Source organism: Pseudomonas sp. DWRC2-2 (assembly GCF_049897885.1).
GTDB lineage: Bacteria > Pseudomonadota > Gammaproteobacteria > Pseudomonadales > Pseudomonadaceae > Aquipseudomonas > Aquipseudomonas azotoformans_A.
Map to the genome: position 1 here is coordinate 1 of NZ_JAFCXD010000003.1, position 57671 is coordinate 57671.

The 57671-nt window shown below is 60.2% G+C and carries 53 protein-coding genes and 1 tRNA gene (1 of these 54 running past the window's edge); 30 read left to right on the plus strand and 24 right to left on the minus strand.

Annotated features, from left to right (window positions below):
• Positions 1–223, plus strand: a 223-nt coding sequence (locus ACP7EW_RS15260) for a hypothetical protein (RefSeq protein ID WP_426218119.1), incomplete at its 5' end; no start/stop codon positions are given.
• Positions 224–259: 36 nt separating this feature from the next.
• Here the strand turns inward: ACP7EW_RS15260 and tyrS are convergent.
• Positions 260–1459 carry a tyrosine--tRNA ligase gene (gene tyrS / locus ACP7EW_RS15265; protein ID WP_033898150.1) on the minus strand — a complete coding sequence of 400 codons (1200 nt, stop codon included), beginning with the start codon at positions 1457–1459 and terminating at the stop codon, positions 260–262.
• A gap of 208 nt (positions 1460–1667) precedes the next feature.
• On the opposite strand from tyrS, the gene ACP7EW_RS15270 reads away from it, so the two are divergent.
• Both ACP7EW_RS15270 and ACP7EW_RS15275 read left to right on the plus strand, forming a co-directional pair.
• A complete protein-coding gene (locus tag ACP7EW_RS15270; RefSeq protein ID WP_177110371.1) occupies positions 1668–3086 on the plus strand; it encodes a peptidoglycan DD-metalloendopeptidase family protein in 1419 nt (472 codons plus the stop codon).
• Between the two features lie 3 nt (positions 3087–3089).
• Entirely contained in the window at positions 3090–4181 is a 1092-nt protein-coding gene (locus ACP7EW_RS15275) for an anhydro-N-acetylmuramic acid kinase (RefSeq protein WP_426218121.1), read from the plus strand.
• 67 nt (positions 4182–4248) lie between these two features.
• On the opposite strand, the gene erpA is transcribed toward ACP7EW_RS15275, so the two are convergent.
• A complete protein-coding gene (erpA, locus tag ACP7EW_RS15280; protein ID WP_003176443.1) occupies positions 4249–4599 on the minus strand; it encodes an iron-sulfur cluster insertion protein ErpA in 351 nt (116 codons plus the stop codon).
• A 164-nt stretch (positions 4600–4763) separates the two neighbouring features.
• Positions 4764–5798 (minus strand): N-acetyl-gamma-glutamyl-phosphate reductase, encoded by a 1035-nt coding sequence (gene argC, locus ACP7EW_RS15285; RefSeq protein WP_010206935.1) that lies wholly within the window; start codon positions 5796–5798, stop codon positions 4764–4766.
• 135 nt (positions 5799–5933) lie between these two features.
• Here argC and hemJ point away from each other — a divergent pair, with 135 nt between their 5' ends.
• The 6 genes from hemJ to coq7 all read left to right on the plus strand — a co-directional run bounded on the left by hemJ (position 5934) and on the right by coq7 (position 10379).
• A complete protein-coding gene (gene hemJ, locus ACP7EW_RS15290; protein WP_426218123.1) occupies positions 5934–6362 on the plus strand; it encodes a protoporphyrinogen oxidase HemJ in 429 nt (142 codons plus the stop codon).
• 24 nt (positions 6363–6386) lie between these two features.
• On the plus strand, positions 6387–7349 hold the full coding sequence (locus ACP7EW_RS15295) for an NAD(P)H-dependent flavin oxidoreductase (RefSeq protein ID WP_061434349.1): 963 nt from the start codon (positions 6387–6389) through the stop codon (positions 7347–7349).
• 70 nt (positions 7350–7419) lie between these two features.
• Positions 7420–8376, plus strand: coding sequence for a DUF805 domain-containing protein (locus ACP7EW_RS15300; protein ID WP_426218125.1), 957 nt, complete (start codon positions 7420–7422; stop codon positions 8374–8376).
• 64 nt (positions 8377–8440) lie between these two features.
• Complete coding sequence (locus tag ACP7EW_RS15305) at positions 8441–9229, plus strand: SDR family NAD(P)-dependent oxidoreductase (protein ID WP_426218128.1); 789 nt, start codon at positions 8441–8443, stop codon at positions 9227–9229.
• A 46-nt stretch (positions 9230–9275) separates the two neighbouring features.
• On the plus strand, positions 9276–9614 hold the full coding sequence (locus tag ACP7EW_RS15310; RefSeq protein WP_010206940.1) for a histidine triad nucleotide-binding protein: 339 nt from the start codon (positions 9276–9278) through the stop codon (positions 9612–9614).
• 117 nt (positions 9615–9731) lie between these two features.
• Positions 9732–10379 (plus strand): 2-polyprenyl-3-methyl-6-methoxy-1,4-benzoquinone monooxygenase, encoded by a 648-nt coding sequence (coq7, locus tag ACP7EW_RS15315; protein ID WP_015886151.1) that lies wholly within the window; start codon positions 9732–9734, stop codon positions 10377–10379.
• A 60-nt stretch (positions 10380–10439) separates the two neighbouring features.
• Here the strand turns inward: coq7 and ACP7EW_RS15320 are convergent, their stop codons facing one another.
• Complete coding sequence (locus ACP7EW_RS15320; protein WP_005792019.1) at positions 10440–10862, minus strand: OsmC family protein; 423 nt, start codon at positions 10860–10862, stop codon at positions 10440–10442.
• Between the two features lie 247 nt (positions 10863–11109).
• On the opposite strand from ACP7EW_RS15320, the gene crp reads away from it, so the two are divergent.
• A complete protein-coding gene (crp, locus tag ACP7EW_RS15325) occupies positions 11110–11754 on the plus strand; it encodes a cAMP-activated global transcriptional regulator CRP (protein ID WP_033898139.1) in 645 nt (214 codons plus the stop codon).
• Here crp and ACP7EW_RS15330 read toward each other — a convergent pair.
• The 14 genes from ACP7EW_RS15330 to ACP7EW_RS15395 all read right to left on the minus strand — a co-directional run bounded on the left by ACP7EW_RS15330 (position 11751) and on the right by ACP7EW_RS15395 (position 26660).
• Entirely contained in the window at positions 11751–12446 is a 696-nt protein-coding gene (locus ACP7EW_RS15330) for a lipoate--protein ligase family protein (protein WP_426218130.1), read from the minus strand. The genes crp and ACP7EW_RS15330 overlap by 4 nt on opposite strands.
• 2 nt (positions 12447–12448) lie before the next feature.
• Positions 12449–13285 (minus strand): indole-3-glycerol phosphate synthase TrpC, encoded by an 837-nt coding sequence (trpC, locus tag ACP7EW_RS15335; RefSeq protein WP_314530539.1) that lies wholly within the window; start codon positions 13283–13285, stop codon positions 12449–12451.
• Positions 13282–14331, minus strand: coding sequence for an anthranilate phosphoribosyltransferase (trpD, locus tag ACP7EW_RS15340; RefSeq protein WP_010206948.1), 1050 nt, complete (start codon positions 14329–14331; stop codon positions 13282–13284). The genes trpC and trpD overlap by 4 nt, the downstream gene beginning before the upstream one ends.
• A gap of 9 nt (positions 14332–14340) precedes the next feature.
• Positions 14341–14934: an aminodeoxychorismate/anthranilate synthase component II gene (locus ACP7EW_RS15345; RefSeq protein WP_033898134.1), complete on the minus strand. Its 594-nt coding sequence runs from the start codon at positions 14932–14934 to the stop codon at positions 14341–14343.
• Between the two features lie 10 nt (positions 14935–14944).
• Positions 14945–16426, minus strand: coding sequence for an anthranilate synthase component I (gene trpE / locus ACP7EW_RS15350; RefSeq protein ID WP_177002739.1), 1482 nt, complete (start codon positions 16424–16426; stop codon positions 14945–14947).
• A 70-nt stretch (positions 16427–16496) separates the two neighbouring features.
• On the minus strand, positions 16497–17315 hold the full coding sequence (locus ACP7EW_RS15355; protein WP_033898132.1) for a phosphoglycolate phosphatase: 819 nt from the start codon (positions 17313–17315) through the stop codon (positions 16497–16499).
• A complete protein-coding gene (gene rpe / locus ACP7EW_RS15360; RefSeq protein ID WP_010206952.1) occupies positions 17312–17986 on the minus strand; it encodes a ribulose-phosphate 3-epimerase in 675 nt (224 codons plus the stop codon). The genes ACP7EW_RS15355 and rpe overlap by 4 nt, the downstream gene beginning before the upstream one ends.
• Positions 17987–18070: 84 nt before the next feature.
• Positions 18071–19219 carry an iron-containing alcohol dehydrogenase gene (locus tag ACP7EW_RS15365; protein ID WP_426218133.1) on the minus strand — a complete coding sequence of 383 codons (1149 nt, stop codon included), beginning with the start codon at positions 19217–19219 and terminating at the stop codon, positions 18071–18073.
• 85 nt (positions 19220–19304) lie between these two features.
• The gene (locus ACP7EW_RS15370; protein WP_017739612.1) at positions 19305–20129 is read right to left on the minus strand and encodes an ABC transporter permease; all 825 of its coding nucleotides are present in this window, start codon (positions 20127–20129) and stop codon (positions 19305–19307) included.
• A gap of 12 nt (positions 20130–20141) precedes the next feature.
• A complete protein-coding gene (locus ACP7EW_RS15375) occupies positions 20142–21389 on the minus strand; it encodes an ABC transporter permease (protein ID WP_314530516.1) in 1248 nt (415 codons plus the stop codon).
• Between the two features lie 217 nt (positions 21390–21606).
• Positions 21607–22647, minus strand: a complete 1041-nt coding sequence (locus ACP7EW_RS15380) for an ABC transporter substrate-binding protein (protein WP_033898127.1) — start codon at positions 22645–22647, stop codon at positions 21607–21609.
• 43 nt (positions 22648–22690) lie between these two features.
• Complete coding sequence (locus tag ACP7EW_RS15385) at positions 22691–23803, minus strand: ABC transporter ATP-binding protein (protein WP_028618154.1); 1113 nt, start codon at positions 23801–23803, stop codon at positions 22691–22693.
• A gap of 214 nt (positions 23804–24017) precedes the next feature.
• Positions 24018–24647 carry a response regulator gene (locus tag ACP7EW_RS15390; RefSeq protein WP_426218135.1) on the minus strand — a complete coding sequence of 210 codons (630 nt, stop codon included), beginning with the start codon at positions 24645–24647 and terminating at the stop codon, positions 24018–24020.
• 18 nt (positions 24648–24665) lie between these two features.
• A complete protein-coding gene (locus tag ACP7EW_RS15395) occupies positions 24666–26660 on the minus strand; it encodes a histidine kinase (RefSeq protein ID WP_426218137.1) in 1995 nt (664 codons plus the stop codon).
• A 77-nt stretch (positions 26661–26737) separates the two neighbouring features.
• Between ACP7EW_RS15395 and ACP7EW_RS15400 the strand changes: the two genes are divergently transcribed.
• Positions 26738–27712 (plus strand): alpha/beta hydrolase family protein, encoded by a 975-nt coding sequence (locus tag ACP7EW_RS15400; RefSeq protein WP_426218139.1) that lies wholly within the window; start codon positions 26738–26740, stop codon positions 27710–27712.
• Positions 27713–27715: 3 nt separating this feature from the next.
• On the opposite strand, the gene ACP7EW_RS15405 is transcribed toward ACP7EW_RS15400, so the two are convergent.
• The 3 genes from ACP7EW_RS15405 to ACP7EW_RS15415 are packed head-to-tail and all read right to left on the minus strand — an operon-like array spanning position 27716 to position 30181.
• Entirely contained in the window at positions 27716–28483 is a 768-nt protein-coding gene (locus ACP7EW_RS15405) for a TerB family tellurite resistance protein (protein WP_426218141.1), read from the minus strand.
• Between the two features lies 1 nt (position 28484).
• Positions 28485–29159, minus strand: a complete 675-nt coding sequence (gene murU, locus ACP7EW_RS15410) for an N-acetylmuramate alpha-1-phosphate uridylyltransferase MurU (protein ID WP_426218144.1) — start codon at positions 29157–29159, stop codon at positions 28485–28487.
• Entirely contained in the window at positions 29156–30181 is a 1026-nt protein-coding gene (locus ACP7EW_RS15415) for an aminoglycoside phosphotransferase family protein (protein WP_426218146.1), read from the minus strand. Before ACP7EW_RS15415 ends, murU begins: the two co-directional genes overlap by 4 nt.
• A gap of 130 nt (positions 30182–30311) precedes the next feature.
• Here ACP7EW_RS15415 and ACP7EW_RS15420 point away from each other — a divergent pair, with 130 nt between their 5' ends.
• The 11 genes from ACP7EW_RS15420 (at position 30312) to ACP7EW_RS15470 (ending at position 44345) form a co-directional block, all read left to right on the plus strand.
• Entirely contained in the window at positions 30312–33122 is a 2811-nt protein-coding gene (locus ACP7EW_RS15420; RefSeq protein WP_269132165.1) for an LPS-assembly protein LptD, read from the plus strand.
• The gene (locus tag ACP7EW_RS15425) at positions 33097–34434 is read left to right on the plus strand and encodes a peptidylprolyl isomerase (RefSeq protein ID WP_426218148.1); all 1338 of its coding nucleotides are present in this window, start codon (positions 33097–33099) and stop codon (positions 34432–34434) included. Before ACP7EW_RS15420 ends, ACP7EW_RS15425 begins: the two co-directional genes overlap by 26 nt.
• Entirely contained in the window at positions 34431–35420 is a 990-nt protein-coding gene (pdxA, locus tag ACP7EW_RS15430; protein WP_426218150.1) for a 4-hydroxythreonine-4-phosphate dehydrogenase PdxA, read from the plus strand. Before ACP7EW_RS15425 ends, pdxA begins: the two co-directional genes overlap by 4 nt.
• Positions 35417–36229, plus strand: coding sequence for a 16S rRNA (adenine(1518)-N(6)/adenine(1519)-N(6))-dimethyltransferase RsmA (gene rsmA, locus ACP7EW_RS15435; protein ID WP_033898116.1), 813 nt, complete (start codon positions 35417–35419; stop codon positions 36227–36229). The genes pdxA and rsmA overlap by 4 nt, the downstream gene beginning before the upstream one ends.
• 97 nt (positions 36230–36326) lie before the next feature.
• Positions 36327–36707 (plus strand): Co2+/Mg2+ efflux protein ApaG, encoded by a 381-nt coding sequence (gene apaG, locus ACP7EW_RS15440; protein ID WP_003194726.1) that lies wholly within the window; start codon positions 36327–36329, stop codon positions 36705–36707.
• Positions 36707–37558, plus strand: a complete 852-nt coding sequence (locus ACP7EW_RS15445) for a symmetrical bis(5'-nucleosyl)-tetraphosphatase (RefSeq protein WP_426218153.1) — start codon at positions 36707–36709, stop codon at positions 37556–37558. Before apaG ends, ACP7EW_RS15445 begins: the two co-directional genes overlap by 1 nt.
• A 9-nt stretch (positions 37559–37567) precedes the next feature.
• A complete protein-coding gene (glpE, locus tag ACP7EW_RS15450) occupies positions 37568–37897 on the plus strand; it encodes a thiosulfate sulfurtransferase GlpE (protein ID WP_033898114.1) in 330 nt (109 codons plus the stop codon).
• A 285-nt stretch (positions 37898–38182) separates the two neighbouring features.
• On the plus strand, positions 38183–40105 hold the full coding sequence (locus ACP7EW_RS15455; protein WP_016977873.1) for a PrkA family serine protein kinase: 1923 nt from the start codon (positions 38183–38185) through the stop codon (positions 40103–40105).
• Between the two features lie 113 nt (positions 40106–40218).
• Positions 40219–41490 carry a YeaH/YhbH family protein gene (locus ACP7EW_RS15460; protein ID WP_017138057.1) on the plus strand — a complete coding sequence of 424 codons (1272 nt, stop codon included), beginning with the start codon at positions 40219–40221 and terminating at the stop codon, positions 41488–41490.
• Complete coding sequence (locus ACP7EW_RS15465; protein ID WP_033898111.1) at positions 41487–43052, plus strand: SpoVR family protein; 1566 nt, start codon at positions 41487–41489, stop codon at positions 43050–43052. The genes ACP7EW_RS15460 and ACP7EW_RS15465 overlap by 4 nt, the downstream gene beginning before the upstream one ends.
• A gap of 63 nt (positions 43053–43115) precedes the next feature.
• Positions 43116–44345, plus strand: coding sequence for a multifunctional CCA addition/repair protein (locus ACP7EW_RS15470; protein WP_426218155.1), 1230 nt, complete (start codon positions 43116–43118; stop codon positions 44343–44345).
• Here the strand turns inward: ACP7EW_RS15470 and folK are convergent.
• Both folK and folB read right to left on the minus strand, forming a co-directional pair.
• Positions 44340–44858 carry a 2-amino-4-hydroxy-6-hydroxymethyldihydropteridine diphosphokinase gene (gene folK / locus ACP7EW_RS15475; RefSeq protein WP_426218157.1) on the minus strand — a complete coding sequence of 173 codons (519 nt, stop codon included), beginning with the start codon at positions 44856–44858 and terminating at the stop codon, positions 44340–44342. The two genes, ACP7EW_RS15470 and folK, sit on opposite strands and share 6 nt — an antisense overlap.
• Complete coding sequence (folB, locus tag ACP7EW_RS15480) at positions 44849–45202, minus strand: dihydroneopterin aldolase (RefSeq protein ID WP_426218160.1); 354 nt, start codon at positions 45200–45202, stop codon at positions 44849–44851. The genes folK and folB overlap by 10 nt, the downstream gene beginning before the upstream one ends.
• A 74-nt stretch (positions 45203–45276) precedes the next feature.
• Between folB and plsY the strand changes: the two genes are divergently transcribed.
• Entirely contained in the window at positions 45277–45846 is a 570-nt protein-coding gene (plsY, locus tag ACP7EW_RS15485; protein ID WP_010206988.1) for a glycerol-3-phosphate 1-O-acyltransferase PlsY, read from the plus strand.
• 33 nt (positions 45847–45879) lie between these two features.
• On the opposite strand, the gene tsaD is transcribed toward plsY, so the two are convergent.
• Positions 45880–46905 carry a tRNA (adenosine(37)-N6)-threonylcarbamoyltransferase complex transferase subunit TsaD gene (tsaD, locus tag ACP7EW_RS15490; RefSeq protein WP_426218162.1) on the minus strand — a complete coding sequence of 342 codons (1026 nt, stop codon included), beginning with the start codon at positions 46903–46905 and terminating at the stop codon, positions 45880–45882.
• A 202-nt stretch (positions 46906–47107) separates the two neighbouring features.
• On the opposite strand from tsaD, the gene rpsU reads away from it, so the two are divergent.
• From rpsU to ACP7EW_RS15525, 7 genes are all read left to right on the plus strand, one after another.
• Entirely contained in the window at positions 47108–47323 is a 216-nt protein-coding gene (gene rpsU / locus ACP7EW_RS15495) for a 30S ribosomal protein S21 (protein WP_002551877.1), read from the plus strand.
• Between the two features lie 443 nt (positions 47324–47766).
• Positions 47767–49740 carry a DNA primase gene (dnaG, locus tag ACP7EW_RS15500; RefSeq protein ID WP_426218843.1) on the plus strand — a complete coding sequence of 658 codons (1974 nt, stop codon included), beginning with the start codon at positions 47767–47769 and terminating at the stop codon, positions 49738–49740.
• A gap of 67 nt (positions 49741–49807) precedes the next feature.
• Positions 49808–51658 carry an RNA polymerase sigma factor RpoD gene (gene rpoD / locus ACP7EW_RS15505; protein WP_033898106.1) on the plus strand — a complete coding sequence of 617 codons (1851 nt, stop codon included), beginning with the start codon at positions 49808–49810 and terminating at the stop codon, positions 51656–51658.
• Between the two features lie 122 nt (positions 51659–51780).
• Positions 51781–55524 (plus strand): EAL domain-containing protein, encoded by a 3744-nt coding sequence (locus tag ACP7EW_RS15510; protein WP_426218164.1) that lies wholly within the window; start codon positions 51781–51783, stop codon positions 55522–55524.
• 16 nt (positions 55525–55540) lie between these two features.
• Positions 55541–55617: transfer RNA gene (locus ACP7EW_RS15515), tRNA-Ile, on the plus strand.
• A gap of 88 nt (positions 55618–55705) precedes the next feature.
• The gene (locus tag ACP7EW_RS15520; RefSeq protein WP_426218166.1) at positions 55706–56152 is read left to right on the plus strand and encodes an Lrp/AsnC family transcriptional regulator; all 447 of its coding nucleotides are present in this window, start codon (positions 55706–55708) and stop codon (positions 56150–56152) included.
• Positions 56153–56319: 167 nt separating this feature from the next.
• A protein-coding gene (locus tag ACP7EW_RS15525) for a flavin monoamine oxidase family protein (RefSeq protein ID WP_426218845.1) crosses the window boundary here: on the plus strand, positions 56320–57671 show its 5' portion. 331 nt of this gene lie beyond the right edge of the window; the window shows 1352 of its 1683 coding nt (coding positions 1–1352); its start codon is at positions 56320–56322; the stop codon falls past the right edge of the window.

A 57671-nucleotide genomic window follows, 5' to 3' on the forward strand; every position in this document is an offset into this window, starting at 1 on the left:
AGAAGCTTTCGAAGATTTCTTCAACAACTTCAACCACTTGCGCTTCCGATCTCTCGTCAGCGGGAGGCGAATTCTACAGCGTTACACGCTGCTGTCAACACCTCTTTTTCAACTTCCTTCTGGCTTCGATGAACTGAAGCAACCTGCCGCCGAAACCCACATAACTCATTGTTTACCAAGGAGTTTTCCGTTTCGACTGCACCGGAAGTGGGGCGAATTATAGAGAGTTACAATTCGCCGTCAACACCTAATTTCAGTTTTATTCGGATTTGAGCGTAATACGCGCAAAGGCCTTCTTGCCAGCCTGGCAAACGTGGGTAGCGCCCAGCTCGTATATAAAGGTGCGATCCACAACCTCACCATCTATACGCACGCCACCGGAACCCAGAAGGTCGCGTGCAACGGCCGAGTTCTTAACCAGACCAGCCTTATTAAGCACAGCCGCGATCGGCATCGCCTCGGCAGCAGACAGCTCAATCTCCGGCAGATCATCCGGCAGCTCGCCATCCTTCATGCGATTACCCGCGGCACGGTGAGCATTGGCGGCAGCTTCTTCACCATGGAAACGCGCAACAATCTCTTCAGCCAGCTTGATCTTCACGTCACGAGGATTGGCACCCGCCTCCACTTCAGCACGCAGCGCATTGATCTCATCCATCGAACGGAAGCTCAGCAGCTCGAAGTAACGCCACATCAACGCATCCGGAATCGAAACCAGCTTGCCGTACATCACGCCCGGCGCTTCCTGGATACCGACATAGTTGCCAAGGGACTTGGACATCTTCTTGACGCCATCCAACCCTTCGAGCAACGGCATGGTCAGAATGCATTGAGCTTCCTGCCCATACGCGCGCTGCAGCTCACGCCCCATCAACAGGTTGAATTTCTGATCGGTGCCACCCAGCTCAACGTCCGCGCGCAAGGCGACCGAGTCGTAACCCTGAACCAGCGGATAGAGGAACTCATGAATGGCGATCGGCTGATTGGTGGAGTAGCGCTTGTCGAAGTCATCGCGCTCAAGCATCCGCGCAACGGTGTACTGAGAGGTCAGGCGAATGAAGTCCGCCGGCCCCATCTTGTCCATCCAAGTAGAGTTGAATGCAACTTCAGTCTTCGCCGGGTCGAGAATCTTGAACACCTGGGTCTTGTAGGTCTCGGCGTTATCGAGCACCTGCTCGCGCGTCAGCGGCGGACGCGTCGCGCTCTTGCCGCTCGGATCACCGATCATCCCGGTGAAGTCACCTATAAGGAAGATGACCTGATGCCCCAGCTCCTGGAACTGGCGCAGCTTATTAATAAGCACGGTATGGCCCAGGTGCAGATCCGGCGCAGTCGGATCAAAGCCAGCCTTAATACGCAGGGGCTGGCCGCGCTTGAGCTTTTCGATCAGCTCAGCTTCGACCAACAGTTCTTCCGCACCACGTTTTATCAGCGCTAGCTGCTCTTCAACCGACTTCATAACAGACCCGCAAGGCTCAGATTCAAAAGGGAACCAACCATACAAGATCAGGGACTAATTACAAGTTTTGCCCTGCGAACGGACACCGTTCAGCAAGCCCAGCGTTCGCGAGCTTGCGCCACAGATGATTTGGTTATATTTTATACAGTTATTTCATCTTCATCATGTCATTCATCTTTTCCATTTCATCTTCAAAGTCAAATTACCTATGACCACTGAACCGTCTAAAGCGCCGCCGCTTTACCCGAAGACCCACCTGCTCGCCGCAAGTGGTATCGCCGCCCTTCTCAGCCTGGCACTCCTGGTATTCCCTTCCAGTGACGTAGAAGCCAAACGAACATCCCTGAGCCTTGACCTGGAAAGTCCAGTTGAACAACTGACACAAGATCAAGACGCTTCCGACGCGCAACAAGCCACAAATGCACCGACCGAATCGCCGTTCGCCCAGATAGAAAGCAGCCCGGAAGACACCCAGCAAGCCGCCCAAGAGCCGTCTGCGCCGGTCGCCGATACAGCCAAGAATCCACAACACCGCGAAGTGATCGTGGCCAAGGGCGACACATTGTCGACCCTGTTTGAGAAAGTCGGCCTCCCTGCTGCCACCGTCAATGAGGTACTGGCCAGCGACAAGCAGGCCAAGCAATTTACCCAGCTCAAACACGGCCAGAAACTTGAATTCGAGCTGACACCTGACGGCCAACTGCACAACCTGCACAGCAATGTCAGCGACCTCGAAAGCATCACACTGACCAAAGGTGCCAAGGGCTTTGCCTTCAATCGCATCACCACCAAACCCGTGATGCGCTCCGCCTACGTACACGGCGTCATCAACAGCTCGCTGTCACAATCCGCAGCCCGCGCCGGCCTGTCCCACAGCATGACCATGGACATGGCCAGCGTGTTCGGCTACGACATCGACTTCGCCCAGGACATCCGTCAAGGCGACGAATTCGACGTGATCTACGAGCAGAAAGTCGCCAACGGCAAGGTCGTCGGCACTGGCAATATCCTCTCCGCCCGCTTTACCAACCGCGGCAAGACCTACACCGCCGTGCGCTACACCAACAAACAAGGCAACAGCAGCTACTACACCGCCGACGGCAATAGCATGCGCAAGGCCTTTATCCGCACCCCAGTGGACTTCGCTCGTATTAGCTCGCGTTTCTCCATGGGTCGCAAGCATCCAATTCTGAACAAAATCCGCGCCCACAAAGGTGTGGACTATGCGGCCCCGCGTGGCACGCCAATCAAGGCTGCCGGCGACGGCAAGGTACTGTTGGCAGGTCGTCGCGGCGGTTACGGCAATACCGTGATCATCCAGCACGGCAACACCTACCGTACGCTGTACGGCCACATGCAAGGTTTCGCCAAGGGCGTGCAAACCGGCGGCACTGTGAAGCAAGGCCAGGTGATCGGCTATATCGGCACTACCGGCCTGTCCACTGGACCGCACTTGCACTATGAGTTCCAGGTCAATGGCGTCCACGTCGACCCACTGGGCCAGAAGTTGCCGATGGCCGACCCGATCGCCAAGGCAGAGCGCGCCCGCTTCATGCAACAAAGCCAGCCGTTGATGGCGCGCATGGATCAAGAGCGCTCCACCCTGCTGGCTTCGGCGAAGCGTTAAGGCATGCCGCTCTATATAGGCGTGATGTCCGGGACCAGCCTCGATGGCCTGGACATTGCCTTGATCGAGCAATACCCGGCGATCAAGTTGATCGCCACGCACTACATCCCAATGCCAGATACCTTGCGCGCCGAGTTGCTTGCCCTATGCGCCAGCGGGCCGGATGAAATCGCCCGCTCCGCCATTGCCCAACAGAAATGGGTGACCTTGGCCGCACAAGGTATTCACGCTCTACTCGATCAACAAAACCTCAAGCCCCAGGATATTCGTGCGATAGGCAGCCATGGCCAGACCATCCGCCATGAGCCCGCCCGAGGCTTTACCGTACAAATCGGTAATCCGGCCTTGCTCACCGAGCTGACAAACATCACCGTGGTCAGCGATTTCCGCAGCCGCGATGTGGCCGCCGGTGGCCAGGGCGCCCCGCTGGTGCCCGCCTTCCACGAAGCGTTGTTTGGTGAGCACACTGGTAACCGTGCCGTATTGAATGTGGGAGGTTTCAGCAACCTCAGCCTGATCGAGACCGGCAAGCCTGTCGCCGGCTTCGACTGCGGCCCGGGCAACGTCCTGTTGGATGCGTGGATTCACCAACAACGCGGCGAACACTTTGATCGCGATGGTCAGTGGGCGGCCAGCGGCAAGGTCGAGCCCCAGTTGCTCAACGCTCTGCTCAGCGACCCCTTCTTCGTGACCAAAGGCCCCAAGAGCACTGGCCGCGAAGTGTTCAACTTGGAATGGCTGCGCCAACACCTTGGCCACTTGCCTGCATTTGAGTCTCAGAATGTGCAGGCAACGCTGCTTGAGCTGACCGCCCTGACGATCGTTGAGTCCCTACAGTCAGCCCAATCCCAGACAGAAACATTGCTGGTATGTGGTGGCGGCGCTCACAACGCCACACTGATGAATCGCCTGGCCGCTCTACTACCGTCAACCCACGTCAGCAGCACCGCCACCTACGGCGTGGACCCCGACTGGGTCGAAGCCATGGCCTTCGCCTGGCTGGCGCATTGCTGCCTCGAAGGCATCGCCGCCAACCGCCCTAGCGTCACAGGCGCACGCGGGCTTCGGGTACTGGGCGCGATCTACCCCGCCTAAAATACCCGGACAGCAAAACGCCGCTTGGCCTATCACAGCCAAGCGGCGTTTTTGTATGCGCTACAGATCAGATCGAGAACGAAGACCCGCAACCACAGGTCGTGGTGGCATTAGGGTTCTTGATCACGAAACGCGAACCTTCCAGACCTTCCTGGTAATCCACCTCGGCACCTGCAAGGTATTGGAAGCTCATCGGATCCACGACCAGGCTCACGCCCTCGCGCTCAACGATAGTGTCATCATCGGCCACATCTTCATCGAAGGTAAAACCGTACTGAAACCCTGAACAACCGCCGCCCGTAACGAATACGCGCAGCTTCAAGCGATCATTACCCTCTTCATCGACCAGGCTCTTCACCTTGTGCGCAGCACCGTGGGTGAATTGCAAAGCCGTGGGGGTGAAGGATTCAACGCTCATGCTGATAATCTCCCGGCGTACCGCCGCCATATGCGTAATGGCGGCATTATCCGCTTCTCCTAGAAAAGCGGTCAACTATTGTTACGGTATATCAATCTGCGCTGCCGCCATTAAAAACACAAAAGGCCCGATCAACGGGCCTTTTGCGCAACCACCTGAAAGTCTTAAGGCAGCATGCCCGCGTGGGACAAGCCCAGCTTCTCATCCAGGCCGAACAAGATGTTCATGTTCTGCACCGCCTGGCCCGACGCGCCCTTGACCAGGTTGTCGATCACCGACAATACCACGACCAAATCGCCATCCTGCGGACGATGCACAGCAATCCTGCACACATTGGCACCGCGCACGCTACGGGTTTCCGGATGACTGCCGGCCGGCATCACGTCAACGAACGGCTCATTGGCGTAACGCTTTTCAAACAGCGCTTGCAGGTCGACCGAGCGGTCAACCACGGTTGCGTACAACGTCGAGTGAATACCGCGGATCATCGGCGTCAGGTGCGGCACGAACGTCAGGCCCACGTCCTTGCCCGCCGCGCGACGCAGCCCCTGGCGGATTTCCGGCAAATGACGATGCCCTTTTACTGCATAGGCCTTCATGCTTTCCGACGTCTCGGAGTACAGCGAACCGACCGCAGCACCACGACCTGCGCCACTGACGCCCGACTTGCAATCTGCGATCAAGCGCGAAGCGTCCGCCAACCCAGCTTCCAGCAATGGCAGGAAACCCAGCTGAGTCGCGGTCGGATAGCAACCCGGCACCGCAATCAGGCGCGCTTGCTTGATCTGCTCACGATTGACTTCCGGCAGGCCATACACCGCCTCTTCCAACAGTTCCGGCGCACCGTGAGGCTGGCCGTACCACTTGGCCCATTCATCAGCGTCCTGCAGACGGAAATCCGCCGACAGATCGATCACCTTGGTGCCCGCCGCCAGCAGTTCACCGGCCAATGCGTGGGCAACACCGTGCGGGGTGGCGAAGAACACCACGTCGCAGGCGCCCAGGGTCTTGATGTCCGGAACGCTGAACGCCAGGCCGTCGTAGTGGCCTCGCAGGTTCGGGTACATATCGGCCACGGCCAGCCCGGCCTCGGATCGGGAAGTGATGACCACCACCTCTGCTTGCGGATGCTGTGCCAACAGACGCAGCAATTCGACACCGGTGTAACCCGTGCCGCCGACGATACCGACCTTGACCATAAACCTGCCCTCAACGAACCCACTGGAAAGCCGTCGATAATAGGGGCCGTATCGTCCTGCGACAACCGTCAACGTGACGTACGGGCGCATGAGCCACTACTATCTCGGCTACCGTGAACCTGGGAATAACTAAAAATGCTTTATCTATGGGTCAAAGCCTTCCATATCATCAGCATCGTCTGCTGGTTTGCCGGGCTGTTCTACCTGCCACGCCTGTTCGTCTATCACGCCCAAAGCGAGGACACCGTCAGCAAGGAACGTTTCAGCGTCATGGAGCGCAAGCTCTACCGCGGCATCATGGGGCCGGCGATGGTTGCCGCGCTGATCTTCGGCGGCTGGCTGATATACCTGAACCCGAGCCTCTTTCATTCGGGCGGCTGGATCCACGCCAAGCTGACCCTCGTCGTACTGCTCATCGGCTACCACCATATGTGCGGCGCGCAGGTAAAACGCTTCGCCCGTGGCGAAAACACCCGCAGCCATGTCTTTTATCGCTGGTTCAATGAAGTGCCCGTTCTGATATTGCTGGCTATCGTAATTTTGGTCGTGGTCAAACCGTTCTAATTTCAATTACTCGGGGTACCTCCAATGTCATTGCCCGCTCTGCTTGAACAACGTCTGCGCCTGCCCGTCGTGGCGGCGCCGATGTTCCTGATTTCCAACCCGCAACTGGTCCTGGCGTGCTGCCGCAATGGGGTGGTCGGGAGTTTCCCGGCGCTCAACCAACGCGAAAGCAGCGGGTTCAAGGCCTGGCTGGAGGAAATCGAAGCGGGCTTGGCACAGTTGGATAACCCCGCGCCCTACGCCGTCAACCTGATCGTGCACCACAGCAACCCACGGCTGGAGGCGGACCTGGCGATCTGCGTCGAGCACAAAGTGCCGATCGTCATTACCAGCCTGGGCGCCGTGAAGGAATTGGTCGACGCCGTACACAGCTATGGCGGCCTGGTGTTCCATGACGTCACCACCCGACGTCATGCCGAGAAGGCTGCCGAAGCCGGCGTCGATGGACTGATCGCCGTCGCGGCCGGTGCCGGTGGCCATGCTGGCACCTGGAGTCCGTTTTCGCTGATTGCGGAGATTCGCCAGTTCTTTGACAAAACCTTGCTGTTGGCTGGTTGCCTCAACCACGGGCACGAAATTCTCGCCGCCCAGTTACTCGGTGCAGACCTTGCCTATTTCGGAACACGCTTTATCGGCACCACCGAAAGCCACGCCCCGGATGCTTATAAAGAGATGCTGCTCACATCGCGCGCCGCCGACATCGTGCACACTCCCGCTGTCTCCGGCGTGCCCGCCAGCTTCATGCGCCAGAGCCTGGAAAACGCCGGTTTCGACCTCGCCGCCCTGCAAGGCAAAGGCGAGGTAAACTTCGGTTCCAAGCTCAAGCCGTTGAGCGACGAAGCCAAGGCATGGAAGACTGTATGGTCCGCCGGCCAAGGTGTCGGTGAAATTGATGATTTGCCCAGCGTCGATGAACTGGTTGCCCGTCTGGATGCCGAATACCGCAAGGCCCGCGAACAGGCCGCTCAATTGCGCTGGCCGCGCTGACCCAACCGCAAGGCCTGCCATTTGAGCCGGCCTGCCCTACCCCCCTGAATCAAGTGACAAGGAAGCCCGCATGAGCGACAACCGTTTCAAGATTGTGTTTGATGGAGCCTTGCTCCCGGGTGTCGAAAGCACCACGGCCAAGCTGAACCTGGCCGAGCTGTTCAAGAGCGACGTCGAAGCCATCGAGAAGCTCTTCACCGGTCGCCCGGTCGCGCTCAAACGTGACCTGTCGCGCCCGGATGCGGAAACCTACCTCACCGCACTGAAAAACGCCGGGGTCGATGCGCGCATTGAACCCGAACAGCCCGTGGCCTTCAGCCTGGACGAAACTCACGAAACTGACTCTGGCAGCTTCTCGCGCCCTGCAGCTTCACCTTACGCACCACCACGTTCCGCCGTGGGTGATGACCTGCCGGAATACGCCACCCTCAAGGTTTTCACTATCCACGGGCGCATCGGTCGACTGCGATACCTCGCCTGGACCCTGGTGTTGACCCTCACACTGCTGGTTGCCGGCGGCATCATCAGCACCGTCAGCTTTGCCGTTGCCACCGCTTCGCCAACGGCGGGGACCATTCTTGGTGTACTGCTAGGCCTCGGGCTGTTTGTTGCGCTGGTCTGGGTCAGTGTGCAAATCGGTGTGCAGCGCCTGCACGACCTGGGCTGGTCTGGCTGGTTGTACTTCCTCAACCTGGTTCCGCTGGTGAACAGTGTCTTCCCGATCCTGCTGCTGGTATTGCCGGGCAATGCAGGCGCCAACCAGTATGGCGCGCCACCACCACGCAACTCCACGGCGGTAAAAGTCCTGGCCACCCTGTGGCTGGCGTTTATCCCGGTCATGCTTGCCATCGTGGTGACCCTGGGCATGAACGGTTACCTGAACCAGCTCGAAGCCAACATGGACAGCGGCTACGAAAGCAGCTCCATCACCTCCGATGAAGATGCCGACCAAGCCACCACCGTCGAAGAAGACGAAGCGCAGAGTGCTGACGAAGCGGGCGAACCTGTAGACTCTCCAGAACAGTGAAGAAACGCCCCCCGGCCTGTGATGCCTTTGTCACAGGCGCGGTGGCGTTGCGATGGAGAAAGGCATGACCCGTTACGCTCTGATCACCGGCGCCTCCAGCGGCATCGGCCTGGCCATGGCCGAAGCCCTGGCCCGTCGCGGCCGCAGCTTGATTCTGGTGGCCCGCCAGCGTGATCAGTTGGAAAGCATTGCAATCGAGTTGACCCAACGCTTTGGCGTCGAGGTGCTGTTCCGGGCCTGCGACCTGGGCGAGCCGTTGCGTTTGTCCGGGTTCCTGCTGGAGCTTGAAGAAGGCGAGCGGCAGATCGACCTGCTGGTGAACTGCGCCGGCATCGGCACCAGCGGGCCATTCCTGGCCCAGGATTGGATGACCGAACAAGACCTCATGGAGGTCAACATCCTCGCCTTGACCCGTATGTGCCACGCCCTTGGCAACACCATGGCGCTGCAAGGCGGCGGGCAGATTCTCAATGTGGCGTCCATCGCGGCGTTCCAGCCCGGCCCGTGGATGAGCACTTATTACGCCAGCAAGGCCTATGTGCTGCATTTCTCCGAAGGCCTGCGCGAAGAACTGAAAACCTGCGGCATCAAGGTCTCGGTGCTTTGCCCCGGCCCGACACGCACCGCGTTCTTCGGCACCGCGCAGATGGACACGGCCAAGCTCGACCGCAGCCAGCAACTGATGAGCCCCGAAGAAGTGGCGCTCTACACCGTGCGCGCCCTGGATAAAAACAAAGCCATCATCATCCCTGGCCGCCGTAACCGCTGGATCGCCATCAGCCCGCGTTTCAGCCCACGCTGGCTGACCCGCAAGATCGCCGGCGCCATCAACAAGGCCTATTGCCCACGTTGATTGGCTGAGTACACTCATCCTGCACATTCATAATGGAGAAACAGCTGTGGATACTCTGTTCACCAAGATCATCAACAGAGAAATACCTGCGGATATCATCTACGAAGATGATCAAGTCCTGGCCTTCAAGGACATCCACCCGGCGGCGCCTGTGCATTTCCTGGTCATTCCCAAGAAGCACATCCCGACCCTCAATGACCTGACCGAAGAAGATAAAGCCCTGGCCGGTCATATTCTGTTCACCGCCCAGCGCCTGGCCGTGGAACAAGGCTGTGAAGAAGGTTTCCGGGTGGTGATGAACTGCAACCCGAAAGGTGGGCAGACCGTCTATCACATCCATATGCATGTGCTGGGTCAGCGCCAGATGAACTGGCCGCCGGGCTGATCTGCCCTTCAGCAAAGGTCGCGGCCCCAGGCTGCGACCCCATGCCCTTGACGCAGCGCAAACGCTTCCCCCTCTCTTGCGGTAAACTGGCCGCCGAGATTCTTCCCGGAGGTCAGCATGACTACCCAACGTCACTACTCGCCGATTGACCGTCTGTTGCTGCAAGCCGACATGGCCATGCGTACGCTGCTGCCGTTCAGCGGCCAGCCGTATCGCCCTTCGCCCGCGATTGTGCAGCCCGACGCCCAGATGAGCGAGACCGAGACCCGCCACGTCGCCGGCCTGATGCGCATTAACCATACCGGCGAAGTCTGCGCCCAGGCGCTGTACCAGGGACAGGCCCTGACCGCCAAGCTGCCGCAGGTGCGTGCCGCCATGGAACATGCCGCCGAGGAAGAAATCGACCACCTGGCCTGGTGCGAGCAACGCATTCGCCAACTGGGCAGTCACCCGAGCGTGCTGAACCCGCTGTTTTACGGCTTGTCGTTCGGAATTGGCGCCGCTGCCGGCCTGATCAGCGACAAAGTCAGCCTGGGTTTTGTCGCCGCCACCGAACATCAAGTGTGCAAACACCTGGATGAGCATCTGGAACAACTGCCGGCCGAAGACGAAAAATCCCGGGCGATTCTAGAGCAGATGCGCATCGATGAAGAACACCACGCCGAAAGCGCGTTGGATGCGGGCGGCTTCCGCTTCCCCGCGCCAGTGCGGTTCGGCATGAGTCTCTTGGCCAAAGTCATGACCAAAAGCACCTATAGAATTTGAATGCATCGAACCGAAAAAAAGGGCGCTATCACAGCGCCCTTTCTTTTTGCGATTGAGCGATCAACCCAACTCGATGATTTCGTAATCATGGGTGATGGCCACACCGGCCGCGCCGAGCATGATCGACGCCGAGCAATACTTCTCGGCTGACAGCTCGATAGCACGCTTGACCTGGGCTTCTTTCAGCGCCCGGCCCTTCACCACGAAATGCATGTGGATCTTGGTGAATACCTTGGGGTCTTCAGTTGCGCGCTCGGCTTCCAGGAAGGCCTCGCAGCTTTCCACGGCTTGGCGGGACTTTTTCAGGATGCTGACCACGTCGAAATTACTGCAACCGCCTACGCCCAGCAGGAGCATTTCCATCGGACGTACGCCCAGGTTACGGCCACCGGCTTCCGGCGGGCCGTCCATGACCACCACATGGCCACTGCCCGACTCACCGAGGAACATGGCTTCGCCCGCCCATTGGATGCGTGCCTTCATCGCCCAGACTCCACTGCTAAAAAAGGGTCGCCAGCTTAGCACAGGGCCCGCCTGCGTCAGCGTTTCCAACAAAAGCGATCAATAGCAGGGTTTGCACGGAAAATTGGCTAATCGAGTCAGAATGTGTCTGTTAAGCTGACGCCAAATCGATGGCGTAATGCCACCCTTTATACAGCGAGTATCAGTGCCGATACCCGATGAATACAACAACTCAAACTATTTAGCGCAGTCTTTTCGGGATACAACCATGGTTGCCCTTACTCCCATACCCAAGATCAAGAATCTCGACAAACTGTTGATGCATTGCCAGCGACGCCGCTACCCGGCCAAGCACAACATCATCTGCGCGGGTGAACGCTCCGAAACGCTGTTCTTCATCATCAAAGGCTCGGTCACCATCCTGATCGAAGATGAAGACGGCCGTGAAATGATCATCGCCTACCTGAACACCGGGGATTTCTTTGGGGAGTTGGGGCTGTTCGAACAAGCCGGCAAGGAACAGGAACGCAGCGCCTGGGTGCGCGCCAAGGTCGAATGCGAAGTGGCCGAGATCAGCTACGCCAAGTTCCGCGAGCTTTCCCAGCACGATCCCGACATTCTCTATGCCCTGAGCGGCCAGATTGCCCAGCGTCTGCGCGACACCACGCGCAAGGTCGGCGACCTAGCATTTTTTGATGTAACGGGACGAGTCGCCCGTTGCCTGCTGGATTTGTGCAAGCAGCCCGACGCCATGACGCATCCCGACGGCATGCAGATCAAGGTCACGCGCCAGGAAATCGGGCGCATTGTCGGCTGTTCACGGGAGATGGTCGGTCGCGTGCTCAAGGACCTGGAAGAGCGCAACCTGGTACACGTCAAAGGCAAGACGATGGTGGTGTTCGGCACCCGCTAAACCGCTAGGAAGCTGGCCAGCATTTTGCGGTACAGGGTGTCCAGCTGGCTGATCGCATCCGGCGCGGGGAAGGCTTCGTGCAGGGCAATGTGGCTGTCGGCGCGCACCCGCTGGTCGAGGCCGCAGGCTTCATTGAAGCGATTGACCGCCGCGATCAGCTCGTCGCGATCGTTCTCCAACAACAGCGCACCGTGCACCAAACCCACCGGGCGGCCGCCACTTTGTCGCCAGCGCTGGGCGGTGCCGACCATTTTGCGGCCGTTGAGGTTGACGTTGTAGCGGCCGTCGCAAAACGCGCCGTCGATTTCACCGACGGACGCATCGCCTCCCAACTCGATCAGCAAATCGCAGATCGGCTGGCACAAACGCAAGTAACCCGTTTCGATACGGTTCTGATCGCCTTCGCTGCGCGGCGGAGCATAGACCAGGGCGATGTTGACCGTGGCACTCGACTGCGGCACCGGTTCTCCACCGGTTTCACGCAGCAATACCGGCCAACCGGCATCCGCGGAAACCTGGCTGGCGGTCTCAAATGCCGGCAAGCGGCTCAATCGACGTGGCATGACCAAGGCTTGGTCGCTGGGTTGCCAGAACAGCAACCCATATTCCCGCTCACCCGCGCAAACCGCCGCCAACAGGTCTTGTTCGGCGGCAAGCCCTGCTTCGACAGTCATCGCCACCGGCTGAGTCATCATCAATCCAGGGTCGAACCGCTGACCGCCACGCCACGCTCCGGGAAGAACAGGCGCTGCAATTCGGCCCCTGGGTTCTCGGCACGCATGAAGGTCTCGCCCACCAGGAACGAATAAACACCGCTGATCTCCATCAGCTCCACATCAGCACGGTTGACGATACCACTCTCGGTAATCACCAGACGGTCGCGTGGAATGCGCGGCAGCAGGTCGAGGGTGTTTTCCAGGCTGACTTCGAAGGTGTGCAGGTTACGGTTGTTGACCCCCACCAGCGGTGTGTCGAGGGTTTTGAGGGCGCGTTCCAGTTCGTCACCGTCGTGCACTTCTACCAGCACATCCAGGCCAACACTTTTCGCCACGGCCGCCAGTTCGGCCATCTTCACGTCATCCAGGGCGGAGACGATCAACAGCACACAGTCGGCGCCCAGGGCACGAGCTTCGACAATCTGATACGGGTCGACCATGAAATCCTTGCGGATCACCGGCAACTTGCACGCGGCGCGGGCCTGCTGCAGGAACAGGTCGGAACCCTGGAAATAGTCGATATCAGTCAGTACGGACAGGCAGGTCGCACCGCCCTTCTCATAGCTCTTGGCGATCTCTTCAGGAATGAAGACCTCACGAATCACGCCCTTGCTCGGCGAAGCTTTCTTGATTTCAGCAATGACGGCCGGCTGCTTTTCCTTGGCCTGCTTGATCAACGCATTGGCAAAGCCACGCGGAGCATCGGCGATCTTCGCCTGGGCTTCCAGCTCGGCCAGGGTCACGCGGGCACGACGCTCAGCCACTTCTTCGGCCTTGCGGGCCAGGATCTTTTCCAGAACGGTCGGCACACTCATCCTTCATTCTCCATCTTGAATACCGCGGTGAATGCTCCCAGCTCTTCGAGCTTTTCGCGAGCCAGACCGGTGTGCAGCGCATCGTGGGCCAAGGCGACACCTTCTTTAAGACTATAGGCGTGGTCGGCCGCATACAGCGCAGCACCCGCATTCAACACTATCATCTCGGCAGCTTTTTGACCGTTCTCGGTCTTGCGACGCCCCAGGGCATCGCGAATCAACTCCAGGGAGGCCGCCGGGCTTTCCACCGCCAGGCCGTGCAGGCTCTGGCTCTTCATGCCCAGATCTTCCGGCTCGACCCAATACTCGGTGACCTGGTCATTCTTCAGCTCCGCCACAAAGGTCGGTGCCGCCAGGCTGAATTCGTCCAGGCCGTCCTTGGAATGCACCACCAGCACATGCTTGCTGCCCAGGCGTTGCAGTACTTCGGCCAATGGCCGGCACAGTGCCTGGCTGAACACGCCCACCACCTGGTGTTTCACACCGGCCGGATTCGTAAGCGGGCCGAGCATGTTGAACAGGGTACGCAGGCCGAGGTCCTTGCGCGGGCCTGCGGCGTGCTTCATCGCACCATGATGGGATTGGGCAAACATGAAGCCGATGCCGACGCTGTCGATGCAACGCGCCACTTGTACCGGCGTCAGGTTCAGGTAGATCCCGGCCGCCTCCAGCAAGTCGGCGCTGCCGCTCTTGCCGGACACGGCGCGGTTACCGTGCTTGGCCACGGTGCAACCCGCCGCCGCGACCACAAACGAAGAAGCCGTCGACACGTTGAAGATGTTCGCGCCGTCACCGCCGGTGCCGACCACATCGACCACGCCGTCGAGGGTCTTGAGTTCGACTTTGTCCGCCAGCTCGCGCATCACCGACACGGCGCCGACGATCTCGTCGATGCTCTCGCTCTTCATGCGCATGGCCATCATGAACGCGCCGATCTGCGCGTCGGTGCATTGACCGGTCATGATTTCGCGCATCACATCGCTCATTTCAGCGGTGCTCAGGTCCAGGTGGCCGACGATACGGCTCAGGGCAGTCTTGATATCCATGGAAAATCCTTAGCGCGTGCCGCCGCTCTGCTTGAGAAAGTTGGCGAACAGCTCGTAGCCCTGCTCGGTCAGGATCGACTCGGGGTGAAATTGCACCCCTTCGATATTCAGTGTCTTGTGGCGCAGGCCCATGATCTCGTCGACCGAGCCGTCTTCCAGCTGGGTCCAGGCGGTCAACTCCAGGCATTCCGGTAGGGTTTCGCGCTTGACCACCAGCGAGTGATAGCGGGTCACGGTCACCGGCAGGTTGAGGCCATGAAACACGCCGACATCATTATGGAACACCGGGCTGGTTTTGCCGTGCATCACCTGGCGCGCACGCACCACGTCACCACCAAAGGCCTGGCCGATGGATTGGTGGCCCAGGCACACGCCCAGGATCGGCAGCTTGCCTGCGAAATACTGGATGGCTTCGAGGGAAATGCCTGCCTCGGTCGGCGTGCACGGGCCTGGCGAAACCACGATGCGCTCCGGGTTGAGGGCGGCGATTTCGGCCACGGTCAGTTCGTCGTTGCGCACCACCTTGACCTCGGCACCCAGCTCACCCAGGTACTGCACAACGTTGTAGGTAAAGGAGTCGTAGTTATCAATCATCAGCAACATGGGGGAAACCTCAGGAATTGGGGGTCTGTTCAGCCAGCGCAACGGCGCGGAACATCGCGCGGCGCTTGTTCAGGGTTTCTTCCCATTCGAGGGCCGGCACCGAGTCGGCGACGATCCCGCCACCGGCCTGCACGTGCAGTTCCCCGTCCTTGATCACGGCGGTGCGAATCGCAATGGCCGTGTCCATGTTGCCGTTCCAGGCGAAGTAACCCACGGCACCGCCATAGACACCACGCTTGACCGGCTCCAGCTCGTCGATGATTTCCATCGCGCGAATTTTCGGCGCACCCGACAAGGTGCCCGCCGGCAGAATCGCGCGCAGTGCGTCCATCGCCGTCAGGCCGGCTTTCAGCTCGCCGGTGACGTTGGACACAATGTGCATCACATTCGAATAACGCTCGATGACCATCTTCTCGGTGAGCTTCACCGAACCGATTTCAGAGACACGCCCAGTGTCGTTGCGGCCCAGGTCGATGAGCATCAGGTGCTCGGCGATTTCCTTGTCGTCGCTCAGCAGGTCTTCTTCGAGCGCCAGGTCGGCCTCTTCGGTCGCACCGCGTGGGCGGGTGCCGGCAATCGGGCGCACGGTGATCAGGTTGTCTTCGACGCGTACCAGCACTTCCGGCGAACTGCCCACCACGTGGAAGTCACCAAAGTTGAAGAAGTACATGTACGGCGTCGGGTTGAAGCATCGCAGCGCACGGTACAAATCAATCGGTGCGGCCTTGAAGTCGATGGACATACGCTGCGACGGCACCACCTGCATGCAGTCACCGGCGAGGATATATTCCTTGATGGTGTCGACGGCGCGCTCGTAGTCATCCTGGGTAAAGCTTGAACGAAAGATCGGATCGGCCGCCGGCGGACGGCTGAGGTCCAGGCCGCGACGCGGGGTAATCGGCTGGCGCAGTTTTTCCAACAGGGCTTCGAGGCTGGCGCGGCCTTGTTCGAACGCGTCCGCCTGGGACGGGTCAGCCAGTACGATCGCGTGCATCTTGCCAGCGAGGTTGTCGAACACCACCACGGCATCGGAAACCATCAGCAGAATGTCCGGCACGCCCAATGGATCCGGGTTCGGACATTTGCCGAGACGTTTTTCCACATAACGCACGCAGTCATAACCGAAGTAACCCACCAGTCCGCCGTTGAAACGCGGCAGGCCAGCAATGGTCGGCACGTTGTAGCGCGCCTTGAACGCTTCGACGAACGCCAGCGGATCTTCTACGTCGTGGCTTTCGATCTCGACGCCATCATGGGTAATGCTCACATGATGGTCGTGTACCCGCAGCACCGTACGGCACGGCAGGCCGATGATCGAGTAACGCCCCCACTTCTCGCCGCCCTGTACGGACTCGAGCAGGTAGGAGTTTGGCTCGTCGGCCAGTTTCAGGTAGATCGACAGCGGCGTGTCGAAGTCGGCCAGGGTTTCGCAGGCCAGGGGGATGCGGTTATAGCCGGCAGCGGCCAAACGCAGGAATTCTTCGCGGGTCATGATATGCCTCGTGGCTTGAGGGTCTAACAGTCAGGTATGCAAACGCGCCGCAGAGTGCGGCCAGGATCAGTCAGGCGCGCCAACGCCAGCGGGCCAGGGCCTTGATGACTTTCATCCAGAGTTTGCGAGTGACCACCACGATGGAATTTCCAGAAGGGGACGGATCGGTATCGGGCAACGTTATCTCAGCGCCAGCTCCCAAGCAACCGGGGATTAACAGGCGCAGGTCATCAATCACCAATGAAGGCGACTCTTCGGCGATTGGCCGACCATGGTTATAGCCGTAACTGAGGGCCACGCACTGCACGCCCGCCGCCTTTGCCGCCAGCACATCACTGCGTGAATCGCCGACAAACAACGACTGCGAGGCCGGGATATTGGCCATTTTCATCACGAAAAACAGCGCCGCCGGGTCAGGTTTTTTCTGCGGCAGGGTATCGCCACCGATAATCCAGCGGAAATACCGGCCGATTTTCATCTGGTCCAATAGCGGTGCGACGAAGCGTTCCGGCTTGTTGGTGATCAGGGCCATTTCCACGCCCTGCTTGCTCAGCCACTTGAGCGTGTCGCGCACACCGGGGTAAACCACGGTCAGTTCATGGCCATCTTCATAGGCGGCGTTGAACAGTTCCAGGGCATGCTCGGCCTCCACATCATCCACGCCTTCGGCATCAATGTTATTGGCCAAGGCCCGGCGCACCAGCATCTGCACGCCGTTACCGACCCATTCGCGCACCGACTCGATCCCGGCCGGCTTACGTCCCAGCTTGAGCAGCATGTCGTCCACCGCCGCCGCCAGGTCGGGCACCGAGTCGATCAAGGTGCCGTCCAGATCGAACATCACCAGCCGTGGCAATTTGCCGGGGAACAGCTGCTCAAAGCCGCTCATGGACGCGCCAGCGCCAGCTCGGCACGCATCTTGTCGATGACTTCCTGGTAGTCCGGCGCGTTGAAGATCGCCGAGCCGGCCACGAAGGTGTCGGCGCCAGCGGCGGCGATTTCGCGGATGTTGTTGACGTTGACCCCGCCGTCGATTTCCAGGCGGATATCGCGGCCGGAGGCATCGATCAGCGCGCGGGCTTCGCGCAGCTTGTTCAGCGTGCCGGGGATGAATTTCTGGCCGCCGAAGCCTGGGTTGACGCTCATCAACAGGATCATGTCGACCTTGTCCATCACGTACTCAAGCACGCTCAACGGAGTGGCCGGGTTGAACACCAGGCCCGCCTTGCAGCCACCTTCGTGGATCAACTGCAAAGTGCGGTCGACGTGCAGCGAGGCTTCCGGGTGGAAGGTGATGTAGGTGGCGCCGGCTTCGACGAAGTCGCCGATGATGCGATCCACCGGGCTGACCATCAGGTGCGCATCGATCGGGGCAGTGATGCCGTACTTGCGCAGCGCGGCGCAGACCATCGGGCCGATGGTCAGGTTGGGCACGTAGTGGTTGTCCATGACGTCGAAGTGCACGAAGTCGGCACCGGCGGCCAATACCTTGTCCACTTCCTCACCCAGGCGGGCGAAGTCGGCGGAGAGAATCGATGGAGCGATAACGAAGGGCTGCATGACGCACCTTTTTTGAGCTAAATCACGATGGCGCGCATTGTATACCTCATGCTTTGCCGCGCGCACCGTGACCTAACTCAACGGTTAGTAAGCGGCCCGGTAGATTTTCTCGATATCGGCCGCGCTGAGCTTGCGCGGATTGTTGCGCATCAGCCGCTCAATGCCCGCAGCCTCCACGGCCATGGCGGGGATCGCATCCTCTGGCACCCCGAAACTGCGCAGCCCTGCCGGGATCTCGACGGCGGCGCACAGTCGCGTCATCGCCTCCACGGCCTGGTCGGCGGCATCGTTGACGCTCAAACCGGTGATATTCACGCCCATGGCCTGGGCAATCTCCTGCATGCGCTCCACGCAGGCCAGCTTGTTCCAGTGCATCACATAGGGCAGCAACAGCGCATTGCTCACGCCATGGGCGATATTGAAACGCCCACCCAACGGATACGCCAACGCGTGCACCGCGCCAACCCCGGCATTGCCGAATGCCATGCCAGCCATCAGGCTGGCGGTGGCCATGTCGTCGCGAGCCTGCAGGTTGGCCGGGTTGGCGTAGGCCTTGGGCAATGCCTGGGCGATCAGCTTGATGGCGCCGATAGCCAAGGCGTCGGTGATCGGCGAGGCATTCAGCGACAGGTAGGATTCGATGGCATGTACCAGCGCGTCCACGCCGCTGGCGGCAGTGACACTGCGTGGACAGGTCAGGGTCATTTGCGGGCTGATCAGCGCGACGTCCGGCAGCAGGTAGTCGCTGACGATGCCTTTTTTCAGCTGCGCAGCCTTGTCGGAGAGAATCGCCACATTGGTCACCTCCGAACCGGTACCGGCGGTGGTGGGGATAGCGATCAGCGGCGGGCCCTTGCGCGGCACCTGGTCGACGCCGAACAAGTCGGCCAGCGCGCCGTGGTAGCCGGCATAGGCGGCAACACTTTTGGCAATGTCGATGGCGCTGCCGCCGCCCACGCCGATCAGGCCGTCGTGCCCGCCCTCGCGGTAGACGCGCATGCAGTCTTCGACGATGGCGATTTCCGGGTCGGGTAACACCCGATCAAATATCTCGTAGGTGCGCTCGCCCAGATGTTCGAGCGCCAAAGCAACGGTGCCGGATTTGACCAGCGCGGCATCGGTGACAATCAGCGGGTTGTCCACATCCAGGCGCGTGAGTTCAAAGGCCAGTTGTTCGATGGCGCCAGCGCCAGTCAGCAGTTTGTGGGCGATCTTGAATGAGGAAGTACTCATGTGCGCGGCCTCTTATTAAGTGATGGGCTGGCACAAGAGTAGCTCCCTATGGCGTGTTGTCAGCCATTCATCGGGCGAATGGTCGTTACACCTGGGCGGTGCGCAGTTTCTCGCTGCGGCCGCGCAGCCATTCCAGGGTTAGCAACAGCAATACCGAGAACGCAATCAACAGGGTTGCCGCCGCCGCAATCGTCGGGCTGAGGTTTTCGCGGATGCCGCTGAACATCTGGCGTGGCAGCGTGGCTTGTTCGGGGCCGGCGAGAAACAGCGTCACCACCACTTCATCAAACGACGTCGCGAACGCAAACAACGCCCCGGAAATCACCCCCGGCGCGATCAACGGCAAGGTCACCCGGCGGAATGCGGTGAGTGGCGAAGCACCCAAGCTGGCCGCGGCCCGCACCAGGTTGTGATTGAACCCCTGCAATGTGGCCGACACGGTGATGATCACAAACGGCACACCCAGCACTGCATGCACCACAATCAGCGAGAAGAAGCTATTGCCCAGGCCCAGCGGCGCAAAAAACAAGTAACTGGCCACGCCAATGATCACCACCGGCACCACCATCGGTGAAATCACCAGCGCCATGACCAGCGCCTTGCCAGGGAAGTTGCCGCGAGTCAGGCCAATCGCTGCCAAGGTGCCGAATACCATCGCCAGCACCGTGGCCGCCGGGGCGACGATGATGCTGTTCTTCAGCGCCCGCATCCACTCGGCGGAGGCGAAGAAGTCCTGATACCAATGCAGCGAAAAACCTTGCAACGGGTACACCAGGAAACTGCCGCTGTTGAACGACAGCGGGATGATCACCAGCACCGGCAAAATCAAAAACAACAGGATCAAGCCGCAGAGAATCCGCAAGCTGTAGAACCACACCCGTTCGACGGGCGACATATAAGGGCTCAGCATCGCAAGGTCTCCTCAGCTCAGGCGCAGGCGGCTGGCGCCTACCAGGCGGTTATAGATCAGGTACAGCAACACGGTGGCCAACAGCAGCAAGCCGCCCAGTGCCGTGGCCATGCCCCAGTTGATGCTTGTATTGGTGTAGAACGCCACGAAGTAGCTGACCATCTGGTCGTTCGGGCTGCCCAGCAGCGCCGGGGTGATGTAGTAACCAATCGCCAGGATGAACACCAACAGGCAACCGGCTCCGACACCAGCGTAGGTCTGGGGGAAGTACACGCGCCAGAAACTGGTGAATGGGTGACAGCCCAGTGAAATCGCCGCGCGCATGTAGGTGGGTGAAATCCCCTTCATCACGCTGTAGATCGGCAGGATCATGAACGGCAACAAGATGTGCACCATGGAGATGTAGACGCCGGTCCGGTTGAACACCAGCTCCAGCGGCTTATCGATCAGGCCCATGCCCAGCAGGGCGCTGTTGATCAGGCCGCCGGATTGCAGCAGCACGATCCACGCGGCGACTCGCACCAGGATCGAGGTCCAGAACGGCAGCAACACCAGGATCATCAGCAGGTTGCTTTTGCGGGCTGGCAGGTTGGCCAGCAGGTACGCCAGCGGATAGGCCAGCAGCAGACAGATCGCCGTGATCACCAGGCCCATCCAGAAGGTCCGGGCGAAGATATCCAGGTAGATCGCCTGGTCTGGCGTGGCCGGCGCCACTTCACCGAGGTCATCGATGCGGTGATCGACGGCCGCCAGCAGATAGAACGGGGTAAGACTGCTGGTATTGCGCCGGATCGCCTGCCAGTACGCCGGGTCGCCCCAGCGTTCATCAAGGTTTTCCAGCGCTTCTTTATAGGAGGCAGGCGCTTCACTGAACGGCAGCGCCCGCGCGGTTTTGGTCAGCAGGCTGCGATAGCCGGCCAGCTCCATGTTCAAGCGCTTGGACAGATCGCCCAGCGTCTGGTTTTGACGGGCCTCGCCCAAGTCCTCACTGAGGGCCTGGTACACCGGCTCGCCCGGCAACCCCCGGCCATCCCAGGCCGTCACCGCCACCACGGTACGCGGCAAGCCGCCCACCACTTCCGGGTTGCCGACGCTTTTGAACAGCAGCGCAACAATCGGCACCAGGAACACCAACAGCAAAAACAGCACCAGCGGCGCAATCAAGGCCTGGGCCTTCCAGCGATTGAGCCGCTCGGCACGCGCCAGGCGCTGCTTGAGGGTGGGGCTGTTGACCTCGTTCGAGGGAACGGCGATGGCCATGGCAAACTCCGGTAAGACTAAAAATGACGACAGTTTCTGCGATGTACGACAAACCCTGTGGCGAGCGGGCTTGCCCCGCGTTGGGCTGCGCAGCGGCCCCATTAAACCCACCGCGCTATGCCTGAAAGAGCGCGGCGTCTGGTTTTAGGGCCGCTTCGCAGCCCAGCGCGGGGCAAGCCCGCTCACCACAAAAGCCCATCAAACACAGCAGGTAGTGTTACTTGGCCGCCCAGGAGTTGAAGCGCTGCTCCAACTGCTCACCGTTATCCGCCCAGAAGCTCACGTCGATCTGCACCTGGTTGGCGATGTTTTCCGGCGTAGTCGGCATGTCTTTGAGGATGTCCTTGGCCAGCAATGGCACGGCTTGGGTGTTGGCCGGGCCGTAGGCGATGTTTTCCGAGTAGGTCTTCTGTTGCTGTGGCTGCACCGAGAAGGCGATGAATTTCTTCGCTGCTTCAGCACGGTCTTTCGCCAGGCCTTTAGGAATCGCCCACGCGTCGAAGTCGTAGATGCCGCCGTTCCACACCACTTTCAGGTTGCTTTCTTTCTGCACGGCGGCGATGCGGCCGTTGTAGGCCGAGCTCATCACCACGTCGCCCGAAGCCAGGTATTGCGGCGGCTGTGCGCCCGCTTCCCACCACTGGATCGACGGCTTGAGTTCGTCGAGCTTCTTGAACGCACGGTCCTGGCCATCTTTGCCGGCCAGCACTTTGTAGACGTCCTTCGGCGCGACGCCGTCGGCCATCAGTGCGAATTCCAGGGTGTACTTGGCGCCTTTACGCAGGCCGCGCTTGCCCGGGAATTTCTTGGTGTCCCAGAAATCCGCCCAACTGGTCGGTGCGCTGGCCAACTTGTCGGCGTTGTAGGCGAGCACGGTGGACCAGACGAAGAAGCCCACGCCGCACGGCTGGATCGCGCCCTTCACGTAGTCGGCGCTGTTGCCGAACAGTTTCGGATCGAGGGGCTCGAACATGTCCTCATCGCAGCCACGGGACAGCTCCGGCGACTCCACTTCCACCAGGTCCCAGGACACGCTCTTGGTGTCGACCATGGCTTTGACCTTGGCCATTTCACCGTTGTACTCGCCAGCGATGATCTTGCCATTGCCCGCGCTTTCCCACGGTGCGTAGAAGGCCTTGACCTGGGCCGCCTTGTTCGCGCCGCCAAAGGACACGACCGTCAGGTCCGGGCCTGCCATGGCCTGTGTCGCGCCCATCAAGCCCAAAGCCAGGGCGGAATACTTCAGGGATCTCAACATTGTTGTTCTCTCCACGTGCAGGGTTGGTGAAGCCAGGGGGCGATCAATTCGCCTCTAGAAGTGGGTCGAGTGCGCGAACGTGCTCGACTTGCCAGCCAATCGGTACCACGTCGCCGACCGCCAGGGCTGGGTCCAGCTCGGCAATCGGTTGTTTCACAAAAAAATCGGCCTTGCCGCAGACTTCCAGGCGCACGCGCACGTGGTCGCCCAGGTAGATGAATTCGGCCACGCGCCCAGAGAAGCGGTTGACGCAGCTTTCGCTGGAGCCATTGAGGCTGACGCGTTCCGGGCGCACCGACAGGGTCACCGGGCCGCCGACCTGGCCGACGTTCACCGCCAGCGCCTCGACCTTCTCACCGCGCGCCAACTCCACCACGCAACGCTCGCCGGTATGGCTGTGCAAGCGGCCATTGAGGCGGTTGTTCTCGCCGATGAAGTTGGCGACGAAGGTGTTCTTCGGTTCTTCGTAGAGGGTTCGTGGCGCGGCGATCTGCTGGATCTCGCCCTGGTGGAATACCGCCACACGGTCAGACATGGTCAGCGCCTCGCCCTGGTCGTGGGTCACGTACACCACGGTCACGCCGAGGCGCTGGTGCAGGTGTTTGATCTCCATCTGCATGTGTTCGCGCAGTTGCTTGTCGAGGGCGCCGAGGGGTTCGTCCATCAGCACCAGTTGCGGCTCGAACACCAGCGCGCGGGCCAAGGCCACACGCTGCTGCTGACCTCCGGAGAGTTGCGCCGGGTAGCGCTGGGCGAACGCATCAAGCTGGACCATGCTCAACACGCGTTTGACCCGCTCGCTGATATCGGTCTTGCTCAAGCCCCGCACCGACAGCGGGAACGCCAGGTTCTCGGCCACGGTCATGTGCGGAAACAGCGCGTAGTTCTGGAACACCATGCCGATGTCGCGTTTGTGTGGCGGCACGTTGTTGATGGAGCGCCCGGCCAGCTGGATTTCGCCGGCGGTCGGCGTTTCAAAGCCGGCGAGCATCATCAGGCTGGTGGTTTTGCCGGACCCGGAAGGCCCGAGCAGGGTAAGGAACTCGCCCTTGCGAATCTCCAGGTTGAGGTCTTTGACGATCAGGTTCTCGCCGTCGTAGCTCTTCTGCACGCCACGAAAGCTGACCAGCACATCATTTGAATCCACCTCGCTCATACCCGCACCTTTTTGTTTTGGACTGCTGTGAGACAAGCGTAGTCCAGGCGCAAGGCCCCGGAAATCGGGGGCCAGGAGAGAATTGCATCAGTCGGATGGAAGGTTGGGGGTAGGGATTGCCCTACACGGATGGCGGGGACAGAACAGTGCTGCAGCGCGATGCGCCAGCCATGGGTTCAGCATGGCTCCAAGGGTGTCGCAAACAGGTATGTCGTTAGAGCAGCTTGTGCTCCATGGCGTACTTCACCAACTCCGCGAGGGACGTGATATTGAGCTTTTGCATCAGCCGCGCCTTGTGGGTGCTGATGGTCTTGCTGCTCAGTGCCAGCTGTTGCGCAATGTCGTTGACGTTGGCGCCCTGGGCCAGGCGCTCGAACACCGAGAACTCGCGCTCCGACAGTAATGAATGCAGCGGGCGCGTATCGGTGAGGCCCACTTCGAAGACCATCCGGTCGGCCAGGTCCGGGTCGATGTAACGCCCACCTGCCGCCACCTTGCGAATCGCCGTGAGCAACAGCGCCGGGTCGCTGTCCTTGGTGGCGTAACCGGCGGCACCGACCTTCAAGGCGCGGGCGGCCATTTGCGCCTCGTCGTGCATCGACAGCACCAGGATGGCCGGCGGATTGCTCAGCGCACGGATCCGCGCAATCGCTTCCAGGCCGTTGACGCCGGGCATCGAAATGTCCAGCAACACCACCTCGCAGGCCACGTGGCGCAAGGTTTCCAGCAATTGCTCGCCATTGCTGGCCTCCCCCACCACCAACAGGTCTTTGGCCAGGCCGATCAATTGCTTGATGCCTTCACGAACGATGGTGTGGTCTTCGGCTACCAGTACGCGGATCACAGGGACTTCCTCTTGGTGTTATGCATCCAATGGCACCGTGACACTCAGGGTGGTGCCCTCCCCCAACTCGCTGTCCAGGCTCAACTGCCCACCCATGATCAGCACGCGCTCGCGCATGCCCACCAGGCCAAACGACACTGGGCGGCCCTGGGCCTGGACGAAACCGGCGCCATCGTCGCTGATGGTCAGGCGCAAATCCGTGCCCTCCAGGGCCAGGGTCAGTTCCACAGTATGTGCCTGGGCATGGCGCATCACATTGGTCAGCGCCTCCTGCAGGATGCGGAACAAGCCAACGGCCTTGGCATCGCTGAGGGTCGGCAGGTTATCCGGAACCTGCACCAAACAGGGAATTTGCGTGCGCGCTTCAAAGCGCCGCGCCTGCCATTCAATGGCCGAAGCGATGCCCGCATCCAGAATCGGCGGGCGCAGTGCCGTCGCCACGTCCCGCACCAACTGGAACAGCTGGGCGATCAAGCGTTTCATGCTGTTCAAGCGTTCATGCAAACCGGGATCCAACTGCGCATAGGCCAGCTCGCACATGGAGGTTTCGAGCTTGAGCACGGTGAGCATTTGGCCGAGTTCGTCGTGCACTTCACGGGCGATACGGGCCTTTTCTTCTTCGCGTACGGTTTCCAGGTGGGCGGACAGCTCGCGAAGTTGCGCTTCGCTTTGCAGCAACGCGGCCAACGTCCGCCTAAGCTCGCTGACATCGTTGAGGTAGACCACCAAATATTCGGCTTCAGCAAAACGCAGGAAGCTCAACGACACGTTAGTCGGCAGGACGCTGCCGTCAGCGCGCAAACAGTCGGTGGCGAAGTTCTGCGGTCCTTCTTCGCTGGCCCGCGCGCGCTTCCAGAGGTTGAGCCAACGGTCCATGTCCAGGCTCGGGTCAAGGTCGGCCAGCGGTCGCTCGATCAGCGCACCGGGGCCGTAGCCGAGCATGCTTTCGGCCGCGTGGTTGGCGTAGCGCACATGGCTGTCCCAGTTGACCCAGAGGATGCCGACGGTGCTCTGGTCGATGGAAAACTGTGTCAGCCTTAGGGCCTCGGCACCGGCGGCGCGGGCGGCGCTTTCTTCCCGTGCGGCCAACAAGCCGTGTTCCAGCACCCGTTGCTGGCGGCGTTGCCAGAACACCGCGGCGAGGCTGGCGAGCAGCAACAGGCTCAGCAATAGACTGAGGTTTTGCCACAGGCCAGGGGATTCCGTCAGCCGTGGGTATTTGGGTTGCAGCCAGCGGTTGTGCAGTTGGTCGAGGTCGCGTGCAGGAATCGCACGCAAGGCACTTTCCATGATCCCTGCCAGTTCCGGCCATTCCCGCCGCGTAGCCACCCGCAGCAATTGCGGCAGGCCAATATCGCCCACCACCGCCAGCCCGGCGAACTCCGCCTCACCGGACAAACGGCTCAATTGCGCTTCGTCCACCACCGCATAACGCGCTTGCTGGCTCACCAATAATTGCAGAGCCTGGCGCTCCATCGGCACGCCTTGCAGGTTGAGGCCGGGATAGGTGCTGCGCAGGTAATCAGCCACGGCGCTGGGCATGCGCACAGCGACGCGGGATTGTTCATCGAGTTTCTCCAGCTCCACGGCACCGCCGCCCTCGCGGATGCCGACGATGTGTTGCGGCACACGCATATAAGGATCGGTGAACAACCACAGGCGCAAACCCGCCGGGGTTTGTTGCAGGCCCGGGGCGATGTCTACTTCGCCCTCACGCACGGCGGCTTCCAGTTGTTCCTGATTGGGGAAATTGCGCCAGGTCAGCTCGATATTCAGCGCCTTGGCCAGCCATTGCATCAACTCGACATTCGCCCCGGACAGCCGCTGCAAACGCCGATCGTATTGCGCGTAGGGCGCCTGCAACACAAGGCCCACCCGCAGCTCCGGGTGCTGGGCCAGCCATTCGCGTTGCTGCGCATTGAGTTGTGCCTGGGGCGCGACGGGCGCAGGGGCGGCATTTGCCATCAAGGCAAGGCACAAACAGCCGATAACCAGCAGACAGCGAAAACCCATGATCCACGTCTCACATCACTGACAAATACTGACCAACCCATTAGGCTGCTGGAATCACTTCTGGCCGGGAATTTACGATGCCCTTTCTTCACCGTTCAGCATTGCCAGCATTGTGCCTGTCGCTGCTTTTTACCAGCGCCTTTTCTGTACAGGCCGCTGACGCACCCGCACCTGCCACGGAAAAACCGGTCGAGCGCCAGCCCTTGTCCGAGCGCAGCCAGGCAGAAGCCAGCGCCCTCGAACGCAAGATCCCGCAACAAGAACAGCAGCAATTGCAGGCCGGCAGCGATTCATTTCTCGCCCTCTGGAAACCCGCCAACAGCGCCGAGCCTGAAGGCGTGGTGATTATCGTCCCCGGCGCCGGCGAAAATGCTGACTGGCCGCAAGCAATCAGCCCGCTGCGACACAAATTGCCGGACGCCAACTGGGGCAGCCTCAGCCTATCGTTACCGGATGTAAGCGTGGATACGTTGCCACCGCGTGTGATGGAGGCGCCCAAGGCGACTGTCGACACCAGCAGCAAGGAAGCGAGCACCGCTGACAAACCCATCGAGCAGGCCGCCAGCGCCGAAGCCGAAGGCACCGACCCGGCGGTGGTGCCGGGTGCCGATGAGCAGGACAAGACCGACGCCTCGCGCATCTTCGACCGCATCGACGCCGCCGTGGCCTTCGCCCAGACCCAGAGCGCACGCAGCGTGGTGCTACTCGGCCATGGCACCGGTGCCTGGTGGGCCGCACGTTATTTGAGCGAGAAACAACCGTCCCAAGTGCAGAAGTTTGTGATGGTGGGCGCGCAGACGCCCAACGGACGGCATCCAGATGTGCAGCAACTGGCCCCCGCCCTGAAGTTGCCGACCGCCGATGTCTTCTATCAGGACAACGCCCAATCACGCAAAAACGCCCTGGCCCGCGCCCAGGCAGCCAAGCGTTTAAAGAATGACGGTTACAAGCAGGTGTCGTTGAAAGCCTTGCCCGGCAACAGTGCTGCCGAGCAGGAGCAGTTATATCGCAGGGTTCGCGGCTGGTTGAGCCCACAGGCCAACGCCGACTGAAACCTACCGGAAGTCCCGGCGCTCGCGAATCAACGTATAGGCAGTGTGCAATTCGCGAGTGCGCTCGGTGGCCTCACGCACTTGCGCGGGGCTGGCGCCGGTGCCGGCGATCTTGTCCGGGTGATGGCGACTGAGCAGGCGACGATAAGCCCGCTTGATCACAGATGGCTCGGTGGTAGCCGTCACCCCCAGCAAGCGCAACGCGTCCTGATAAGTGGGGCCACGACTGACCAGCGGCTTGCGCTCCGGTGTGTAGTCGGCCGCCAGCGCCTGCAACTGTTGCGGCGTCCACCCCAGCCATTTGCCCCATTGGTCGATCAGGTCACGTTCGGCGTCATCCGCCTTGCCGTCCGCCCAGACCATGCGCCAGCACGCGCGCAATACGCCCTCCGCCGCGTGGGGTTGAGCCTTGAGCACGCGCAGGTAACTGCGAACGCGGTCGGAACCGGACTTGCCGCGATTGAACGCCGCAATCGCGCGGCGCTGGGCCGAGTCGGTCATATCGAGCGAGCGCATCTCCTGACGCGCCTGCTGGATATGCCCATCCACCACCCGGCCATTGCTCTTGGCCAAACGCCCCAGCAACACGAACAACAGCTCGTCATTGCGCAACGCCGAGCGCCCACCCAGGCGCTCGCGCAACTGCGCCCAACTGTGCAGTTGCAGGCGACGGTCCAACGCCTGCCCCAACAGTGCCCCCAACATGGCCCCCGGAATACTGGCAATGGCAAAGCCAGCCCCGGCGCCGATCAGCGTCCCTGGCCACAGCATGTTACTGCCCCGCTGTCAGCAGGGTTTCGACCTGCGCCAGGCGCTCCAGCGTGCCGACATCAATCCAGCGTCCCGCCATGTGTTCCCCCGTTACCAGGCCTTTGGCCATGGCCGCCCGCAGCAGCGGCGCCAGCTTGAAGGCACCCGCGCTGCAACCCGCGAACAGCTTGGGGTCGAGCACTGAAATGCCACTGAAGGTCAGGTTATCGGCACCGGGCGCTGCATCATGAAGCAAACCTTGATCAAGGTAGAAATCACCGCCCGAAGGATGATGGGCCGGGTTATCGACCATCACCAGATGGGCCAGGCCGTTGAGCGACTGCTTGAGCTGAGTGAAGTCGTAGTCAGTCCAGATATCGCCATTGACCACCAGGAAAGGTTCATCCCCCAGCAACGGCAACGCCTGGAAAATCCCACCGCCGGTTTCCAACGGCTCACCTTCAGGGGAGTAACAGATACGCAGGCCAAATTGCGCCCCATCCCCCAGGTAGCTTTCAATCTGCTGGCCGAGCCAGGCATGGTTGATCACGATTTCGGTGAAGCCGGCCTTGGCCAGCGCCTCCAGGTGATACTCGATCAGGCGCTTGCCGCCGGCCTGTACCAGCGGTTTGGGGGTGTGCAAGGTCAACGGACGCATCCGCTCGCCCTTGCCGGCCGCCAGGATCATCGCCTTCATACACTCGCCTCGGCGGGTTGGCGCAGGCTGGCCAGCAGTTCACCCAACTCGCTCAACTCGGGACGATCTGCCAGCACCGCTTCTATATAAGCAAAGAAGCGCGGCACGTCGGCCAGGTAGCGAGGCTTGCCGTCACGATGGCAAATGCGCGCGAAGATACCGATGACCTTGAGGTGGCGCTGCACACCCATCAGGTCACTGGCGCGCAGGAAATCATCGAAATCCGCCTGCACCTGAATGCCCAGTTGCCCCGCACGCTCCCAATACCCGCGCTGCCAGTCCCGCACGCGGGCCTTGGGCCAGCTGAGGAAGGCGTCCTTGAACAGGCAGGTGATGTCGTAGGTGACTGGCCCGTAGACCGCATCCTGGAAATCCAGCACGCCGGGGTTAGGCTCGCTGATCATCAGGTTGCGCGGCATATAGTCGCGGTGCACCAAGACTTTCGGCTGCGCCAGGGCGCTGTCGATCAGGTGATCACTGACCCGCTGCCAAAGCGCTTGTTGTTGCGTATCCAGTTCGATACCCAGGTGACGGCGCACGTACCACTCCGGAAACAATTCCAGCTCGCGGCGCAGCAAGGCGACGTCATAGCTGGGCAGCGGTGCGTCCATCGGCAATTGCTGGAAGGCCAACAAGGCGTCGATGGCATCGGCAAACAATGCATCGGCGTTTTTGTCGTCAATCACGTCCAGATAGGTTTTTCTGCCCAGGTCATTGAGCAAAAGAAAGCCACGCGGCAAATCTTCTGCATAAATTTTTGGAACATTTATTCCTGACTTTGCCAGCAAATGTGCGATATCGACGAAAGGTTTGCAGTTTTCCTGGGGGGGTGGGGCGTCCATGACCACGAAGGTCCGGCCACCGCCTTCCCAACGGAAGTAGCGCCTGAAACTCGCGTCGCTGCTGGCCGCGGTCAATGTGGCCGGGGGTACGGCACCCCAGCCTTGAGCATTGAAAAGGATCGGCAATTGCTCATCCAGCCAGACTTCCAGCTGTTGTAAACGTAGATCTTGCTCGGGCATTACAAGGGTCTCCGACGGCGCTAGCCGTCAAGCGGGGCATGCTTTATTATCACGCATCTTTTTCAGACCATCGAGAGGCGTGCGGCCCAAACCGCGGGCAGATGGCACGCAGGAAGCCCGGACTAATAAGATGGCATTGAAATCCCCCGCGTTTCGTAGAAAATTTCCGTTGCTGGTAACCGGCAGTCTGCTGGCCTTGCAACCCTTCGCCACCTCATTCGTGGTCGCCGCGGAACAGTATGACTGCTCAGTCTCTGCTTCGGGTGCCTGGGATTGCGCGCCGAAAACCGCCGCAGCCCCGCTACCACCACGCCCGGTGCATGATGGCGCTGCCATCAGCTCCGCCAACAGCACGGCGCAGGCCGATGCTGGCGGCAAAGCCGAGGCCGAGCCCAAGACCGCACTGGTCACCGAATCCAAGGGCCGTGGCCTGCGCTCGCGCAGCGCCGACTACAGCCACCTGGACTGGGTCCCACGCGAGAAGCTGACCGCAGCGCAGCTGGCCGAAACCGGCCCGTACTGCGGCGGTGCGTACATCGAGCCGATTCGTCCTGGCATGAACGACAAGACGAACAAGAGCGATGCGCCCACCTTCATCGGCGCCAAGGCTTCGCGTTACGAGCAGGAACAACAAGTCGCCACCCTGGCCGGTGACGTCGTCATGCGCCAGGGCAGCATGCAGTTGGAATCTGAAGAAGCCAGCCTGTACCAGGCCGAGAACCGTGGCGAGCTGAACGGCAAGGTCCGTCTGCGCGACAACGGTGCACTGATCGTCGGCGACCATGCCGAAGTGCAACTCGATACCGGCGCGGCCCAGATCGACAACGCCGAATACGTGCTGCACAAATCGCGTATCCGCGGTAACGCGCTGTACGCCAAGCGTGCTGAAAACGCGATCATCCGTCTCAAGGACGGTACGTACACCACCTGCGAGCCAGACAGCAACGCCTGGCAGCTCAGGGGCAACAACATCACGTTGAACCCAGCCACCGGTTTCGGTACGGCCACCAACGCGACGTTGCGGATCAAGAACATCCCGATCCTGTACACCCCTTACATCTATTTCCCGATCGACGACCGTCGTCAATCCGGCTTCCTGCCGCCAAGCTTCAGCACCGGCAGCGAAACCGGCTTCACCCTGGTGACGCCGTACTACTTCAACCTGGCGCCCAACTACGACGCCACGTTGTACCCGCAATACATGACCAAGCGCGGCATGATGATGGAAGGCGAATTCCGCTACCTCACCAAGTCCAGCGAAGGCCAGTTCGGCGGCGCGTACCTGAACGACGACAACGACGAGCGCAAGCGTCAGACCGACTACGAAAAAACCCGCTACATGCTCAATTGGCAGCACAAGGGCGGGTTGGATTCGCGTGTCCTGACCCAGGTCGACTACACCACGATCAGCGATCCTTACTACTTCCAGGACCTCAAGTCCTACCAGGAAGGTGTAGAGAGCCGCGACTACGTCAACCAGCAGGGTTCCGTGACTTATCGCGGCGACAGCTTCCAGGCTCGCTTGAACCTGCAGGCCTACCAGCTGGCAACGATTTCCCAGGTCACGCCGTATGACCGCCTGCCGCAGATCACCTTCAACGGTACGCTGCCGTACCATCCGGGTGGCCTGAACTTCAGCTACGAGACCGAAGCCGTGCGCTTCGACCGCGACTTGGAAAATGGCAACTTCACCAATGAAAACGGTGACATCGAGCGTCGCCTGGACACTTACGTCCGCGGCCTGACCCGTGCCAACGGTACTCGCCTGAACGTAGCGCCAGCCGTCGAATACCCGATGAACTGGACCTACGGCTTTGTGACGCCGAAGCTCAAGTACGTGTACACCAAGTACGACCTGGATCTGGACAACATCGGCAAGAATCAGATCCTTGCTGATCAAGCCGCTGCAACTCCGACCAACCCTTACGCGGGCGGCTCGTTCAAGAGTTCCCAGGACCGTGCGGTTCCGGTGGCAAGCGTCGACAGCGGCCTGTACTTCGACCGCAACACCAACTGGTTCGGCAAGGATTATCGCCAGACCCTTGAACCGCGTGCGTTCTACCTGTACGTGCCGAACAAGGACCAGGCTGATATCCCGGTGTTCGACACCAGCGAGTACTCGTTCAGCTACGCTTCGCTGTTCCGCGACAACCGCTTCAGCGGCTCTGACCGTATCGGCGACGAGAACAAGCTGTCCCTGGGCTTGACCAGCCGCTGGATCGAAGAAAACGGCTTCGAGCGTCAGCGCGTATCCGTCGGCCAGGCGCTGTACTTCAAGGATCGTGAAGTTCAACTGCCGGGTATCCTGGCGGCTGACCGTGCCGACGCACAGTCTGATGTTTCGCCGGTTGCCCTGGACTACGAGTTCCGCTTCAACCGCGACTGGCGCGCCACTGCCGACTACAACTGGGACACCGAGGAACACAGCCCTCGTTCCGGCAGCGCGATGCTTCACTACCAGCCGGAAGACAACCCGAACAAGATCATCAACGTCGGTTATCGCTATCGTAACGACCAGGTCGTCTACAACCAGTTGACCGGCAAATGGCAGTTCGGTGGCGACTACGGCCAGCCAGGCGATGCGAATTTCGTGAAGGATTACTACAAAATCCAACAACACGACTTCTCGATGATGTGGCCGATCATTCCCCAGTGGAACCTGATCACCCGCTGGCAGTATGACTACGCCCGCAACCGAACCCTGGAAGCCTTCGGTGGTTTCGAGTACGACAACTGCTGCTGGAAACTGCGCGTCATCAACCGTTACTGGGTTTCCAACGACGAATACAGCCAGATCGCCCCGCTTAACGAAAAGGGTGACCACGGGCTCTTCTTCCAGATCGTCCTCAAAGGACTCGGCGGCCTGACCGGCGCCAAGGTAGAGAGCTTCCTCGACAAAGGCATTGAAGGTTATCGTGAACGTGAAAACCAAGCTTTCTGATTGTCTGCGCCCGCTAGTGCTGGGCGCACTGTTCCTGGGCACCGCATCGGCACACGCTGCGGTTCAAGAACTGGATAAGGTAGTGGCCATCGTCGATAACGACGTGATCATGCAGAGCCAACTGGACCAGCGCGTCAAGGAAGTCCAGCAAACCATCGCCAAACGTGGCGGTGGCGTGCCACCGACCAGCGTCCTGGACCAGCAGGTGCTGGAGCGCCTGATCGTCGAGAACCTGCAACTGCAGATCGGCGATCGTTCCGGCATCCGTATTTCGGACGAAGAACTGAACCAGGCCGTGGGCACCATTGCCCAGCGCAACAACATGAGCATCGACCAGTTCCGTGCTGCCCTGGCCCACGACGGTTTGTCCTATGAGGACGCCCGTGACCAGATCCGCCGTGAAATGATCATCAGCCGAGTGCGTCAGCGCCGTGTGGCCGAGCGGGTTCAGGTGTCCGAGCAGGAAGTGAAGAACTTCCTGGCGTCGGACCTGGGCAAGATGCAGCTTTCCGAAGAACTGCACCTGGCCAACATCCTGATCCCGACGCCGGACAGCGCCAACTCCGAGCAGCTCAATGCAGCAGCCGCCAAAACCCAGGCTATCTATGATCGCTTGAAGGCCGGTGCCGATTTCGCCCAAATGGCGATCGCCCAGTCTGGCAGCGACAACGCACTGGAAGGCGGCGACATGGGCTGGCGTAAAGCGGCTCAATTGCCTCCTCCGTTCGACCGCGAGCTGAGTGCAATGGAAGTGGGTGGCATCACCCAACCTGCGCGTACACCGGGTGGTTTCATCATCCTGAAGCTCCTGGAAAAACGCGGCGGCGAAACATCGCTCAAGGATGAGGTGCACGTTCGCCACATCCTGGTCAAACCAAGCGAAATCCGCACCGAAGCCCAAACCAAGGAACTGGCCCAGAAGATCTATGACCGCATTCAGAGCGGTGAAGACTTCGCCACCCTGGCCAAGAGCTTCTCGGAAGACCCGGGTTCGGCCCTCAACGGCGGCGACCTGAACTGGATCGATCCGAAAGCCCTGGTGCCGGAGTTCCAGCAGGTGATGGCCGATACCCCGCAGGGCGTATTGTCCAAGCCGTTCAAGACCCAATATGGCTGGCATGTGCTGGAAGTCCTTGGCCGTCGCGCCACCGACAACACCAACCAGGCCCGCGAGCAACAAGCGCTGAACGTATTGCGTAACCGCAAATACGACGAAGAGCTGCAAACCTGGTTGCGTCAGATCCGCGACGAAGCCTATGTTGAGAACAAGCTGCCAGGCGCCCCAACAGGCACCGACCAGGCAGTTCAGTGAAACCCCAGCGTTTCGCGGTGACACCCGGCGAGCCGGCCGGCATTGGTCCTGACCTGTGCCTGCTGCTCGCCTCGCAACCCCAGCCACACCCCCTGATTGCCATTACCAGCCGCGACTTGCTCCTTGAGCGGGCCGCGCAGCTGGGTGTGGCTGTCACACTGCTGGACACGGCCCCTGGCAACTGGCCCGACCTGCCCGCCCCTGCTGGCAGCCTGTATGTGTGGGATACCCCGCTGCCGGCCAAGGTGGTCGCTGGGCAACTGAACAAAGCCAACGCAGCGTTCGTGCTGGAAACCCTGACTCGCGCCGGGAAAGGCTGCATCGATGGCGACTTCGCCGGCATGATCACTGCGCCGGTGCATAAGGGCGTGATCAACGAATCCGGTATCGCCTTTTCCGGCCACACCGAATTCCTCGCCGAGCTGACCCACACCGAACAAGTCGTGATGATGCTGGCCACACGCGGCCTACGGGTCGCCTTGGTGACCACGCACCTGCCGCTGCGCGAGATTGCCGATGCCATTACCGCGGAGCGGGTGGAACGCGTCACGCGGATCCTGCACGGCGACTTGCAACAAAAATTCGGCATCGCCCAACCGCGCATCCTGGTCTGCGGGCTCAACCCGCACGCCGGCGAAGGCGGCCACTTGGGCCATGAAGAAATCGACATCATCGAACCCACCCTGGAGCGTCTGCGCCAAGAAGGCATGGACCTGCGCGGCCCGTTGCCTGCGGACACTCTGTTTACCCCCAAATATCTGGAGCACTGCGATGCAGTGCTGGCGATGTACCATGACCAGGGGCTGCCGGTGCTTAAATACAAAGGCTTCGGCGCCGCAGTCAACGTGACACTGGGCCTGCCGATCATCCGCACCTCCGTCGACCATGGCACCGCCCTGGACCTGGCGGGCAGCGGCAAGATCGATACCGGCAGCCTGCACGTGGCCCTGGAAACCGCCTATCAGATGGCCGAGACCCGCATATGACTGAGCATTACCAACACCGGGCGCGCAAGCGCTTCGGGCAAAACTTCCTGCACGACGCTGGCGTGATCGACCGCATCCTGCGCTCCATCCATGCCAAGCCTGAAGATCGCCTGCTGGAAATCGGCCCGGGCCAGGGCGCGCTGACCCAAGGCCTGCTGGCCAGCGGCGGCCAACTGGACGTGGTGGAGCTGGACAAGGACCTGATCCCGATCCTCAACCAACAGTTCGCCGGCATGCCCAACTTCAACCTGCATCAGGGTGATGCGCTGAAGTTCGACTTCAACACCCTCAACGCTGCGCCGAACAGCCTGCGTGTGGTGGGTAACCTGCCGTACAACATCTCTACGCCGCTGATTTTCCACCTGCTGAACAACGCAGGCATCATCCGCGACATGCACTTCATGCTGCAAAAGGAAGTGGTAGAACGCCTGGCTGCTGGCCCTGGTGGTGGTGATTGGGGCCGTCTGTCGATCATGGTTCAGTACCACTGCCGCGTCGAACACCTGTTCAACGTGGGCCCTGGTGCGTTCAACCCGCCGCCAAAGGTCGACTCGGCCATCGTGCGCCTGGTGCCCCACGCCGTGTTGCCACATCCGGCCAAGGACCACAAATTGCTGGAGCGCGTGGTGCGCGAAGCGTTCAACCAACGCCGCAAGACCCTGCGCAACACGCTCAAGGCCCTGCTGAGCAACGCCGAGATCGAAGCCGCCGGCGTCGATGGCAGCTTGCGTCCTGAGCAACTCGACCTGGCCGCCTTCGTGCGCCTGGCCGACCAGTTGGCCATTCAGCCTGCGCCAACCGCAGACTGACAGCGCCGGGCAAGGCCAGACACATGTCTGGCCTAGTGCCCTCCTCTTGGCCTAGACTGACCCGCATCTGCTGTCCTCCGCTTTTAAGGCCTCTTGCATGTCCGATCCTCGCTACCAGATCGACGTCAGCGTCGTCACCCGCTTCCTGGCGGACCAATCCCAACCTGAACACAACCGCTTCGCCTTTGCCTACACCATCACGGTGAAAAACAACGGGCTGGTGCCGGCCAAGCTGCTGTCGCGCCACTGGGTGATCACCGACGGTGACGGTCAGGTCGAAGAAGTTCGCGGGGCTGGCGTGGTGGGTCAGCAACCGTTGATCGACAGTGGCGCCAGCCATACCTACAGCAGCGGCACGGTAATGACCTCCAAAGTCGGCACCATGCAAGGCTCGTATCAAATGAAAGCCACCGATGGCCAACTGTTCGACGCCATCATCAAGCCCTTCCGCCTCGCCGTGCCGGGAGCCCTGCACTGATGGCGACGTATGCGGTCGGCGACCTGCAAGGCTGCCTGGAACCCCTGAAGTGCCTGCTTGAACGCGTGGCCTTCGACCCGGCCAAAGATCGCCTGTGGCTGGTGGGTGACCTGGTCAATCGCGGCCCGCAATCCCTGGAAACGCTGCGCTATTTATATAGCCTGCGCGACTCTTTGGTCTGCGTATTGGGCAACCACGACCTGCACCTGCTGGCTGCCGGCAATAACATCGAGCGCCTGAAAAAGGGCGACACCCTGCGGGAAATTCTCGAAGCGCCGGATCGCGCCGAACTGCTCGACTGGTTGCGCCGGCAAAAAATCCTGCATTACGACCAAGCCCGCAACATGGCCTTGGTCCATGCGGGCATCCCGCCCCAGTGGACACTGAAGAAAGCCCTCAAGTGCGCCGCTGAAGTCGAAAGCGCCCTGGCCGATGACAACCTCTATACCGCCTACCTCGACGGCATGTACGGCAACGAGCCGGTTAAGTGGGACAATGACCTCAGCGGCGTCACGCGCCTGCGGGTCATCACCAACTACTTCACGCGCATGCGCTTCTGCACCGCCGAGGGCAAGCTCGACCTCAAGAGCAAGGAAGGCGCGGACACCGCGTTGCCGGGCTACAAGCCGTGGTTCGCTCACAAAGAGCGCAAGACCCGTGACACCCAGATCATTTTCGGCCATTGGGCAGCCCTTGAGGGCAAGTGCAATGAGCCCGGCGTATTCGCCCTCGACACCGGTTGCGTGTGGGGCGGCGCCATGACCCTGATGAACATCGACACCGGCGAGCGTTATAGCTGCCAGTGCGAATCCCCTCTTCCCGTTACACTGCCGGCTACTGCCAAGCCATAGGAGCCCGCCATGAGCGAATTCAAACGTATCCCCCCCGAACAAGCCCAGGCCCTGCGCGAGCAAGGCGCGGTGGTGGTCGATATCCGTGACCAACCGACCTACGCAGCCGCCCACATCACCGGCGCCCAGCACCTGGACAACGTCAACATCGCCGATTTCATCCGTGCCGCCGACCTCGATGCGCCGGTGATCGTGGCCTGTTACCACGGCAATTCCAGCCAGAGCGCAGCAGCCTATCTGATCAGCCAGGGCTTCTCCGACGTCTATAGCCTGGACGGCGGCTTTGAACTGTGGCGTACGACTTATCCTGCGGAAATTTCTTCAGGCAATTCGCAATAATTTTTTTCACACCCCGCTACCCCGCGTGACGCTTGGGCTCGCGCCGTTTCTGACGAACGGCGCAGCCAAACTAATTGCGCATCGCGCCTTGACCTCTCCGATTCCGAACTATCCTTAAGCGCAGGCCATCCGAATCAGGGGAGAGCCGGTACACCGGCGTGCGGGTCATCGGTAGCGTTTCAGGGTGTTCTGGGGGGAAAACGGCCATTGGCGTGTGCCAATGTCTGCCAGCATCGACTGATTGATCCGGCGTCGGCTCCACGTATCGAGCGAGGTGACGACGTCATGAGTATATTCAGCCACTTCCAACAACGCTTCGCGTCCACACAGCAGGAAGAACTCACGCTGCAAGAGTATCTCGAGCTGTGCAAACAGGATCGCAGCACCTACGCGTCTGCCGCCGAACGCCTGCTGCTGGCAATTGGCGAGCCGGAGCTGATAGACACCTCGAACAATTCGCGCCTGTCGCGAATATTTTCCAACAAGGTGATCCGCCGCTATCCGGCCTTTGAAGACTTCCACGGGATGGAAGAATGCATCGACCAGATCGTCTCCTACTTCCGCCATGCCGCCCAAGGCCTGGAAGAGAAGAAACAGATCCTCTACCTGCTTGGCCCCGTCGGCGGTGGTAAATCGTCCCTGGCCGAGAAGCTCAAACAACTGATCGAGAAGGTGCCCTTCTACGCCATCAAGGGCTCGCCGGTCTTCGAGTCGCCCCTGGGCCTGTTTAACGCCACGGAAGATGGCGCGATCCTCGAAGAAGACTTCGGTATCCCACGCCGCTACCTCAACACCATCATGTCGCCCTGGGCCACCAAGCGCCTGGCCGAGTTCGGCGGTGACATCAGCCAATTCCGTGTGGTGAAACTCTACCCGTCCATCCTCAACCAGATCGGCGTGGCCAAGACCGAGCCTGGCGACGAGAACAACCAGGACATCTCGGCGCTGGTGGGCAAGGTCGATATCCGCAAACTGGAAGAGTTCCCACAGAACGACGCCGACGCCTACAGCTATTCGGGCGCGCTGTGCCGGGCTAACCAGGGCCTGATGGAGTTCGTGGAGATGTTCAAGGCACCGATCAAGGTGCTGCACCCACTGCTTACCGCGACCCAGGAAGGTAACTACAACAGTACCGAAGGCCTGGGGGCGATTCCGTTCACCGGGATCCTGCTGGCGCACTCCAACGAGTCGGAGTGGCACACCTTCCGCAACAACAAGAACAACGAAGCCTTCATCGACCGGATCTACATCGTCAAGGTGCCGTACTGCCTGCGGGTCAGTGATGAAATCAAGATCTACGATAAATTGCTGTTCAACAGTTCGCTGGCCAAAGCCCATTGCGCACCCGACACCCTGAAGATGCTTGCCCAATTCACTGTGCTGTCGCGCCTCAAGGAACCGGAGAACTCGAACATCTATTCGAAGATGCGCGTGTACGACGGCGAAAACCTCAAGGACACCGACCCCAAGGCCAAGTCGATCCAGGAATATCGCGACACCGCCGGTGTGGATGAGGGCATGAACGGCCTGTCGACGCGCTTCGCATTCAAGATCCTGTCCAAGGTCTTCAACTTCGACCCTCACGAAATTGCCGCCAACCCGGTGCACCTGCTCTACGTGCTGGAACAGCAGATCGAACAGGAACAATTCCAGGCCGAGACCCGCGAACGCTACCTGCGTTTCCTCAAGGAATACCTGGCACCGCGCTACATCGAGTTCATAGGCAAGGAAATCCAGACGGCGTACTTGGAGTCCTACAGCGAATACGGCCAGAACATTTTCGACCGCTACGTGCTGTACGCCGACTTCTGGATCCAGGACCAGGAATACCGCGACCCGGAAACCGGCGAGATTCTCAACCGCGTGGCCCTCAACGAGGAACTCGAAAAAATCGAGAAACCGGCCGGTATCAGCAATCCGAAGGATTTCCGCAACGAAATCGTCAACTTCGTGCTGCGCGCTCGTGCCAACAACAATGGCAAAAACCCGACCTGGCTCAGCTACGAGAAACTGCGGGTGGTCATCGAGAAGAAAATGTTCTCCAACACCGAGGATCTGCTGCCGGTCATCAGCTTCAACGCCAAGGCCAGCAAGGAGGATCAGCAAAAACACAACGACTTCGTCACACGCATGGTCGAGCGCGGCTACACCGACAAACAGGTACGGCTGCTCTCCGAGTGGTATCTGCGGGTTCGCAAATCGCAGTAAGGCAGCGACAGGCGTGAACTGCCAGGCCACTGGCCTGGCAGCTGACCGCTTGTCTCTAAGCTTCCAGCTCGCGGCTTGAAGCTTGTAACGTGAAGCTGCCCGGAGGGCTCCCCATGAGCTATGTGATCGACCGACGCCTCAATGGCAAGAACAAGAGCACGGTAAACCGCCAGCGTTTCCTGCGGCGTTACCGTGACCACATCAAAAAGGCCGTCGAAGAGGCCGTCAGCCGCCGCTCCATCACGGACATGGAGCATGGCGAACAAATCAGCATTCCAGGGCGGGACATTGACGAACCGGTGCTGCACCACGGCCGGGGCGGCAAACAGACCGTCGTTCATCCCGGCAATAAGGAATTCACCACCGGCGAACATATCCAGCGCCCCCAAGGCGGTGGCGGCGGTAAAGGGCCGGGCAAGGCGGGCAATTCCGGCGAAGGCATGGATGAGTTCGTGTTCCAGATCACCCAGGAAGAATTCCTCGAGTTCATGTTCGAAGACCTGGAACTGCCCAACCTGGTCAAACGCAACCTGACCGGCACCGACACCTTCAAGACGGTGCGCGCAGGGATCAGCAACGAGGGCAACCCGTCCCGTATCAACATCATCCGCACCCTACGCTCGGCCCATGCCCGGCGTATCGCCCTATCGGGCAGCAGCCGCGCAAAATTGAAGGAGGCCAAGGAAGAGTTGGCGCGCCTGAAGCGCGAAGAACCAGACAACTTCGGCGATATCCAGCAAATCGAGGCGGAAATCGAGAAACTCAGCGCGCGCATCCACCGCGTGCCGTTTCTCGACACCTTTGACTTGAAGTACAACTTGCTGGTCAAACAACCCAACCCCAGCTCCAAGGCGGTGATGTTCTGCCTGATGGACGTGTCGGGCTCCATGACCCAAGCCACCAAGGACATCGCCAAGCGCTTCTTCATCCTGCTGTACCTGTTTCTCAAGCGGAACTACGACAAGATCGACGTCGTGTTCATCCGCCATCACACCAGCGCCCGGGAGGTCGACGAAGAGGAATTCTTCTATTCACGGGAAACTGGCGGCACCATCGTTTCCAGCGCCTTGAAGCTGATGCAGGAGATCATGGCCGAGCGCTACCCGGCCAACGAGTGGAACATCTACGCCGCCCAAGCCTCCGACGGCGACAACTGGAACGACGACTCCCCGATCTGCCGCGACATCCTGATCAACCAGATCATGCCGTTCGTGCAGTACTACACTTACGTTGAAATCACCCCCCGTGAGCACCAGGCCCTGTGGTTCGAATACGAGCGCATCGGCGAAGCCTTTGCCGACACGTTCGCCCAGCAGCAACTGGTCTCGGCCGGCGATATCTACCCGGTCTTCCGTGAACTCTTCCAGCGCAGGTTAGTGACATGACCGCCAAAAAAGAGCAAAGACGCCAACCGATCTCCACGGGTTCCGAGTGGACCTTTGAACTGATCCAGGCCTATGACCGGGAAATCAGCCGCATAGCGGCGGGTTACGCCCTGGACACCTACCCCAACCAGATCGAAGTGATCACCGCCGAACAGATGATGGATGCCTACGCTTCGGTAGGCATGCCGCTGGGTTATCACCATTGGTCCTACGGCAAACACTTCCTCAGCACCGAGAAGTCCTACACCCGCGGCCAGATGGGCCTGGCCTACGAGATCGTGATCAACTCCGACCCGTGCATCGCCTACCTGATGGAAGAGAACACCATCTGCATGCAGGCACTGGTGGTGGCGCATGCCTGCTATGGGCATAACAGCTTCTTCAAGGGTAACTACCTGTTCCGCACCTGGACCGACGCCAGTTCGATCATCGATTACCTGGTGTTCGCCAAGCAGTACATCATGCAATGCGAGGAGCGCCACGGCATCGATGCGGTGGAGGACCTGCTCGATTCCTGCCATGCGCTGATGAACTACGGCGTCGACCGCTACAAACGCCCGTATCCGATCTCCGCCGAGGAAGAACGCCTGCGCCAGAAGGAGCGCGAGGAGCACCTGCAGAAACAGATCAACGACCTGTGGCGCACCATTCCGAAAAAAGCCGGAAAGAACAGCGACAAAGACAATGCGCGCTTCCCCGCCGAACCGCAGGAGAACATCCTCTATTTCCTGGAAAAACACGCACCGCTGCTGGAACCCTGGCAGCGGGAAATCGTGCGTATCGTGCGCAAGATCGCCCAATACTTTTATCCACAGCGCCAGACCCAGGTGATGAACGAAGGCTGGGCCACGTTCTGGCACTACACGCTGATGAACGACCTGTACGACGAAGGCCTGGTCACCGACGGCTTCATGATGGAGTTCCTCACCTCCCACACCAGCGTGGTATTCCAGCCCGGCTTCGACAGCCCTTACTACAATGGCATCAACCCCTACGCCCTAGGCTTTGCCATGTACCGCGATATCCGGCGCATGTGTGAACACCCCACCGAGGAAGACCGCCGCTGGTTCCCGGAAATCGCCGGCAGTGATTGGTTGTCCACCATCAAGTTCGCCATGAGCAGCTTCAAGGATGAGAGTTTTATCCTGCAGTACCTGTCACCGCAGGTCATTAGGGACCTGAAACTGTTCAGCATCCTGGATGACGACCTCAAGGATGACTTGGTGGTGCCGGCCATCCACGACGAACCCGGCTACCGCACCATCCGCGAAACCCTGGCGGCGCAGTACAACCTGGGTAACCGCGAGCCCAACGTGCAGATCTACAGCATCGATGTGCGCGGCGACCGCTCGCTGACCTTGCGTCACCAACAGCACGACCGCAAACCCCTGGGCGAATCCACCGAGGAAGTGCTCAAGCACCTGCACCGGTTGTGGGGCTTCGATATTCATTTGGAAACCCTGCAGGGCGACCAGGTGATGAAAACCCATCACGTGCCTCCGCGCACCGATCACAACGACAACGACTACGGCCGGCTGGACCTGGCCGTCGTTCATCTCTGAAACAGCAAAGCCTCCATTGGCCAGGCACAGGCGGTATCCTGTGCCCCTAATGGAGGCTTTTTCATGAAAATCTACAAAGTCGGCGGTGCGGTGCGGGATCGCCTCTTGGGTATCCCGGTTACCGATATCGACCGAGTCGTGGTGGGCGCGACGGCCGAAGAGATGCTCGCCAAGGGCTACAAGCCGGTGGGTTCTGACTTTCCGGTGTTCCTCGACCCAAAAAACGGTGACGAGTACGCCCTCGCCCGCACTGAACGCAAAAGCGGCCGGGGGTATGGCGGCTTTGTGTTTCACGCCAGCCCCGAGGTGACGCTGGAAGAAGACCTGATCCGCCGTGACCTGACGATCAACGCCATGGCGGAAGACGATGACGGCAACTTGACCGATCCTTATCACGGTCAGCGCGATCTTGAAGCTCGCACGCTTCGCCATATTTCTCTGGCGTTCGCCGAAGATCCCCTGCGTGTGTTGCGCGTTGCACGCTTCGCTGCACGTTACGCATCACTGGGTTTTACCGTCGCACCAGAAACACTCGGACTGATGCGCCAGCTCAGCGAATCCGGCGAACTCGAGGCGCTGACGCCTGAGCGCAGCTGGAAAGAAATCTCCCGCGCGCTGATGGAAGACCAGCCCCAAATGTTCATCCAGGTCCTGCGCGACTGCGATGCGCTGAAAACCTTGATGCCAGAAGTGAACGCGCTGTTCGGCGTCCCACAACCCGAAGCCCATCACCCTGAAATCGACACCGGCATTCACACCTTGAGCGTGCTGGAACAGGCTGCCTTGCACCAGCAACCCCTGACCGTACGCTGGGCCTGCTTGCTGCACGACTTGGGCAAAGGCACGACACCTGTGGATAAGTTGCCGCAGCACATCGCCCATGAGCAGCGGGGATTGAAGCTGATCAAGGCCGTCAATGAACGCTTCAAAGTGCCAAGGGATTGCCAGGAATTGGCGTTACTGGTGGGCCAGTATCACACCCATGGTCATCGTGCGTTGGAGCTGAAAGCCTCGACTTTGCTGGAGCTGCTGCAAAGTTTCGACGTTTACCGTCGGCCGCAGCGCTTTGAGGAATTCATCGTCGCTTGCGAAATGGATGCACGGGGCCGCAAGGGCCTGGAGCAACAAAGTTATCCACAAGCGGATTATTTACGCGGGGCGGCGAAGGCAGCTCGCGAAGTTGCCGTTGCGCCACTGCTGGAGAAAGGCTTCAAAGGCCCGGAGTTGGGCGAGGCGCTTAAGCGCGAACGGCTCAGGGCCCTGAAAGCCTACAAGGAACAGCACACCCTATAGGAGTGTGCCTGGTGTCAGCTGCTGGCCCTGCCATTCAAATGCGACAGGCGCCAGCACTTGGTCAATCTGCGCATCGCGCCATAGCTCGGCCAGGGTCTTGCCCACCTCCGGGTGCACACGCTCCGATGCCATCAGAGACAGCGGCCAAAGCACAAAGGCATTCTTGAGAATTTCCGCACGTGGCAGGATCAGACCATCGAAATTGCCCACCAGATCGCCATACAACAGCACATCGATATCCAGCGGCAGCCCCTTGCGATCCGGCGCGTAACGACCATTGTCGGCCTCGATGAATTTCAACCGGCGGTCCAGCTCCATCAACGGCAGGTCGGTGTGGGCCGACACCACCAGATTGAAGAACGGACCGCTCTTGATGCCCACCGGCTGGCTTTCGAACACCGCCGAACAGCGCAGATCGGTCAAAAAACTCGCCAGCGCATCCAGGCCAGCGCGCAGATGAGACTCGCGCTCGATATTGCTGCCTAGGCCGAGGTAAACCTGAGTTAGCGACATCCGCGCTTGATCTCCACGCCCACACCCTTGGCAGCCGGCACGGCGCCTGGCTTGGTCAGCTTGAGGTGCAACCAGGGAATCTGGAATTCACTCATCAATACTTCGGCCAGGCGTTCGGCAAAGGTTTCCACCAGTTGGTATTGGGATTGCTCGGCAAAGGCCTGGATACGCGCGGACACACTGGCGTAATCCAGCGCCAACGTCAGGTCATCACCGGCCGCGGCCGGGCGGTTATCCCAGGCGAAGCTCAGGTCCAGGCGCAGGCATTGGCGGATTCCGCGCTCCCAGTCGTAGGCCCCGATGACGGTGTCGACTTCCAGGCCTTCGATAAACACTCTGTCCAAGCACTCTTCTCCGCAGCACGACAAGGGCGCGATGCCCCGTTAGAATCAGGGCGTCCTCGCCCGGAATAGTTAGCATGTTTTGGTCACTGGCGATTTTCGCCTACCTGCTCGGCTCGCTGTCCTTCGCCATTTTGCTCAGCCGCCTGACGGGAAATCCCGACCCGCGAATGAGTGGCTCAGGCAATGCCGGCGCTACCAATATGTTGCGCCTGGCTGGCAAGAAACTCGCCGTACTGACGCTGCTCGGCGACCTGTGCAAGGGCTTGTTGCCCGTACTGATCGCCAGCCTCGCCGGCCTGACCCTGCAACAGCAGGCCTGGATCGGCGTATGCGCGGTCCTCGGCCACCTGTTTCCCCTGTACTTCCGCTTTCGCGGTGGCAAAGGCGTCGCCACGGCAGCCGGCATGTTGCTGGGGATCTACCCGCCGGCGGCCTTGCTGGCCGTACTCGCCTGGCTGCTGACGTTCTACCTGACCCGCACCAGCTCGCTCGCCGCGCTGATCGCCACCCCGCTCACCCTGCCACTACTGGCCTGGCAAGAACCGGCGGCACTGCTGCCGATGAGCGTGCTGACGCTGCTGATCGTCTGGCGCCACCGGGGCAATTTACGCGACCTGTTTGCCGGGCGCGAACGGCATTTTTAAATACAGCCGATGCGCCCGGCCCATTTTGCGGCCTTACAACGGCGACAACTGCTCCATCGGCCAGCGCGCCTGCACGCTGATTGCCAGGCTTTCGTGCTGCCCAGCCTGCAAACGCTGGCAACCGGCATAGGCAATCATCGCGCCGTTGTCGGTGCAGAACTCGGGGCGCGCGTAGAACACGTCGCCCTTCATGTCGCCGAGCATTTTTTCCAGCGACGTGCGCAAGGCCTTGTTGGCGCTGACGCCGCCTGCAATCACCAGACGCTTCATGCCCGCCTGTTTCAGGGCGCGCTTGCACTTGATGGTCAAAGTCTCCACCACGGCCTCCTGGAACGCCAGCGCGATGTCGCAACGGGCTTGCTCGCTGTCGTCTCCGGCGCTGACGCTGTGCTGCCAAGTGTTCAGCGCGGAGGTTTTTAAACCACTGAAGCTGAACATCAGGCCAGGGCGATCACACATTGGACGCGGGAAGGTGTAGCGGCCCGCCACGCCTTTTTCGGCGAGACGCGCGATTTCCGGGCCACCGGGATAATTGAGGCCCATCATCTTGGCGGTCTTGTCGAAAGCTTCACCGGCAGCGTCGTCCAGGGACTCACCCAAAAGGGTGTATTGACCAATGCCATCCACCTGAACCAACTGCGTATGGCCGCCCGAAACCAACAATGCGACGAACGGGAACTCTGGCGGTGTTTTTTCCAGCATCGGCGCCAATAAATGGCCTTCCATATGGTGCACGCCAAGGGCCGGAATGCCCCAGGCAAACGCCAGCGCCTGGGCGCAAGAAGCCCCAACCAGCAGGGCTCCGACCAATCCGGGGCCTGCGGTGTAGGCGATGGCGTCGATCTCGGTCGGCACGCAGCCGGCTTCATCCAGCACCTGACGGATCAGGGGCAGCATGCGTTTGACGTGATCACGGCTGGCCAGCTCCGGAACCACGCCACCATAGGCGCGGTGCAGGTCGATCTGACTGAACAACGCATCGGCCAAGAGCCCGCGTTCACTGTCGTAAAGTGCGACACCGGTTTCGTCGCAGGAGGTTTCAAGTCCCAGTACTAGCATGGGTTTGCGCCTTGTAGAGGCTGAATTCGAAGGCGCGCATAATAGTCGTCACTCCCCCTCCCGACTAGCGGTTTTCGATCAGAGGCTTTGCATTCCGGGCAATGAGGGGTTAACATCCGCAACCCTTAAAAACCGACGACCTCAGCCGCGAATTTTTTGCGACGAGAACGTTGATCCCGGTAATGAAAGAAGGTAGCTCTGGATGCCAGCCGTCAAAGTTAAAGAGAACGAACCCTTCGACGTAGCTCTGCGTCGTTTCAAGCGCTCCTGCGAAAAAGCCGGTGTACTGGCTGAAGTTCGTAGCCGCGAATTTTACGAGAAGCCAACTTCTGAGCGTAAGCGTAAAGCAGCAGCCGCTGTTAAGCGTCACGCCAAGAAAGTTCAGCGCGAACAGCGCCGCGCCGTTCGTCTGTACTAATACACAGACGTTCGTAGCAAGCTTCTGCCAAGCCCGGCCCTCAGCCGGGCTAATGGCATTTGCGGATATCGCTTGATGCTTCACTGTTGACGCCGCAGACGCGACCGAGACAACTGCTTCACACGTCAGGACTGGCTCTTTTGCCAGCGGTGCACGTCTTCTGACGAGCCTATCAAGGCTACTGACGAGCACACTTATTCTTCAAACAGGCGATCAACTGTATCGACTGTGCCCGACGATGAGCTTCCGAGGCCGCCATTGGCCAAGACCGGATGCCGGGGCAACATTTCCATGCCAAAAACCTGATTGAAACTAACGTCAGTGAATGAACGGCAGATACACTTCCTGAATGCCCAAGCAGACAACTGATGATCGAGCCGCGCAACGCGTGCGCTTGAGCAATCATTGGGCCCTCATTGACACGCAGTGATGACGAGAACGCCATGGCCGGGCTGATTCCCCAGAGCTTTATTGACGACCTTCTGAACCGCACCGACATCGTCGATGTTGTCAGCTCGCGCGTGCAACTGAAAAAAGCCGGCAAGAACTACACCGCCTGCTGCCCGTTCCATAAAGAGAAAACCCCATCGTTCAGCGTCAGCCCCGACAAGCAGTTCTATTACTGCTTCGGCTGCGGCGCAGGCGGTAACGCCCTGGGTTTTCTCATGGACCACGACAACCTGGACTTCCCCCAGGCGATCGAGGACCTGGCAAAAGCGGCGGGCATGGAAGTCCCACGCGAAGAAAGTGGCCGCGCGCACAAGCCGCGCCAACCCACCGATTCGCCGCTGTACCCGCTACTGACGGCCGCTGCCGACTTTTACCGTCAGGCGCTTAAAAGCCATCCGCAGCGCAAGGCCGCCGTCGACTATCTGAAAGGCCGCGGTCTTACCGGGGAAATCGCCCGCGACTTCGGCCTGGGGTTCGCCCCGCCCGGCTGGGACAACCTGTACAAGCACCTGAGCAGCGACACCCTCCAGCAAAAGGCCATGATCGACGCCGGCCTGCTGGTGGAAAACGCCGAGACCGGCAAACGCTACGACCGCTTCCGCGACCGCGTGATGTTCCCGATCCGCGACAGCCGGGGCCGCATCATCGCCTTTGGTGGCCGCGTACTGGGGGACGACAAGCCCAAGTACCTGAACTCCCCGGAAACCCCGGTGTTCCACAAGGGCCAGGAGCTCTACGGCCTGTTCGAGGCGCGCAAGAACAACCGCAATCTCGATGAAATCATCGTGGTTGAAGGATATATGGATGTGATCGCGCTCGCCCAACAGGGCCTGCGCAATGCCGTCGCCACACTCGGCACCGCGACCAGCGAAGAACACATGAAGCGCTTGTTTCGCGTGGTACCCAGCGTGCTGTTCTGCTTCGACGGTGACCAGGCCGGCCGCAACGCCGCCTGGCGCGCACTGGAGGCAACTCTTTCCAGCCTGCAAGATGGACGGCGCGCGCGCTTCCTGTTCCTGCCCGAAGGCGAAGACCCGGATACCCTGGTTCGCTCTGAAGGCACCGATGCATTCCGCGCACGCATCAATCAACATGCTCAACCGCTGGCAGACTACTTCTTCCAGCAACTGACCGAGGAAGCCGATCCGCGCTCCCTGGAAGGCAAGGCCCATATGGCCACCCTTGCGGCGCCGCTGATCGACAAAGTCCCCGGCGCCAACCTGAAATCGCTGATGCGCATGCGCTTGCAGGAAATCACCGGGTTAAGCGGCGAAGCCGTCAGCCAGCTGGTGCACAACGCGCCGCATGATGCGCCGCCACCGGCCTACGACCCAGGCATGGACTACGACGCCATGCCGGACTATTCCGATTTCCATCAACCGCAGGAGGCCTACGCGCCCCAGCAGGAGTGGACACCGAAAAAGTCTGGCAACGACGGCAAGAAATGGGAAAAGAAACCCTGGAGCAAGAACGGCAAGCGCGGTGATCGCGACGAGCCCTATGCCCCACGAACGCCGGTTGCTGTAGAGGCGCCAACGCTCATTGCCCTGCGCACGCTCATCCACCACCCGCAATTGGCGAAAAAGGTCGAGAGCGCCGATCACTTTGCCAACGCAAGTAACACTTATGCCCAGGTACTGATCGCCTTGATCGAGGCGGTACAGAAAAATCCTAAGCTAAACTCCATTCAGTTGATGGCGCGTTGGCATGGCACCGAACAAGGCCGGTTATTGAAAGCACTCGCAGAAAAGGAGTGGCTAATTGACGGCGATAACCTTGAACAACAGTTTTTAGACACCATTACTAGGTTATCCGCGGGCCAGCACACGCAAACCCTCGACGAACTCATCAAGAGAGCAAGGCAGCCTGGATTATCGGCTGAAGAGCAAATTCAGATAGCAAAACAGATGCGCGACCTCTTAAAACAGAATGTTTCCGCATCAAACCCGACCTCAGCTGGCGTGTGAGGTCATAGCTCGGGTATAATCCTCGGCTTGTTTTTTGCCCGCCAAGACCTTCAGTGGATAGGGTGTTATGTCCGGAAAAGCGCAACAGCAGTCTCGTATCAAAGAGTTGATCGTTCTCGGTCGTGAGCAGGGTTACCTGACTTACGCGGAGGTCAACGACCACCTGCCTGAGGATATTTCAGATCCAGAGCAGGTGGAAGACATCATCCGCATGATTAACGACATGGGGATCAACGTATTCGAAGCTGCGCCAGATAAGGATTCCCTTATGCTGGCGGACGCCGATACCGACGAGGCTGCCGCTGAAGAAGCGGCTGCCGCGCTGGCTGCTGTGGAGACCGATATCGGTCGTACCACCGACCCTGTGCGCATGTATATGCGTGAAATGGGTACCGTCGAGCTGCTGACACGCGAAGGCGAAATCGAAATCGCCAAGCGTATCGAAGAGGGCATCCGTGAAGTGATGGGCGCAATCGCGCACTTCCCTGGCACGGTTGACCATATTCTCTCCGAGTACACCCGCGTCACCACCGAAGGTGGTCGCCTGTCCGACGTACTGAGTGGCTACATCGACCCGGACGACGGCATTGCGCCGCCAGCCGCCGAAGTGCCGCCGCCAGTCGATGCCAAGGCTGCCAAAGCGGACGACGACTCCGAAGACGACGACGCTGAAGCCAGCGGCGACGACGAAGATGAAGTTGAAAGCGGTCCAGACCCGATCATCGCTGCCCAGCGTTTCGGTGCGGTTTCCGATCAAATGGAAATCACCCGCAAGGCCCTGAAAAAGCATGGTCGCGCCAACAAGCTGGCAATCGCCGAGCTGCTGGCCCTAGCTGAGCTGTTCATGCCGATCAAGCTGGTACCGAAGCAATTCGAAGGCCTGGTTGAGCGTGTTCGCAGTGCCTTGGAGCGTCTGCGTGCACAAGAGCGCGCAATTATGCAGCTCTGTGTCCGTGATGCACGCATGCCGCGTGCCGACTTCCTGCGCCAGTTCCCAGGCAACGAAGTAGACGAAAGCTGGACCGACGCACTGGCCAAGGGCAAGGCGAAATACGCCGAAGCCATTGGTCGCCTGCAGCCGGACATCATTCGTTGCCAGCAGAAGTTGCAAGCATTGGAGACCGAGACCGGTCTGACGATTGCCGAGATCAAGGACATCAACCGTCGTATGTCGATCGGTGAGGCCAAGGCCCGCCGCGCGAAGAAAGAGATGGTTGAAGCGAACTTGCGTCTGGTGATCTCCATTGCCAAGAAGTACACCAACCGTGGCCTGCAATTCCTCGACCTGATCCAGGAAGGCAACATCGGCTTGATGAAGGCTGTGGACAAGTTCGAATACCGTCGCGGTTACAAGTTCTCGACTTATGCCACCTGGTGGATCCGTCAGGCGATCACTCGCTCGATCGCCGACCAGGCCCGCACCATCCGTATTCCGGTGCACATGATCGAGACGATCAACAAGCTCAACCGTATTTCCCGGCAGATGTTGCAGGAAATGGGTCGCGAACCGACCCCGGAAGAGCTGGGCGAACGCATGGAAATGCCTGAGGATAAAATCCGCAAGGTATTGAAGATCGCTAAAGAGCCGATCTCCATGGAAACCCCGATTGGTGATGACGAAGACTCCCATCTGGGTGACTTCATCGAAGACTCGACCATGCAGTCGCCAATCGATGTCGCCACCGTTGAGAGCCTTAAAGAAGCGACTCGCGACGTACTGTCCGGCCTCACTGCCCGTGAAGCCAAGGTACTGCGCATGCGTTTCGGCATCGACATGAATACCGACCACACCCTTGAGGAAGTCGGTAAGCAGTTTGACGTGACCCGCGAGCGGATCCGTCAGATCGAAGCCAAGGCGCTGCGCAAGTTGCGCCACCCGACGCGAAGCGAGCATCTGCGCTCCTTCCTCGACGAGTGATACCAAAACCCCCGGCCCAGGCCGGGGGTTTTGTTTTGTATCGATAAAATCCTGCGCCCCTCCTCCTCCCCCGCAATGCCCGTCTACACTCGAAACATTCCCCGTGCCATAACGAGACCGTTATGCCCAGATTGCCGACTGTGTTGCTGCTGTCGCTGCTGACCTGGACCGCAACGGCTGGCGCGTTGACTCTTACTGATGATGAGCGTGGCTGGCTGGCGGACCATCAGGAGTTGCGCCTTGGGGTGGATGCGTCATGGCCGCCCTTTGAATACCGTGACGAGAATGGCCGCTACCAAGGCTTGGCGGCAGATTATGTGCGCCTGATCCAGGATCGCCTCGGCGTGCGCGTCAATTTGATCGAGCCTGCAAACTGGAGTGCGGTACTGGAGCAGGCGCGTAACAATCAGCTCGATCTGCTGCCAGGCATCATGTCCACGCCGGAGCGCCAGGGCTATATGGCGTTCACGCGGCCTTACCTGGACTTTCCCATCGTCATCCTGGCCCATGAGGGCGGCGCCAAACCACGCACCCTGAAAGACCTCTACGGCTTGAAGATTGCCGTGGTGGAAAATTACGCCCCCCATGAGCTGTTGCGCACCCATCACCCGGATCTCAACTTGGTGGCCATGCCGAATGTCAGCTCGACGCTGCAAGCCCTGGCGACCGATGAAGTAGACGCAGTGGTCGGCGATCTCGCCTCCAGTGTCTGGAGCCTGCGCCAACTCAAGCTCGACGGCTTGTACGTCAGTGGCGAAACGCCCTACCGCTACCAACTGGCGATGGGCGTACCACGAGACAACAAAATGCTGGTGGGCATCCTCGACAAGGTGCTCGCCGACCTCAGCCCGCAAGAAACCGACGCCATCCAGCAACATTGGGTCGGCAGCTTTACCGATCACCGCACCTTCTGGAACGACCTGCTGACCTACGGCCTGCCCGCAGTGCTCTTGCTGAGTACCGTATTGGCCGTGGTGATTCGGATCAATCGCCGGCTCAGTTCGGAAATCTCCCGCCGCGTCGCCCTCGAACAGGAACTACGCAGCAGCGAATACCACTATCGCGGCCTGGTGGAGAGCCTGTCCGCCATTGCCTGGGAAGCCAGTATCACCGACTTCACCTACAGCTATGTGTCGCCCCACGCTGAAGATTTGCTCGGTTACCCGCGTGCGCACTGGTTGATCCCAGGCTTCTGGCGCAACATCATTCACCCCGCCGATCTGATCCGCACCGAAGCCTACTGCTATCGCGAAACCCGCGCCAACCGCGACCACAGCATTGATTACCGGGTGATCACCGCTGACGGCCGTTGCTTGTGGGTACGCGACATTGTCAGCCTGATCGAACATGGTCATGAGCCGGTTCTGCGCGGCTTGATGATCGATATCAGCGAGGCCAAGCGCACCGAGGAAGCCTTGCAGCTGTCCGAGCAAAAGTTCGCCTCGGTGTTCCAGCAGTGCCCGGACATGCTGGTGATCGCGCGACTGTCTGATGGCTGCCTGCTGGAAGTGAACAAGGCGTTTGAAGACCAGATTGGCCTGACGGCCGAACAGGTCGTCGGTAAAACCGCTACCGAGTTGAATATCTGGGGCATCAAGGGCGTCGGGCCCGACCTGCTGCAACGGGTGCAGACCACCAGCATCCGCAACCTGGAAATGCCCTTTCTGCGCAGCAACGGTCAAGCCTTCACCGGGCTGATTTCCGCCGAGCCGTTCCAACTCGACACCACAGAAGCCATCGTCGTGGTGGTGCGTGACATCACCCAACTCAAGGAAACCCAGCAGCAACTGCAAACCTCCGAGGAGAAATTCGCCAAGGCCTTCCACGCCTCTCCCGACGGCTTGCTGCTGAGTCGACAGCGCGACGGCCTGTTGATTGAAGTGAACGATGGTTTCAGCCGGATCACCGGCTTCACCAGCGCCACCTCCCTCGACCAATCCAGCTTGGACCTGGGCATTTGGGTCGACCTCAACGAACGCAAACACATGCTGGAAATGATGCAACGTGATGGTTTTGTGCGTGATTTCATCTGCCATATCCGCCGCAGTGATGGGCAGATCCGATTATGCGAGCTGTCCAGCCGTCCGCTGCCGATTGGCGACGAAGACTGCATGCTGACCATCGCCCGCGATATCACCGAGCGCCAGCTGATGCAGGAAAAACTGCAACAGGCCGCCACGGTGTTCGAAAGCACGGCCGAAGGCGTCTTGATCACAGATACCCGCCAGAACATCAGCGCCGTCAACCGCGCCTTCACCGAGATTACCGGCTACAGCGAGGCCGAAGCCCTCGGCCACACCCCGCGGCTGCTGGCTTCCGGCCTGCATGACAGCGCGTTCTACGCCGCCATGTGGCATCAACTGACTGCTCAGGGCCACTGGCAGGGCGAGATCTCAAATCGCCGCAAGAACGGCGAAGTGTACCCAAGCTGGCTGACGATCAGTGCCGTGCGCAATCGCGACCAGTTGATCACGCACTTCGTCGCAGTGTTTGCCGACATCTCCAGCCTCAAGCTGGCCCAGGCCCGCCTCGACTACCAGGCGCACCACGACCCGCTGACCGGCCTGCCCAACCGCACGCTGTTCGAAAGCCGGCTGCAAGCGGCCCTCAACGGCCATCAGGAAACCGGTAAACAGGGCGCCGTGCTGTTTCTCGACCTGGACCGCTTCAAACATATCAACGACAGCCTCGGCCATCCGATCGGCGACCTGCTGCTCAAAGACATCGCCGTGCGCCTTAAGGAACAACTGCGCGACATCGACACCGTCGCCCGCCTTGGCGGGGATGAATTCATCATCCTGCTCCCCGGCTTGCAGCACGCCAGCGACGCCCAGTACCTGGCGAATAAACTGCTGGCCTGCTTCACACCGCCGTTCCAGGCGGGTGAGCACGAGTTCTTTATCAGCGCCAGCATCGGCACCAGTCTCTACCCAGAGGACGGAACTGACGTCGCCACGCTGGTCAAGAACGCAGACGCCGCGATGTATCGCTCTAAAGCCAAGGGTCGCAACCGGGTTGAAAGCTACACCCGCGACCTCACCGCCCAGGCCAATGAACGCGTGGCACTCGAACACGAACTGCGCCGCGCCATCGAGCGCGATGAGTTGAGCCTCTACTACCAGCCCAAACTGAGCCTGACGACCCACGAACTCATCGGCGCCGAAGCCCTGATCCGCTGGCGTCACCCCACCTTTGGCGACGTGCCCCCCGAACACTTCATCGCCCTGGCCGAAGAAAACGGCATGATCCTGCAGATTGGCGACTGGGTGCTGGAACAAGCCTGCCGGCAAATGCACGCCTGGCAAGGCCACTTCGACGACTTCGGCCCACTGTCGGTCAACCTGGCTGGCGCGCAGTTACGCCACCCCGGCTTACTGGGCCGTATCGAACAGTTGCTGCATGACTACCAACTCGACCCCGGCCGCCTGCAATTGGAAATCACCGAAAACTTCATCATGAGCCAGGCCGAAGAAGCGCTGGAGGTATTGCACCAGCTCAAAGACCTCGGCGTACAGCTGGCCATTGACGACTTTGGCACCGGCTATTCATCCCTCAGCTACCTCAAGCGCCTGCCCCTGGACTTCCTCAAGATCGACCAGTCCTTCGTCCGCGGCCTGCCCGACGACCCCCACGACGCCGCCATCGTGCGCGCCATCATCGCCCTGGGCCACAGCATGCAATTCACCATCATCGCCGAAGGCGTGGAGAACCCCGCACAGCAAGCCTTCCTGGCGGCCGAAGGCTGCGAACAGATGCAAGGCTACATCGTCAGCCTGCCGCTACCGCCGGAGCTTTTTGCAGCTACGTTTCTTCGTATGCGCATTGAGGATTATTCGGATGGCACAGCGGGGAAACCATCGTTATAATCCGCGACCTGTTACAGGGCCTATAGCTCAGTTGGTTAGAGCAGTGGACTCATAATCCATTGGTCGTAGGTTCAAGTCCTACTGGGCCCACCAAACAAGAAAGCCGCGCATTGCGCGGCTTTTGTATGTCTGGAAGTCTGTAACATATAGCCCCATTGCCGCCTGCACTGGAGTGCCCACCTTGCCCGTCCTCGATGAAATCGACCGCCAACTGATTGCCGCCCTGCAGATCAACGCCCGCGAGAGCGTAGCCATGCTGGCCCGGCAGTTGGGCATCGCGCGTACCACGGTCACCTCGCGCCTGGCGCGGCTGGAGAAAACCAACGTGATCACTGGTTACGGCGTACGCCTTGGCCAACGGGTTGTCGATGGTGGTTTGCAGGCCTATGTGGGTATTACCGTGCAAGCGCGTTCGGGCAAGGAAGTGCTGCGCAGGCTTAGTGCAATGGCGCAGGTTCAACAGCTGTGTGCGGTGAGTGGCGAGTTCGATTACGTGGCGCGGCTGCGAACGGATTCGCCGGAACAGCTTGATCAACTGCTGGACCAGATCGGCAGTGTCGACGGGGTGGAGAAAACCACCACCTCGATCATCCTCAGTAACAAATTGGATCGTGGACAGCCAATCTGATCACCATCTTCGTCATTTTGACTAAAAACAATCCAATCCGACGACATATTGCGTCTTAATAACGAGCGCAACGCTCCCTAAACTGGCTGCCATCTTTTCCTATACTCAACGGGCCGCGTCCCGTCGAGTCGCCAGTAAGGTCAGCCATGAGCATTCCGTCCAGCACCATCAGCAAAATCAATCGCCACCCCGCCGACGGTAAAAAGCCTATCACCATCTTTGGCCCGGATTTCCCGTTCGCCTTTGATGACTGGATCGAACACCCGGCCGGCCTCGGCAGCATCCCCGCGGCCAACCACGGTGCCGAAGTGGCGATCGTCGGCGCCGGGATCGCGGGCCTGGTGGCCGCCTACGAACTGATGAAGCTCGGCCTCAAGCCGGTAGTGTACGAAGCCTCGAAAATGGGCGGCCGCCTGCGCTCCCAAGCCTTCGAAGGTGCCGAAGGCATCATTGCAGAGCTGGGCGGCATGCGCTTTCCGGTGTCGTCCACCGCGTTCTATCACTATGTGGACAAACTCGGGCTGGAAACCAAACCTTTCCCCAACCCACTGACCCCGGCGTCCGGCAGTACGGTCATCGACCTTGAAGGCCAGACCCATTACGCGCAAAAACTCTCCGACTTGCCGGTGCTGTTCCAGGAAGTGGCGGACGCCTGGGCCGACGCCCTGGAAGCCGGGTCGCAGTTCGGCGACATCCAGCAGGCCATCCGCGACCGTGACGTGCCGCGCCTCAAGGAACTGTGGAACAAGCTGGTGCCACTGTGGGATGACCGTACCTTCTACGACTTCGTCGCGACCTCCAAGGCGTTCGCCAAGCTGTCATTCCTGCACCGCGAAGTCTTCGGCCAGGTCGGTTTTGGCACTGGCGGCTGGGACTCAGACTTCCCCAACTCCATGCTGGAAATCTTCCGTGTGGTGATGACCAACTGCGACGACCATCAACACCTGGTGGTCGGCGGTGTGGCCCAGGTGCCGATGGGCATCTGGCGCCATGTGCCGGAGCGCTGCGCCCACTGGCCGGCCTGCACCAGCCTGAGCTCGCTGCATCGCGGCGCGCCTCGGGCCGGGGTGAAGCGCATCGCCCATGCCGCCGATGGCCGTTTCGCCGTCACCGACAACTATGGCGACACCCGCGAATACGCTGCAGTGCTGACCACCTGCCAAAGCTGGCTGCTGACCACCCAGATCGAGTGCGACGAAACTCTGTTCTCGCAAAAGATGTGGATGGCCCTGGACCGCACGCGCTACATGCAATCGTCGAAAACCTTCGTGATGGTCGACCGCCCGTTCTGGAAAGACAAAGACCCTGAAACCGGCCGCGACCTGATGAGCATGACCCTCACCGATCGCCTGACCCGTGGCACCTATCTGTTCGATAACGGCGACGACAAGCCAGGGGTGATCTGCCTGTCTTATTCGTGGATGAGCGACGCCCTGAAAATGCTACCGCAGCCCATCGACAAACGCGTAAAACTGGCCCTCGACGCCCTGAAAAAAATCTACCCGAAAGTCGATATCAA

Coding starts and splice junctions, on each gene's coding strand:
- ACP7EW_RS15270 (WP_177110371.1), top strand. CDS start 1,668: ATGACCACTGAACCGTCTAAAGCGCCGCCGCTTTACCCGAAGACCCAC.
- ACP7EW_RS15375 (WP_314530516.1), bottom strand. CDS start 21,389: ATGGCCATCGCCGTTCCCTCGAACGAGGTCAACAGCCCCACCCTCAAG.
- coq7 (WP_015886151.1), top strand. CDS start 9,732: ATGACTACCCAACGTCACTACTCGCCGATTGACCGTCTGTTGCTGCAA.
- ACP7EW_RS15320 (WP_005792019.1), bottom strand. CDS start 10,862: ATGAAGGCACGCATCCAATGGGCGGGCGAAGCCATGTTCCTCGGTGAG.
- plsY (WP_010206988.1), top strand. CDS start 45,277: ATGTTTTGGTCACTGGCGATTTTCGCCTACCTGCTCGGCTCGCTGTCC.
- erpA (WP_003176443.1), bottom strand. CDS start 4,599: ATGAGCGTTGAATCCTTCACCCCCACGGCTTTGCAATTCACCCACGGT.
- ACP7EW_RS15370 (WP_017739612.1), bottom strand. CDS start 20,129: ATGCTGAGCCCTTATATGTCGCCCGTCGAACGGGTGTGGTTCTACAGC.
- trpE (WP_177002739.1), bottom strand. CDS start 16,426: ATGACCCGCGAAGAATTCCTGCGTTTGGCCGCTGCCGGCTATAACCGC.
- hemJ (WP_426218123.1), top strand. CDS start 5,934: ATGCTTTATCTATGGGTCAAAGCCTTCCATATCATCAGCATCGTCTGC.
- ACP7EW_RS15445 (WP_426218153.1), top strand. CDS start 36,707: ATGGCGACGTATGCGGTCGGCGACCTGCAAGGCTGCCTGGAACCCCTG.
- ACP7EW_RS15395 (WP_426218137.1), bottom strand. CDS start 26,660: ATGGGTTTTCGCTGTCTGCTGGTTATCGGCTGTTTGTGCCTTGCCTTG.
- ACP7EW_RS15405 (WP_426218141.1), bottom strand. CDS start 28,483: ATGCTGTGGCCAGGGACGCTGATCGGCGCCGGGGCTGGCTTTGCCATT.
- trpC (WP_314530539.1), bottom strand. CDS start 13,285: ATGAGTGTGCCGACCGTTCTGGAAAAGATCCTGGCCCGCAAGGCCGAA.
- ACP7EW_RS15330 (WP_426218130.1), bottom strand. CDS start 12,446: ATGACTCAGCCGGTGGCGATGACTGTCGAAGCAGGGCTTGCCGCCGAA.
- ACP7EW_RS15385 (WP_028618154.1), bottom strand. CDS start 23,803: ATGAGCGAGGTGGATTCAAATGATGTGCTGGTCAGCTTTCGTGGCGTG.
- ACP7EW_RS15460 (WP_017138057.1), top strand. CDS start 40,219: ATGAGCTATGTGATCGACCGACGCCTCAATGGCAAGAACAAGAGCACG.
- rpsU (WP_002551877.1), top strand. CDS start 47,108: ATGCCAGCCGTCAAAGTTAAAGAGAACGAACCCTTCGACGTAGCTCTG.
- tsaD (WP_426218162.1), bottom strand. CDS start 46,905: ATGCTAGTACTGGGACTTGAAACCTCCTGCGACGAAACCGGTGTCGCA.
- ACP7EW_RS15455 (WP_016977873.1), top strand. CDS start 38,183: ATGAGTATATTCAGCCACTTCCAACAACGCTTCGCGTCCACACAGCAG.
- ACP7EW_RS15275 (WP_426218121.1), top strand. CDS start 3,090: ATGCCGCTCTATATAGGCGTGATGTCCGGGACCAGCCTCGATGGCCTG.
- ACP7EW_RS15380 (WP_033898127.1), bottom strand. CDS start 22,647: ATGTTGAGATCCCTGAAGTATTCCGCCCTGGCTTTGGGCTTGATGGGC.
- ACP7EW_RS15305 (WP_426218128.1), top strand. CDS start 8,441: ATGACCCGTTACGCTCTGATCACCGGCGCCTCCAGCGGCATCGGCCTG.
- ACP7EW_RS15465 (WP_033898111.1), top strand. CDS start 41,487: ATGACCGCCAAAAAAGAGCAAAGACGCCAACCGATCTCCACGGGTTCC.
- apaG (WP_003194726.1), top strand. CDS start 36,327: ATGTCCGATCCTCGCTACCAGATCGACGTCAGCGTCGTCACCCGCTTC.
- dnaG (WP_426218843.1), top strand. CDS start 47,767: ATGGCCGGGCTGATTCCCCAGAGCTTTATTGACGACCTTCTGAACCGC.
- trpD (WP_010206948.1), bottom strand. CDS start 14,331: ATGGATATCAAGACTGCCCTGAGCCGTATCGTCGGCCACCTGGACCTG.
- argC (WP_010206935.1), bottom strand. CDS start 5,798: ATGGTCAAGGTCGGTATCGTCGGCGGCACGGGTTACACCGGTGTCGAA.
- ACP7EW_RS15345 (WP_033898134.1), bottom strand. CDS start 14,934: ATGTTGCTGATGATTGATAACTACGACTCCTTTACCTACAACGTTGTG.
- ACP7EW_RS15295 (WP_061434349.1), top strand. CDS start 6,387: ATGTCATTGCCCGCTCTGCTTGAACAACGTCTGCGCCTGCCCGTCGTG.
- ACP7EW_RS15510 (WP_426218164.1), top strand. CDS start 51,781: ATGCCCAGATTGCCGACTGTGTTGCTGCTGTCGCTGCTGACCTGGACC.
- rsmA (WP_033898116.1), top strand. CDS start 35,417: ATGACTGAGCATTACCAACACCGGGCGCGCAAGCGCTTCGGGCAAAAC.
- rpoD (WP_033898106.1), top strand. CDS start 49,808: ATGTCCGGAAAAGCGCAACAGCAGTCTCGTATCAAAGAGTTGATCGTT.
- ACP7EW_RS15415 (WP_426218146.1), bottom strand. CDS start 30,181: ATGCCCGAGCAAGATCTACGTTTACAACAGCTGGAAGTCTGGCTGGAT.
- glpE (WP_033898114.1), top strand. CDS start 37,568: ATGAGCGAATTCAAACGTATCCCCCCCGAACAAGCCCAGGCCCTGCGC.
- murU (WP_426218144.1), bottom strand. CDS start 29,159: ATGAAGGCGATGATCCTGGCGGCCGGCAAGGGCGAGCGGATGCGTCCG.
- rpe (WP_010206952.1), bottom strand. CDS start 17,986: ATGCAGCCCTTCGTTATCGCTCCATCGATTCTCTCCGCCGACTTCGCC.
- folK (WP_426218157.1), bottom strand. CDS start 44,858: ATGTCGCTAACTCAGGTTTACCTCGGCCTAGGCAGCAATATCGAGCGC.
- ACP7EW_RS15355 (WP_033898132.1), bottom strand. CDS start 17,315: ATGAGCGGCTTTGAGCAGCTGTTCCCCGGCAAATTGCCACGGCTGGTG.
- ACP7EW_RS15420 (WP_269132165.1), top strand. CDS start 30,312: ATGGCATTGAAATCCCCCGCGTTTCGTAGAAAATTTCCGTTGCTGGTA.
- crp (WP_033898139.1), top strand. CDS start 11,110: ATGGTTGCCCTTACTCCCATACCCAAGATCAAGAATCTCGACAAACTG.
- ACP7EW_RS15470 (WP_426218155.1), top strand. CDS start 43,116: ATGAAAATCTACAAAGTCGGCGGTGCGGTGCGGGATCGCCTCTTGGGT.
- ACP7EW_RS15400 (WP_426218139.1), top strand. CDS start 26,738: ATGCCCTTTCTTCACCGTTCAGCATTGCCAGCATTGTGCCTGTCGCTG.
- tyrS (WP_033898150.1), bottom strand. CDS start 1,459: ATGAAGTCGGTTGAAGAGCAGCTAGCGCTGATAAAACGTGGTGCGGAA.
- ACP7EW_RS15365 (WP_426218133.1), bottom strand. CDS start 19,219: ATGAGTACTTCCTCATTCAAGATCGCCCACAAACTGCTGACTGGCGCT.
- ACP7EW_RS15300 (WP_426218125.1), top strand. CDS start 7,420: ATGAGCGACAACCGTTTCAAGATTGTGTTTGATGGAGCCTTGCTCCCG.